Below are 56,720 nucleotides of genomic sequence, written 5' to 3'. Positions count from 1 at the left end.
TCAGGAACTGCAGGGCATCTCAGGGGTCGGGGGAGCCGCCTCGCCGCCTGCGCCCGACTCTGAGTCGCCGTCGGCTGTCGTGTCGCGCCCTGAGCCCGCGCTGGCCGTCCCCTGGGGGGTTCGGGTCGCCGCCGAGGTCGGCTGGCGACTGCTGGTGCTCGCCGGGACCGTGTGGGTGCTGATGCGGATCATCAGCACGGTCCAGTTGGTCGTGTTCGCCTTCGTCATCGCGCTGCTGCTGACCGCCCTCCTCGAACCCGCCGTCGCCCGGCTGAAGCGGGCAGGGGTGCCGCGCGGGCCCGCGACGGCGCTCACCGCGATCTTCGGGTTCGTCGTCATCGGCCTCATGGCCTGGTTCGTGATCTGGCAGGTCTTGGAAAACGTCGACAACCTCTCCGAGCAGGTCCAAAACGGTATCGAGGATCTGCGCCGCTGGCTGCTCGACGGCCCCTTCCACGTCACCGACAAGCAGATCAACGGCCTCGCTCAGAGCCTGGCCGATGCGGTCGGCGCGAATACGGACGCCATCACTTCGGTCGGACTGGAGGGCGTGACGGTCGTCGTCGAGGCCCTCACCGGCATCCTGCTCACCTTCTTCTCCACCCTTTTCCTGCTCTACGACGGCAAGCGGATCTGGGAGTGGACCCTGAAGCTGGCGCCCGCGAACGCCCGGCCGGGCGTGGCCGGCGCCGGGCCGCGGGCGTGGGCCACGCTCACGGCGTACGTGCGCGGCACAGTGGTGGTGGCGCTCATCAACGCCTTCTCCATCGGCATCGGCATCTACTTCCTCAACGTCCCGATGGCCGTCCCGCTCGCCGTGTTCATCTTCCTGTTCTCCTTCATCCCGCTGGTCGGCGCTGTCGCCTCCGGCGCGCTGGCCGTGGTCATCGCGCTGGTCACCCAGGGCGTATTCACTGCCGTGATGACGCTGGCGGTGGTGCTGGCAGTGCACCAGATCGAGGGCCACATCCTGCAGCCGTTCATCCTCGGCCGCGCGGTGCGCGTGCATCCTCTGGCCGTGGTACTGGCGGTGGCCTCCGGCGGCATGATCGCGGGCATCGGCGGCGCGGTGGTCGCCGTACCGCTTGTCGCTGTCACCAACACGCTCGTCGGTTATCTGAAGGCATACTCCCAGGATTCAGCCCTGCACACGCCTGAGGGCTCGCAGAGGGTGTAGCCCTGCTCGGCACGAAGTTGGCCGCGGAGCCGGTCCCGTCGCGGCGATCGGCGCGCGCCCGGTCGGCGACAGCGATGAACGCCTCGATCGCCGCATTGGGAGGAGGAGCACCACATCGAGATTGCGATCGCGCAAGTTGATGCGACCGGGTTGGTTCTTGTCCGCTCGGAACTGCTGTCCTGCTGGCCCTACCGGTACGAGGAACTCGAAGTCGAGCTGCACCGGGTCGGACTCCAGACGGAACTGAGCACGTTCGATCTTGAGGCCGAGAACTACACGGTGGTCGCGAGCAAGGTATAAACACCGGACTCTCAATCCCTGGCCGGACCGCGCGGTTGCTCGCAGGACGCTTGCGCCCTCTCATCGGTGCGGGTTCAAGTGGTCAACGCCTCGGACGAGGAGTGCTCGTCGATCAGACGGCGGTAGATCCGGGGTGACGGTGTGGCCCTGTTTCCTGGTCCCATCCAGATCAATGAGCAGGATCTCGTCGATCAGCAGCGTGAACGGATCCAGCTTCGACGGCCGCGCCGAAGCGGTTGTCGTGCATGGCTGCGGCCAAGCCGAGGTCAGGGCCTTGTTGACCGTGCTCCACGGTGACGCCGTACGTGCACTGCAACGCCCGGTTCGACATGCCATCGCGGGAGTCGCGCCTTAGCGCGGCGTACAACTCGACCTTCGACTGGCCAGGCAGCATCGGGGGTGCTCCTTTACTGAGCACATCAGAACCCACATCTGGCTCAGGGCTCAGTAGGAACCAAGTGCAGCCGTCCAGCCCGACATCACCGATTCAAGTTCAGTAGCCAGGGACAACTTGTCCGCGGTTAGAACTACCCTTCATCCGGTTCCCGGTTCGCGTCAAGATTGTCCTGTCGAACAGAGGAGGTCGGACGATGGACCGGGCGTTGCTGGCGGATTTTCTCCGAGCGCGTCGTGAGGCGTTGCAGCCGGAGGATGTCGGGCTTCCCCGCGGGCAGCGGCGACGCACCGGCGGGCTGCGGCGCGAGGAGGTGGCGGCGCTGGCCGGGATGTCGGCCGACTACTACAGCCGAATCGAGCAGCAGCGAGGTCCGGCGCCGTCGGAGACGATGCTCGTCGCGCTCGCCCGGGCGCTGCGTCTCAACCAGCGCGAGCGTGACCACCTCCTCATCCTGGGCGGAATCCCGGCGCCGCGGCGGACCCTGCGGGACGATTACATCGGTCCCACGATGATGCGGATCGTCGCCGGCCTCTCGGATGTGCCCGCGATCGTGCTGTCACAGCTCGGCGAGGCGTTGCTGCAGACGCGCCCGGCGGTCGCCCTGCTTGGTGACTACACCCAGTACTCGGGCATGTCTCGTTACCTGGTCTACCGCTGGTTCACCGGTGATCCGCGGGTCCGTGGCCTGTACCCGGTCGAGGACCATCCGATACGGGGCAGGGTCTTTGCCGCGGAGATCCGGGACGCGTACACAGCGGATCCCACAGGGAGGGCCGGCGAGATCGTCGCGGCGCTGCTGGAGGCCAGTTCCGAGTTCGCGAACATCTGGCGGTTGCACGAAGTGGGAGTGACCCATCATCACGACCTCAAGCGCTACCTGCACCCCGAGTTGGGGGAGCTGGAGCTGTACGCCGAGATGCTGCTGGATCCGGAGCAGTGTCAAACGCTGCTGGTGTTCACCGCCGTGCCCGGTTCCCCGAGCCACGGCAAGCTTCAGCTCCTGACCGCCGTCTAGCGGCTGTCGTCCCTCACACACCTGAAGGCACTGTCTCGAAGCCGAGGCGTGCCCGGGTCCCACAATGCTTCAAATTCGAAGCATATTCTCTGCCATGAAAGGTGGCATTTGCCATGAAAGCAGTGCGTTTCCATGAGTACGGCACTCCGGACGTCTTGCGTTACGAGGACGTGGAACAGCCGGTCCCCGCGGCCGGGGAGGTCCGGATCCGGGTGGCCGCGACGTCGTTCAACCCTGTCGACGGCAACATCCGCGCGGGCTTCATGCAGGGCCCCATCCCGGTGACCCTGCCGCACACCCCCGGCATCGACGTCGCGGGCACGGTCGACGCGCTGGGCGAGGGCGCGGACAGGGTCGGGGCGGGTGACCAGGTTGTCGGCTTCCTGCCGATGACCGGCGCCGGCGCGGCGGCGGAGTACGTGCTTGCACCGGTCGGCCTGCTGACGGCGGCGCCCGCAAGCATCCCGCTGGCCGATGCGGGCGGGCTGCCGCTGGTCGGGCTCACCGCTTGGCAGGCCCTCTTCGACCACGCCAAGCTGACTGCCGGCCAGCGGGTGCTGATCAACGGTGCGGGCGGCGCGGTCGGCGGCTACGCCGTCCAGTTGGCCAAGCACGCCGGCGCACACGTGATCGCCACGGCCGGGCCGCGCAGCAGCGAACGCGTCAGGACGGCGGGTGCCGATGAGGTGTTCGGCCACGGGGTCCCCGAGCTGTCCGCGCTGGTCGACGTCGTGCTCAACCTCGCGCCGGTCGATCCGATGCACTTGGCCGCGCTGACCTCCGTGGTCTGCGACGGCGGCATCGTGGTGAACACGACGGTGTGGATGCCCGCACCTTCCGACGAGGAACGCGGCGTGCGCGGCGTCAACCTCTTCGTCAACAGCGACGCCGCGCAGCTGGCGAGACTGGTGACGCTGGTCGACTCCGGAGCGCTGCACGTCGACATCGCTCGACGGGTGCCGCTGGCCGAGCTGCCGGCGCTGCACGCGGAGGCCGCAGAAGGCGCGCTCTCCGGCAAGGTCCTCGTCCTTCCCTCCACCGCCTCTCTCACCTAGGCGACCTTCTCCGGCACGGCGATCGCGTCGCGTCTCCCTACAAGCGGTCGCGCCCTCGCGGGGGGCTGCGCTCTGCCAGACCTGGCAGAGCGCAGCCCCAGCAAATTCATGCCGGCCACAGCCGAATCTTGGCCTGGGGCTGCACCGCTCCTACGCATCACTCAGACCCATGAGGCAAAAAGAAGGACAGCCATGTCACTCGGTTTCGACCCCGAGTTCGCCCAGGTTTTCGCCCCCATGGCCGAGGCCATGGCGCACGCCACACCCCCGGCGGTTGGCGACGTGCCCGCACGCCGCGCCATGTGGGAGCCGATCATCGGTGCCGCCTCGGCGGCCCAGCCGATCCCGACCGACGTCACGACCGCCGAGCACCACGCAACCGCCGACGACGGCACACAGATCACCATGCGCTGGTAACGCCAAGACCGGGCCGCAGCGGGTCCGGCGGTGCTGTTCTTCCACGGCGGCGGCTACATCTTCGGCCACATCGACCTGTTCGACGGACCGGTCTCGCGCTACGTCTCCGCCAGCGGGGTGCCGATGCTGTCAGTCGAATACCGCCGGGCCCCCGAGCATCCGTTCCCGACGCCGGTCGAGGACGCCTACGCCGCCCTGCGCTGGCTGCACGAACACGCCGACGAACTAGGCGTCGACCCAGGCCGAATCGCAGTGATGGGCGACAGCGCCGGGGGCGGACTGGCCGCGGCTATGTCGATCCTCACCCGGGAGCGCGGCGGTCCGGCAATCGCCCGTCAGATCCTGCTCATGCCGATGCTCGACGACCGCACCACCACGCCCGACCCGCACATCGAGCCGTACCTGCTGTGGTCCTACGACGACAGCCGCACCGCGTGGTCGGCGCTGCTCGGCGACGCGGCGGGCAGTCCGGACGTGCCCGCCACCGCGGCTCCCGCCCGGCTCGAGGACGCGACCGGGCTGCCCCCGGCCTACATCGAGGTCGGCCAGCTCGATGCCTTCCGCGAAGAGGACCTCGCCTACGCGACCGAGCTCAGCCGGGCCGACGTCCCTGTGGAGTTCCACCTGCACCCCGGCGTCCCGCACGAATTCGACTCCATCGCCTCCACCACCGACGTCGCTCGCCGCGCCATCGCCGACCGCGTCCGCGACCTCACCTCCCTCTGACCCTTACCGCTCATCTGACAGCTCTGAACAGCAGAAAGCGACATCCCATGACTCTTTGGACCCCCTTCACCGTCGGGGCCATGAAACTGCCGCACCGGCTGGCCATGGCACCCATGACCCGCGACCGCTCCCTGACGGACGGCGCCCCCAGCGAGCTCAACGTCGAGCACTACCGGCAGCGGGCCTCGATGGCCCTGATCATCACCGAAGGCACCCAGCCCTCCGACGACGGCCAGGGCTACCTGCTGACCCCGGGCATCTGCACCGACGCCCACATCGCCGGCTGGCGCAAGGTCACCGACGCCGTGCACGCCGAGGGCGGCCGCATCGTGGTCCAGCTCATGCACACCGGCCGTATCTCACACCCGGACAACACCCCGCACCACCGCACGCCCGTCGCCCCTTCGGCCATACAGCCCAAGGGCGTCATGTTCACCACCGGCGGCCCCCAGGAGATGCCCGTGCCGCGGGCCCTCACCGCCGACGAGATCACCGGCGTCGTCGACGAGTTCCGCCACGCGGCGGCGGCGGCCGTCGCCGCCGGGTTCGACGGCGTCGAGATCCACGGCGCCAACGGCTACCTCCTCCACCAGTTCATCTCAGCCAACGCCAACAACCGCACCGACCAGTACGGCAGCTCTGTCACCAACCGCATCCGCTTCACCGCCGAGGTGACATCGGCGGTCGCCTCCGAGATCGGCGCCGACCGGACCGGCCTGCGCATCTCCCCTGGCAACCCCTACAACGACATCACCGAGCACGACACCCACGACGTCTATCCGACACTGCTCGACACCGTCGACCCGCTCGGCCTCGCCTACCTGCACGTCATCCAAGGGCCTGACGAAGAACTCCTCCAGCGGATGCGCCAGCAGTGGTCCACAGCACTGATCGTCAACCGCGCCGGCACCCCGCTCGACACCCGCTTCGCCGATCTCGACTCCGGTCTGGCCGACGTCGTCACGGTCGGCGCCACAGCACTGGCCAACCCCGACCTGCCCCACCGCATCCGCACGGGTGCGCCCCTCAACGAGCCCGACCCGGCCACCTTCTACGGCGGCGACCACCGCGGCTACACCGACTACCCCGCCCTCACCACCACCAACACCGCTGCGAGCTGAACCATGACCACTCTCCTCATCAAGCCCGACGACAAGACCGTCACCATCACCGTCCAGCAGCGAACCCGCAGCGCACCCCAGGACGCCTTCCGCATCCTGGCCCCCATCGACCTTCCCACCGTCTTCCGCCCGGTCTTCCCGTTTCCCGGGATCAGCGGTGTGAAGAACCAGACCGAGGCCTGGGACCACCCGGGCCCCCGAAGGAACCCGCAGTTCGACGACGGCTCCCAGGCCGACGAAGAACTCACCGAATACACGCCCGGATCCAGCTTCGCCTACCAGCTGACGAACTTCACCAACATCCTCTCCCGCCTCGCGGCCGGAGTTCGGGGCGAGTTCAACGTCAACCCCGACGGCAACGGCGCACTCATCCGCTGGACCTACGAGTTCAAGCCGCTGCCCGGCCGACGCTGGATCCTCGCCGGCCCCTTCGCCCCGCTCTGGCACCGCTACATGGCCGCCGCCCTCGACCGGTGCGTCCACGTCATCGAAACGGAGAATCACAGCGAGCCGGTGCCACCCCGCGGCACCTGACGGCCCGAAGCAGCACGACATCAGCATCCCGACCGGCCCAACCGGGTCGTGCCAACCGAGCTGAGCCCGTGCTACAACCCGTAGGAGGCCGGCGTCCCGCCGGCCTCCTACGGGTTCTTCGGCAATCGGGCCCCCTGCGCAGACGCGGCATCAAGGCAGTGATCCCCGGGAAGAGGGACCAGGCTGCCAACCGGAGGGAGAAGGGCTCCGGGGGTAGTCGGCCCGTCAGCCACAACGCCGACCTCCACAAGGAGAGGAACACCGTCGAGCGCCTGATCAACAAGCTCAAGGCCTGGCGAGGCATCGCCACCCGATAGGACAAGACCCCGACAGCAACCTCGCCGGCGTACACCTGCGCGCCTCGATGATCTGGATCAAAGATCTCACCCGGACCACCCATTGATCACGACTCCATACGCCCCATAGGTGGCGACCTCGGCGAGGAGATGGGGTCCGTTGTTTCAGGCACGCGATGCCGCGTGCAACGACGTCAGGGGGGCTGGCCGGGCGGTCTGCTCCACCGGGCCGCCCGGCGTAGTGGGACATGTCGCTACTACAAAGGAGATCGACGTGGCTGTGCCAGGTGGTGGCCAAGGGGTGTCGCGATGTGTCTGACGGCTTGCCCCATGCGCAGGGTCCGAATCAGGGCCGCCTGCCGCAGCACGGCGGCGTAACGGCTGACCGCGGCGTCTGACGCTCCGAGCTGCGAGGCCAACTGCCGTCCGGTAACGCCGCCGGACGTGACGATCGCTGCGAGTACTTCCGCTCTGCCGTCGCCCAGCAGGGAGCGGAGCGCGGCCATGTGGTCCAGCTCAACCCGTGGTGGGGCGCCGGCGGGGATCCGGATGGTCAGGAGATCGCTGGTTGGTTCAGCCAGGGTGACCCGCCGGTTGAGGGCCACTGGCTGGATCTGGAGCGAGCGCTCGCCGAGCTCAAGGTCTGCTTCGAATGCCGTCGGCACCTCCACGACGCCAGGCCGGAGCCTGATGTCGTGTCCGAGCCGGTGCAACATCTTCGACGCACCGCCGGCGACGTAGAAGTGTGACAGGTCGGCGGCGCGGGCCGCCACCGCCGAGCTGATCCCCGAGTGGTGCGGGTCGACCGCGTCGCTGCGCAGGTGGTCGATGGACGTGACCAGGATGCTGTTGGCGTGGTCGTCTCCTTCGGCAAGGGCTTTGGTGAAGGGTGTCGGTCGGCGGCGCGCGAACAGGTGGGAGAGATACACGTGGTCTACGCCCTCAGCAAGGTCTGGGGAGGTGCTGCGGGAGTAGAGCTGTGTCAGTAGTTGGTCAGGCTGTCTGCCGCCAGCAAGAGCACGCCCAGCAGCGGTCAACTCCGCGTCGAAGTCGGCGATGCCGGAAATCCTCACGTTGCCTAAACCCTCCGACCCTAGATGAATGCGTATCAACTACCCCCCAAGGTCTTGACGCTCTCGACTGGGCTTTTGCGCTACGCGGCAAAAGCTACCCGCGCGGAGGCCTAGACGAAACGATGGGGACACAACGCCCGGCACGGCGCTGTGCGGGGTGGGACAGCGCTGACCCCCTGGCTGACCTCGCACCTAGGGCGAATCTAGGGCGGCCAACGGACCCGCGTACATAGGTCTTCACGGGTGGTCAGCCGTTCCCGCGCAACGCAGAGGACAGCGACGAAAGGTTCGGTCAATGCAGTAGCAGGTGAACGGCAGGTCGGGGTCACGGCGAATTACAGACCTGCCAGCCCAACCTGGCTCGCGGAAAGCAACGAAAGCACACGCTCGGAGGCGTCGCCGAGGGGTCTTCGTCATCGCTTCTACGAAAGTGCGGGCGGGCGATTCCATGAATGCGGCGCAAGCACATGAAGCACATGACATTGCATCAGAGAACCACGAAGAGGAGCTGGACATGACCGTACGATTGAGGACTGCACAGCGCACAGCCCGGGCGTTGGCCGTGACCGGGATGCTGATGGCAAGTCTCACACTCGGCAGCGTCGCTACCGCGGTGGCGCAGCCCACTTCTGAGAACCTCGGGGCAGAGAAGGCGGTACTGGTCAAAGTCGTTTCCGCCACGGACCACAAGGCTGCCTATGCCAGCCTCTCCGCCTCGGACAAGGCGCTGTTCGCCAAGGCTCTCACGCACCAGAAGGTCACGGAGGTGAAGCACACACACCGCATGTCATCAGCGGAGGTCTCGGCCGCCGTCGCCAGCGACGAGCTGGCGGCAAAGCCCGCGTTCGCGGCCATGAGCAGTGGGGGCGGCTGCTGGTCCGCCTACGCCTACGACACGTGGAGCGACCTCACCGTTCGCGAGGGCAACACCTGGTTTACCCTCAACTGGTGCAGCGACGGCACCAGAGTCACGACCTTCGACTACCGCAACGTGGGTGCTCAGGGTCTCAACACCTTTCAGTTCACGGGCATCGAAGCCAACATCGAGCAGAACTTCGGCTGGGAGGCGCGCGAGGCCATCGAGTACCGGTTCAGCTTCGAAGGCAAGCGCTTCTACGTCTGTTCGCAACTCCGCGGTGGTGCCACCGGCCTGTACTCACACCGCCAGGACTGCAACATATGGGCGGCTTGATCCGCGCCGGGCGGGTTCCTAAACCCCGGAGCAGTGGGCCGGTAACCTGATATCAGGCGGACCGAGGGTGAACGAGCTGACCGGCGCTTCGGATTGATCAAGCTGCTGGGTCCCTCGGTGGTCCTGAGCAGCGGTGGTGTGGACCCACGCCACGGCGTTTGCCACTCCTTCCGTTGTGTCACCGCAGCCTCATGGATTCCCGTTCGGGGAACGGTCACGGCGACCGTTCCCCGAACGCTTGGGCAATGCTTCAATTTCCGCGTGTTGGCCCTTGACCTGCTGATACAGGTTTAGGAACAGTCACGACTGCGGTGGAGACAGGACGGCGCCTGCTTCCGCACGGCCTGCCGCCGCGCGGCGCGGCGATGTACTACTTCACCAAGTGGCGCGACGACAGCACCGACCAGACCATCCACGACCTGCTGCGCTGGCAGGTGCGGGAGAACGCGCGGCGGAAGGCGGACCCTTGGAAAACGGCTCACTGCCAGCGCAGGAACCGGAGCACCGCCTGCACCCGCCGGTGCTCGCGCTCGCTCTGCTCCAGGCCGAGCTTGGTGAAGACGCTGCGTACGTAGCCCTCGATCGTCTTGGGGCTCAGGACCAGCTCGGCGGACAATGCGGCGTTAGTCAGCCCCTGGGCCATCAGCGCCAGCACCTCCCGTTCGCGGTCGGTGAGTTCGGTGAGCGGGTCACGTTCCCGTCGTCGGCCGACCAGCCTGGACACGAGTTCGGCGTCGATCACGACCTCGCCACCGGCAACACGTCGTACGTCGACCGCGAAGGCACCGAGGTCGGACACCCGGTCCTTGAGCAGGTAGCCGACCGCACCGTCGAACTCTTCCATGAGCCGTAGCGCGTGATGCACCTCGACATACTGTGACAACAGCATCAGTCCGACCTGCGGCGCGAACGAGCGGATCTCGGCCGCGGCCTCGATGCCCTCGTCCGCGAAGCCCGGCGGCATCCGCAGGTCGGTGATCACCACGTCCGGTGGGTCGCGGCGGACGAGGCCGACCAGCTCGGCGCTGTTCCGTGCCTGGGCCACCACGTTGAAGCCCTCCTCGGCGAGGATGCGAGCCATCCCCTCACGGAAGAGGACCGCGTCGTCGGCGACGATCACTCGCACGGCAGCACCGCCCTGATCCGGGTGCCGCCGCCGGAAGGGCTGTCGACCTGGAGGTCACCGCCGAGTGCGGCGAGGCGATCCGCCAGCCCCTGCAGCCCTGTTCCCGTTCCTGGGCGTGCGCCGCCGCAGCCGTCGTCGGTGACCTCCACGCACAGCCCGCTGTCGACCGGGGCCACGTCGACGACGACTACGCTCGCGCCCGAGTAGCGTGCGGCGTTGGTGAGCGCCTCGCTCACCACGTAGTACGCCGTCGCCTCGACGTCGCGTGGCAGGCGACCGGCGTCGGCCAGGCGCAGTCGCACCGGGATCGCCGACCGGTCGGCGAGCGCGGCCAGTGCGGGCTCGAGACCCGACTGGGCCAGCACCATCGGGTGCAGGCCGCGGGCCAGCTCACGCAGTTCGGCGGTGGCCTCCAGTAATTGCGCCCGCGCCTGTTTGACCCGGTCCGCCATCGCCGCGCCGTCGGCCTCCGCCTGCTTGGCCAGGGCGCCGAGTTCCAGCCCCAGGGTGACCAGTCGCTGCTGTGCACCGTCGTGGAGGTCGCGCTCGATGCGCCGACGAGCCGCGTCCTCGGCGGTGACGATCCGGCGGGCCGCCGCCTGGATCTCCTGCACCTGTTGCTGCTGCACGATGATCAGCCCGGTCTGCGCGACCAGGTCCGCCAGCAGGCGGACCTCCGTGGCGTTGAGCGATTCGCCCGCCGGCTTACGGACCGTGATCGCGCCGCGCACGGTGCCGCGGTGGACGATGAGCCGGACCAGCCGGCGCGGCCCGCCCAGCGCGGCGAGCGCTGCCGAGCCTGCATCGACCGTCGCAGCCGGCCAATGGCCCTGCGGCACCAGACAATGCTCGTCGCCCACCCACACGACAACCTCGGTGGCGCCGACCGCGCCTGCGACCGTGGCTGCGATGGCGTCGAGCAGGTCCTGCGGCGGGTTCTCGAGGTGGGCCGACAATCGGGACAGCGCTTCGTACGGGGTCGCGCGATGCCCGTACACGAGACGATCCGCCAGGCGCTGGGCCCGCCGCCGCAGCGGCTCGAACGCGACGGCGACGACGGCCGTCGTGAGCAGCGTCAGCATTCGTTCGTCAGCCGGAACCACGGCTCCCGCACCGACCACGATCGCCACGTACGCGGCCGTGATCAGCAGCAGCATGGCCCCGACGACGAGGGACTTGTTGATGACCGGGTCGATGTCGTAGAGCCGGAACTTGAGAATCGCGAACCCGGCGGCGACCGGGATCAGCGGGAGCGCGAGCAGGCCCGGAACCGGGCTGCCGAATGCCAGCAGGCCGGCCACCAGCAACACGATCGCCGCGACCACCGCGAACACGAGCCAGCGCATCTGGCGCACCTCGTCGCCACGAGCGCGGCGGATACGCACCACGATCGCGGCAGTCCACAGCACCTGGAAGAGCAGGTAGCTGTACTGGGCGTACTTCCAGACGCGGTCCGCCGCCTCGCCGCCAGGCACATTCAACGGGTGCGGAGCAGCCAGTCCCATCCGGTCGTACTCCACCGGCCACAGCGCCGACACCACCGCGAGTACTGCCGCGACCGCGAACATCACGACCAGGGCGGGCCGCCACAGGGGTGACGGGAGCCGCCCGTCGGGGAAGGCCATGAAAGTCCACCCGGCCAGCGCGATCGCCAGCGGCAACGGCCACACCCCGACCCAGCCGAGCCAGGAGGCCGCGACGAGGGTGCCGCTGTGCAGGCCGTACTGGCGGCCGAAGAACATGACCGCGTGCAGCACCCCTGTCGCGACGAACAGCCAGCCCTCCGGGTGCCGCGGCCGCATCCGGACGACGTACAGGCCCACGGCGGTGAAGGAAGCGCCGATCAACCCGTTGTGCACGTTCTCCAGGTGGAAGCCGAGGTACCAGCCGTAGCCGACAAGGGCCGCCACCACCAGCGCCACCAGTGCCGCCCCGGCTTCGCGGACCGTCGGTGGTGCCTGGTCGTGCGCCTCCGTGGCCGCTGACATACAGACATGCTGGCACAGCGGCAACGCTCACGGATGAGGGTTGTCCCTGGTCGAAGTGCAGGGTGCGCACCGTATCCCGGACTTCCGAGGAGGGACACGGTGGAACGACCGACTCGTCCCGACCGAAGGAGTCACCATGAGCACGTCGACTCGGGCCCGCACCCAACTGTCCCGCGCCCGACGCCCCGAACGGGTCGCCGGGCCCCTGCTGGTGGTGGCCGGGGTCGCCTTCTTCGCAGGCGGCGCCATCCACCCCGGTGACAGTGGTGAGGGATCGAAGGTCTCCCAGCTCCACGACATGATGGTCGACTCGATGTGGTATCCCTCGCACGCGCTGCTACTTACCGCGATGGCGTGCTTCGCGGCCGCCATCCTCGCGTTCCGGCGCCGCGGCGGTCGCGTCTCCGGCATGGCCACAGTGACCGGCATAGTCTCCGTCATTGCCGTCGTCGCCACGATCGGGATGACGCTGCACCTGTTCGCCGCCCTCGGTGCGGACGGAATCGCCGGTGGCGAGAAGACGTTCGTCTACCACGTGCAAACGTGGAACGAGACGATCGTCGATTCGCTGTGGGGCCTGGGCATCGCAGTCCTCGCCGTCGCCGGCGGCCGCACGCGCACCCTCGGCAACCCCGTCACGCTCGCGCTCGGCCTCGTCGGCGGGCTGGCCTTCGCGCTGGCATCAGCCACGATCGCGTTCACCGACCGATTCGACGCGCTGTTTCCGCTGGCCTCACTCATTGGGATCTGGGCCGTCGTGGTCGGCCTCATGATGTCGCCGCGGCAGGCCCGATCCGGGGGCACCGTATCTGCCCCAGATGGGGGGTTGCGATGACGGGTGCGGAGATCGCGGCCGGATACGTGTTCGCCTGGCTGGCGGGCAAGGCCCTGCGGGTGGCGGGACGGGCCGACGCCGAGGTCGACCGGGGCCTGGACGCCGGGATGAGCGGCTGCCCAACCTGGTCAGTGCCAAGCTCGGACAGGACCCGGCACTGCGGCGTGCCCGGGAGGAGGCCGCAGCCGGGCGGAACGAGCCCTCGCAGCACACCCGGCGGCGCTTGACGGACTCCTTGCGGGATGCCGCCAAGCACGATGCAGCCTTCGCCGTGGCCCTGGAGAACCTGGTAAGAACGCTGCAGGCCGCTACCGCTCCTGGGGACGGTGGGGTGGCGGCGTCCGGTGACGGGCCGGCCATCGGCGGGAACGTGGATGTCCGCGCCGAGGGCGGGTCCGCGGCCGCGCTGACGATGGGAAGCGTGACGATCGGACCCGCCCCAAACCCTCGCACGCCGGGTCCGAACCAGGGCTGACCGCACCTGGCACAACCCCAAGCCCGCCCGCCGGCCCTCCCGGTGCCGTCGGTGGCACAGCCATCAACGCCTGGAACATCGGCCAGCTTCACCAGCACCGGTACGAGTACGCTGCGCCGCCCACCCCGGGCACCATCCCAGCGCTCCCGGGAAGAAACCGCACCCCGCCGCGCAGTACGATCGTGACACTGTGCATAGTCACAGCCGCGGTCATCTGGGCTGCGACAGACGGCATAGGACCGTTGAAGAGCGCCTTGGGGGCCGACTCGCCGAAGCACAGCACCGTGCAGGCCTCGCGCGCGGCACCGTGGAGCGTGTCAGGGTACGGGGGGACCTACACGGTGGAGTCGGTCACTCGGACCACCAGCACGTCGTTGACTATCACCGCGTACGTCGAGCGCAGCAGCGCAAGCGGCGACCACCCCCACATGCTCTACCAGATCAGCGCCCAGGACAGCGGTCGGGCCTTGGAGGGCGGTACGCGAGTTGATGTCCGTTTCGGCTTGGGTGCAGCTCGGGTTGAGTGACCGGCCGCGATGGCGTGCTTGACGCACGTGGCATGGTGTCTGAGCTGGGGCTTCGGTTATTCACCGGCTGTGCCGGAGCAGTCACTCGAAGCTACGCCTTTCCTGATCGCGGCGATAGCGTCGCTGGCCCAGGGTGGTCATGTCTACGCTGGCGGCGTGACGTTGGCGTGGGTGACGGGCAATTCAGGGACTGGTAAGTCCACGGTCTGCGGGGTGTTGCGAGAGCGTGGCTACGTCGCGCTCGACGGCGACGAGGACGGCTTCTGTCGCTGGATCGACCGAGCTAAGGGCGAGGTCGTGATGGATCCTCCGTATCCGGTTCCCGGGGGCTGGCTCGATCGATATGGGTGGGCGATCGTCCGCGAGCGCGTTGAGACGCTCGTCGAGGAGTCTCGTTTCCGAATCGCGTTCTTGTGTGGGTCAGCGGAGAACGAGGCAGACGTCCGCGATCTTTTCGACCTCATCGTGTGCCTGGTGATCGACGAGGACACCCTCCGCCACCGGCTCGCGACCCGCACTACGAACACATTCGGTCAACATCCCGAAGAGCTCGCAGCGGCCCTGAAGTGGAATCCTCGGATGCGAGCGATCTACGAGAGCCATGGCGCGACGATCATCGATGCGTCCAAGCCGGTGACCGAGGTGGTGGACTGCGTGATCGACTCAGTTCAGGAGCTGAGAGGCAGTGCGTGAGTTGATGTCCGTTCCACTCTTTCGGGAGGGGCAAGCGGGCTGGCCGCGGTGTCGCCAGGAGGCTACGGCCGTGGCTGGGTGAACAAGCCCTGCCGGGTCTCGACCAGGATTCCGCGGGCGGTCAGCCGCTTGAGTTTCAGGCGGGTGTTGTTGATGTTGTTGGGCGCGATCTCCAGGTCCATCGCCTCGCACACCTGCCGCGCCCGCAGCGGCGCGTCGGCGGCGGCGAACACCGCCATGATCTGCTGGTAGGCCGGATGGTCTGGCAGGTTCGGGGCCGGCGGCGCGGGCGGCTGCGGATCTGGCAGCTCCAGCAGCGTCGTGCGGGTGATCCGCACCGCAGGTCCCCGGAGCCGAACCCCAGCTCCAGGGGCAAGAGTTGCCAGGCGATGTCCTGGTGCAGGACGTACACGATGCCCTGCAGGCACAGCCGGTCCGGCACCGGTTTCGGCCCCGGCGACCGCTCGGGCCATGCCGGCAGCAATGGTTCGATCAGTACCCACAAGTCGTCGTCCACGATCCACGGCCGAGTCGTCACACCCACTCGAACGGTCAGATCGTCACAACGGTCACGCCCGAGCAGGGCACTTCAACAAGATCCTGTTACGAGCTCGTAGGACGGTCTCGGATCGGCTGTCCCACCAGCGCGTGCCGGGGCTTTGCAGTCACCGTCATCCGGAAGCAACGCGCCTGGACCGGACCCTTCCGTTGGCCGCACGGCGGTCCCTGCGGCGGCGTCGGATGGAGGCCATGTAGGTGACCAGGGACACCGCGACAACCGAGAGGGTGATGCCGAGCACCATCTGGTCGAGGGTCACCACCTTGGTCACAGCGAAGGCTACGCCCGCGAGCACCGCGCATGCCCCCAAGCCCCGAAGGGTGTTCATTTTTCTCCCTGAACTGATTCCACGACGTACGCCATACCCGGTTGCCTCATCGCCCGGCTGGTTCTGCACCTGCCTGCTGCGCGGCCTACTTCCACGCGGATACGCGGGTCACGTAGGACTTCACGATGGACGAGATGAGCCAGTAGGACCGCACGACGGTGTAGACGAGTTCGGGGAGCAGTACGGCTTCGACGAGCATGGCCTTCCAGCCGAGGTTCCGTACCCGCAGTGCCGGATAGATGATCCAGAAGGCGAAGAGGGCCCAGAGCAGCGGCTGGTGGTGAAAGCCGTACTCCGCAAGCAGGACGAGTTGCCGGGACCCCCACCCCAGGATGTACGCGAAACCGATGAGTCCCATGATGATGGTGGCAATGGAGTGCCAGGTGAACTTTGTCCAGCCACGGCGGCGCAGGGTGTCCACGGTCCCGCGGCTCCACCGTTCACGCTGCTGGATCAGCTCGCGCAGGGTGGGCATGAGGTCGGTGTAGGCGATGCAGAGCTGGTTGGCCGTCACCTTCCAGCCGGACTCCTTGAGAGTCAGGGTGGTCTCGTAGTCCTCGACCAGGTTGCGGTGGTCCTCCCAGAAGACCTCGCCGCGCCAGTCGATCAGCCCCTGCAGGGCCTCGGCCCGGTAGAAGGAGCCGGCCCCCGACATGGTGTGGACGTCCCGGCGGTAGCGCGCGTTCGCGGCCCGGCCGTACTCGATGATCTGCATGCCGAGGAGGAAGCGCTGCCAGGGGTTGCGCCACAGGTCGGTGCGGCCGAGGCAGGCGGCGCTGACTCCGCCGAGTTCCGGGTCGGACGCGATGACGTTGCCGGCCCGCTCGATGAACCTCGGGTGCAGTTCGGTGTCGGCGTCCATGACGAGGACGTGCCGCACCCGGTTGTTCAGCCGGCCGCCGACGGCCTCCCGCAGCCAGTTGAGGCCGTAGTTGAGGGCCCCTGCCTTCTTGTGCGGGTTGTTCGGGAAGTTCAGGACGACCGTAGGCGGCGTGCGCTCGTCGTCGGCGAACTGCCGGGCGTACTCCTCGGTGCGGTCCGTCGAGTTGTTGACCACCACGATGATGAGGTCGGGCCGCCGGGTCTGCGAGGCCAGGGAGTCGAGCGAAGTGAAGACCCCGACCTCCTCGTTCCGCGCCGGAACGAGGACAACCGTCTCGTAGAGCACCCCACTCCGGTTCTCCTCGTACGAGACACGGCCTCTTCGGTGCCTGCTGCGCGATACGCTCCGCTGCTCGACGTGCGCAGCGCGCGCCGTTGTACCGGCCACTAAAAGATCCCCCCACAGGATTCCTTCACAACGCCCACCCGTTGTGCATGGCTTGAAAGCCTCCCGGAAAATACCTCACGGAAGCCTCATCGGCCCATACCGAGCTCATCTGGCGCACCGGTGACATCGCCCCAGTAATCACCTAGTTGGACGGTTGATGAATGTGCTGGACCATACGTGGGCCACTAAGATGCCATAAATCGGTCATTCGGCCCTATGGGGCCTGACGGGCGACAGCTCGCGAAGTGAGGAACACCACAGCATCAAGGCGGGTGAGGTTGGAACCTGGAGCGCTTGGCGGAGTGTGATTACGATGCGCCGTGATGATCCGCCACAGATCCGGCGCACGGCGCATACTTTCGGCCACGCAGCTGCAAACCCTCAGGGCGCCTCAGTGAGCCGCAGCCGCCGCCGCAACGCGCCTCACCGCGGTACGCGAAAAGTCGTCACATTTGCACTCCTCCTGGGCGTCCTCGCCGCGAGTGGCACCGTGCTGTATTCCAAGTGGTGGTCCGACACCTCGGAGCCGCCTGTGCTCACGGTCCGTTACCGAACCAGCACCCCTGCGACGACCGCCCTCGCGAAACCGTGGCTGGAGGTCATCAACACCTCCCGGCAGACCGTGGACCTGAGCGATGTGACGCTGCGGTACTACTACACGGCAGACGACGCCCCTGCGTACGGCTCCAATTGTGTCCAGACATCCATCGGCTGCTCGAACGTCACCCTGAGGACTCTGAAGGCCGCCCCGTCGGACGCTGCCGGCCCCGACGCCGACCACTATCTCCAGATCGGCTTCACGGCGGCCGCCGGCACACTGGCACGCGGCAGGTCCAGCGAGGGCATCGGTCTCCAGCTCTACCGCGTCGACCACGAGAAGCTGAACCAGGTGAACGACCGCTCCTTCAAGTCCGCTGACGTCACGTACACGCCGTCGAAGCTCGTGACCGCGTACGTGCGAGGCGCACTCGTCTGGGGCCAGGAACCGAACGGCCGCACCCCCGGCCCCAGCTCACCGGCCCGCACGCCGCGACAGGCCGCGGACGCGCCGGGCTCCGGGATCCTCTTCGACGACTTCGACTACGCCGGCCCCGAAGACCCCGCGCTCGCCGTCAACGGCTGGGAGGCCCGCAGCGGTGAAGGCGGCCCGGGCGTCAAGGGCTCCTGGTCGAAGGACGGGGTCAGTTTCCCTGCCGGGGAGAAGGGTGACGGGGACCAGGCACTCCAACTGCGGGCCGCCACGGACGGGACCACGCGGGGCACCCTGCAGTCCGAGTTCCACCGCACCCGGCCGACCGTCTTGACCGGCACCCTTGTCGCGCGGGTGTACTTCAGCGACAAGCCGACGAACGGCAGCGACGGCGACCACATCTCCGAGTCCTTCTTCACCATCTCCCCCGACCATGCGTCGTCGAGGTACAGCGAACTTGACTACGAGTACATGCCCAACGGCGGATGGGGCAGGTTGGGCCCCCGGCTCGACACCACGAGTTGGCGCAGCAGCGAGCGGGGAGACCGGGTCACGGGCTCCCACGGGCTCAAACTCGGCGGCTGGCACACCATGGTGATCACCACGGCCCAGGACGGGGCCACCACCTACTCCGTGGACGGCCAGAGGCTGTTCACGAACTCAAGCAGCTACTCACCGCGCGAGCACATGAGTGTCAACTTCAGTACGTGGTTCATCGACCTCCCCTTCAAGGGGGTGTCGCGCACCTGGGACATGCGGGTCGACTGGCTCTATTACCAGTCGGGCCGGGCCGTGTCCGTGGACAACGTCCAGAAGACCGTGGCCGGGTTCACCGCTGCCGGGACGAACTTCGTCAACACTCTGCCCAAGCGTTGACGCGGGACACGATTGCGGACGCGAGCTCATCGTTCCTCGCGGTCGGCTGGCGCTTCCGCGGGTTGAGGGCGTTGGCCGGTCGGACGGAAGCTGACCCTTGTCGGGCGGCGGACCGCTCGTCCGAGGCACGGGTCGAACGCCGTATGACTGTCGAACCGGCCGTACGGTCCACCTGGACCGGAACTTCCCGCCAAAGCTGCCCGAACCCGACCACACCACCGACCAGGGCTGGCCCGGCCCTCTGCCATCCCGGATTCCCGCCGCACGTGGGGCCGTGACCTGGAGGCGCGGCCGGCGTCGTGCAGCGGGGAACGCGAGAGCCAGCACCCCTCCTGTGTCCGCGCCTGCCTGCCCCCCCCAGGGAGAAGGAGCCGCTGATGGGCCGTATCAAGGGGGAAACCGCGCAGGCCACGCCCAGAGTCGCCGTACATCGCGATCGGCCTCAACGGGCCGGCGGTGGCGCTGGCTTGGGACGAGAACGCGGACCAGGCCCTCGCCGAGCACGGCGACAAGCTGGTCATCGTCGCGCCCAGTCAGGAGCAGGCGCCCGCCAATGGCGTGGCTCCCGCTCCGACCACCACGGTGCGTTCCTGGCCTGCATCCGGTACCCGGACGACAGCCTGGCCACCGAGGACATCGTCCGCTACCGGTCCTTCATCCGCTCCATGGGGCTGGAACCGGTCAGTTCGAGATGATCAGGCCCTGCCGAGGGGCGTTGACAGTGACCGTGGATGACGAGAAGCCGTCTCCGCCGGTGATGACCGTGTTCGTGTCGGCGGAGGCAACTCCTGCACTACCGCAGAAAGCGCTGAGGGCGATCCGGACGTCGTCGCACCGTCAATTCGCCGCGTCGCCCGGCGACCGGTTGATGCCGTGGTTCTGCTGGATTCGGCGTGCCCGGCCGGAGCGCAGGCAAGCGCCGATAGCGATGACGATGGCCGCGGTGCCGTAGGCCCATGTCTGGAGGGGGAATCCAGGCAGGAGGCGGCCGGCGAGGTAGAGGGTGGTGCCGGCGAGGGTGACGGTCAGCCACTCCCAGCGGCCGTCCATGGCCACGAGGGCGACCACGAGCAGGGAGTACCAGGGATAGCTCGGGGAGAAGAGGAGCAGGGCGGTGCCGGTGAGCAGCAGTGCGCCGCGCCAGGGGCGGGCCGGGTCCCCGCGCCACCATACGTACAGGCCGATCAGTGCGAGCAGCACGGCCGCGGTCACTCCTGCGGCGGCGTCCGGCAGCAGCAGTCGCAGCAGGGCGAAACGGCGTACGTGGCCGGGTTCGTACCCCTCCTCGTGGAGGTAGCCAGGGAGATAGCCCAGCACGCCCGCACCGGAGGCAGCGACGTAGGGCACGTAGGCGAGCGCGACGGCAGTGACGGCGGCCCCGATGACGCGCAGGAGGCGGGACGGGCCGCGTTGCCCGGACAGTGCGCCGGGCAGGACGAGGACGGGCAGGAGTTTGACCGCGATCGCGGCGCCGAGCAGCACGCCGCGGCGGGTCCCTGCGGTGGCGGTGCCGAGCGCGAGCACGACGAACAGGACGCCGAGCGTGTCGATGTGGGCGTTGTTGACCGCTTCCAGGGTGACCGCCGGGCACCAGCCCCACAGCGCGGCCCGGGCCGGGGCCCGCTGTGGGTCACCGCGGCGGCGCAGGAATCTGAGCAGGGCGAGGGTCGTACCGAAGGCCAGGAGGGCACCTCCGACCTGGAGCGGCTTGTGGCGGCTGCCGGGCGGGGACAGCGTATGAACGGCGAGGTACCAGCCCTCGGCGACAGGTGGGTAGATGGTGGGGACAGTGGGTCGGTTGATACGGACGCACAGGCCACTGCCGGTGTGGGTGAGCCCCCACCCCTTGCAGGGTTCCTGGGTGGGGAACAACCAGTGGTCGCGCAGGCGGGCGAGTTCGGGTGCGGCGGGCGGGTAGGCGTAGGGGGAGATCCCGGCGGCCTGGACGCGGCCGTCCCAGGCGTAGCGGTACATGTCGTTGCTGGTGCGTGGCTGCGCCGTGAGCCCGGCCAGGGCGACCGCGGCCGCGCCGATGAGGACGAGGACGGTCGCAGCGCGGGCCGCGACCTTGCGCACGGTCCACACGGCGGCGGCGAACAGAGTCCAGGCGACGGTGTATCCGGCCAGAAGGCGGCCGGGGGCGCTGTGGTTGTCGCCTGCCTTGAGGGTGTCGACGACCACGGCGGTGAGGGCTGCAAGAAGGAGTGCGGTCAGGGCGATTCGGAGGCGAGCGCGCTGTGCGGTGGGACGCGGAGGCGTGGGTACGGCGGAGCGTTCGATGCTCTGAAGGTGCGGGGCGGCGGTGTCGGTCATGAGCAGGCCGGACCTACCTCGGTCAGGGGATGTGCGGCGTCGCTTCCCGCGTTGGGGCGGCGGAGTTCCACGAAAGGACGGCCGTCACTCGTCCACCGGCCGGTGAGGATCAAGCCGGTGGCGTCGGCGGCGTTCAGCAGGGCGGTGGTGCCGACGCGAGCCCAGGGAAAGGAGCGGCCGTGGCGGCCTTGGGCGTCCTCGACGCGGACGGTGAGGCGTTCGTCCACATCCTGCGGGGCTGCTTCCGCCAGCGTGCACCCACCCGGGCGCAGAAGTCCGCGCAGGCGGGTGAACAGAGCCGTCGGGTCGCCGCCGATACCGACGTTGCCGTCCATCAACAAGACCGTGCCCCAGCGGCCTTCCCTGGGCAGCCGGTCGAAGACGGACCGCTGCAGCGCGGTTCCGCCCTGACGGCGGGTCAGGGAGACGGCGGCCGGGCTGACATCCACTCCAAGCGCCGGCACACCCCGGACGGCCAGGGCGGCCACCAGGCGCCCAGGTCCGCAGCCGACGTCCAGGACGGGGCCGGTGCAGCGGCGCAGCACGCCGGTGTCGGCTGCATCGGGCGCGGCGCAGAAGCGCTCCACGTCCAGGGGCAGCAACTCGGCCGTCCCCTCGGCGTGTGGTGTCATGCGGCGCAGGTACAGCGGGCCGCGGCCGGTGAGCAGGGCACAGCCGTAGGGGTCGTTCGTCCAGGGCTCCCCAGGATCGACGGGTGGGAGCCGATCGGGGCGGTGCACGGGCGCTGGGGGCTGGGAAGGCAGCGTGACGTGCAGGAGGTTCTCCTCCGGCCCGGTTCGCTCCGCCGGCTCGGTCCGCCCGGCGACGGCTGTGAGTATCCCGCGCGCCGTGCCGCTCATCGGACGGCCTCCGCGAAGGAGGCCAGGGTGGCGGCGAAGCGGGACCCGCTCGGGCAGCACACGCCCACCGCGGCGGCGTCGGCCGCCGTGTCCACGTCGCGCAGCAGCGGCAGGTCACGCACGGTCAGCCCCGCCTCGAGAAGCCTGCGGCGCTGGATCGCCCCGGTGCGGCCGGTGGACATCGGGACCCCTCGGACAAGGGTGCCCGCGCAGTCCGGATCGGCGAAGCCCAGGGCCCAGAATCCGCCGTCGGCGGCGGGGCCGAACCAGGCGTCGTGCCCATCGCGGCCGACATCGGCCAGCAGGTCCGGGGTGAGCTGCGGAGTGTCCATGCCGACGAGCAGCGCCGGACCGTCGTCGCAGTGCACGAAGGCGGCGGCGATGCGCTCGTCGAGGCCGCCGGACGCCTGGGGCACCACTTCGTAGCCGGGCGGCAGCCATGGGCCGGGGGTGCCGTCGAGGACGAGGATCCGGCGCCGGGCGGGGACCTGGAGCATCGTGTGGAGCGTGTCGGTCAGGGCGGCTTCGGCCAGGGCGGCCGCCTCCTGCGGGGTGCAGGGCGGGGTGAGGCGGGTCTTGACCCGCCCGGGCACCGGCTCTTTCGCGATGACCAGCAAGGTCGCCGAACTCATGGCCGTGGGGCGAGCGTTCACCGGGCGCCTCCCGCGATGCTCGCACCGAAGGCCGGAGCGGCAGCCGGGCGCTCGGCGAGGACGGCCCGCATGTCGCGCACGGCCTGGCAGGTGCCACGCCATGTGCCGGTGACCTTCGAGCGGCCCGTACGAGGGTGGTAGGGAACGTCGGTCTCCGTCACCCGCCAGCCCGCGTCGGCGGCCCGCACCACCTTCTGCAGCGGATAGCCCGAGCGACGGTCTGTCAGGCCCAGGGCCATCAGTGCCTCTCGGCGGGCTGCGCGCATCGGGCCCAGGTCGCGCAGGCGCAGGCCGGTGCGGCGCCGGATCAGACGGGCCAACTCCAGGTTCGCCAGGCGCGCGTGGACCGGCCAGGCATTGGGGGCGGTGGGCCGACGTCGGCCCAGAACCAGATCCTCGGTGCCGTCGAGGACGGGACCGGCGACGGTCGGCAGCAGCCCGGGATCGAGGGAGGCGTCGCAGTCGCAGAAGCAGACCACATCGGCCGTCGCGGCGGTGAGGCCGGCGTGGCAGGCGGCGCCGAAGCCGCGCCGTGGCTCGTGGACCACGTACGCACCCAGCTCACGGGCGATGTCCGGGGAACCGTCGGTGGAACCGTTGTCGACGACGATCGCGCGCCAGCCGGGCGGAACCCGTTCCAACACCCACGGCAGGGTCCGGGCTTCATCGAGGCAGGGCAGCACGACGTCCACAGAAGAGGGGGGTATCTCGATCACCCCACTCACCCTACGGACATAAAACAGACATAAGGGATGCGTCGTCCTTACAGATCGCTGACGTCACCCGCTGCTTGCGCCCGCGGTGGAATCCTGATGTGAGACTCGGTCGGGTGAAACGCGTACTTGTCGTGGACGACGATCCGACCGTCTCCGAAGTCGTCGCCGGATATCTGCAGCGGGCGGGCGTCGACGTGGCCGCCGACGGCCCCACCGCCGTCGCCACCCGACCTGGTGGTGCTGGATCTGATGCTGCCCGGCATGGACGGGCTGGAGGTGTGCCGCCGCATCCGAACGGCCGGACCGCTCCCGGTGATCATGCTGACCGCACGCGGTGACGAGGAGGACCGCGTCCTGGGCCTGGAGGTCGGCGCGGACGACTACGTCACCAAACCGTTCAGCCCCCGTGAACTGGTGTTGCGTGTGGAGTCGGCGCTTCGCCGGGTCGGTGCACCGCTGGCCGGCCGGGCCGGGACGGATCGGCCGTGGCTTCGGTCCGGCCCGCTCGCCCTGGATCCCACTGCCCGGCGCGCCACCCGCAACGGCCGCGAACTCGCCCTCACCATACGGGAGTTCGACCTGCTGGAGTTCTTCATACGGCACCCTGGGCACGCCACGACCAGGGAGCAGTTGATGCAGCGGGTCTGGGGCTGGGAATTCGGCGACCTGTCAACCGTCACCGTGCACGTGCGCCGGCTGCGCGAGAAGGTCGAGGACGACCCGGCCCGACCTCGCCTGATCAGCACGGTATGGGGCGTCGGCTACCGATTCGACCCTCCCCAGTCAGAGGAAGCCGAGGTCGGCCATGGTCGGTGACACCCTCCTCATCGCGTTGTACGCGGCGATCGGCGCCGCGAGCGCCGGACTTGTGGGAGCGATGGCCCTGCGGGCACTGCGGAACCGGTCCGTCGCCCTGTCCCTGGCCGTGGTCGCCGCCGTCACGGTGGCGGCGATGCTCGCCGGAACCATGCTGGTGTCCTGGGCGATGTTCCTGTCCGACCACGACCTGTGGGTGGTGACGATGGTGTGCGCCATGGCCGCGGTCGTCTCGCTCGTCGTGACGCTCATCCTGGGCCGCAGCGTCGTGAAGGGCAGCCGGGAGCTGGCCGAGGCCACCCGCGCCCTCGGGGACGACGGCAGTTTCACCCCGCCGGCCGTCGCACCCACCGCCGAACTCGCCCATCTGAGCCGGCAGTTGGCCGCCACCAGCGCCAAGCTCGCCGCCTCCCGGGAACGCGAACGCACCCTGGAGGCGTCACGACGCGAACTGGTCGCCTGGATCTCCCACGACCTGCGCACCCCGCTGGCCGGCCTGCAGGCGATGACCGAGGCCCTCGAGGACGGCATGGTCCACGATCCCCGCGTCTACCACACCCGCATCCGGGCGGAGGTCGGCCGCATGAGCGCCATGGTCAGCGATCTGTTCGAACTCTCCCGCATCCAGGCCGGCGTACTCGCCCTGTCGCCCGCCCGGATGTCGGTCTACGACCTCGTGGGTGACGCCATCGCCGGCGTCGACGCCCTGGCAAGGGAGCACGGCGTGCGGCTCGTAGGCGACGGAGTCGAACCCGTCCCGGTGGAGGTCGACGGCCGCGAGATGTCCCGCGTCCTTGCGAACCTGCTGGTCAACGCGATCCGTCGCACACCCGCAGACGGCACGGTCGCCGTCTCGGCCCGCCGGGAGGCCGACCGGGTCGTGCTGTCGGTGACCGACGGCTGCGGGGGAATCTCCCCGGAGGATCTACCTCGCGTCTTCGACACCGGCTGGCGCGGCACCGACGCCCGCACCCCGCCGGCCGGCGCGGGGCTGGGACTGGCCATCGTGCGCGGCATCGTGGAGGCCCACCAGGGACGCGCGGCGGTACGCAACGTGCCGGGCGGCTGCATGTTCGAGGTGCACCTGCCCGCGGCGGTCTGAGAACGCCTCGGAAGCAGGACCGGCTCGGTGAATGAAGCCGGTCCGGTCCTGCCGCCTTCGCACGCGAACCCGACGAACTCACCCCGCACGTAGGTGCGCACCCCTGCGAACCCCGTCGCCCCGTCCGGAAACGTGACTTCTGGCTTCCGGCCGAACTCGTCACGTAGCGGCCGCAAGGCGGCAATCATGTGGCGGACGGCGCCAGCCGGTACTCCGCCGTGACGACAGACTTCGGACCGCCGTAGGCCCCGGGCCGGCGCTGCGGTTGCTATGTCCCGCCGCTGTCCCGCCGTCCTCGAAGACACTCGGCGCCTCACCGCGGGCGAACGCGTGTCTCACGGCATGCCCGGCCGTACACGTTGGGGAAGCGAAGAGTGGCGCCCCTCCGCGGATCGCCCGCGCCCATACGGCGCCCAGGTGCTCCTGGCCCCTCAGTGTCCGTGCACACGTTGCCGTGGCTCGGCCGGGACGTCCTCCTCCACCGGGCCCGCGGTCGACGGCTCACCGCCGTGCGGGCACGGCCGCTCGAATCCTCCCGCTTCCAGGTCCGCCACCCGACGCGGTCCGGGCCGTACGACGCCACGCCGCAAGCACTCGTACCGCCCCTCGCCATGGACGATCACCAACTCACCAACACCCAGGCGGGCACGCCGACTTCGGCCATACCTGGCCGGGAGCACAGCCATGCCGAGGTCGTTGCACCCCACGTACTCCCGGGCATTGGCGACGTCCTGGCCGAGACTGGCCACCGCCTCCTGGCGGCAGACCCCGTCCACGCCTCGCAGGGCCTCGGCCACCGCCCACCCTCCCGGACGTCGCTTTGCTGGCGGTCCGCGCCATCGGGGATCAGCGGGGCCGTGCAGTGCGCGGCTACCCGCTCGGCTCTGGGACATCAGCGGCTCGTAACCGTTCCTGGCTCCCGTGCGCCGTCGGCGGATCGGGATGCCGCCACCGCCAGCAGGGCGAACGCGACAGCGAAGCCGAGCATGGTGAACACGCCTTTGGGCCAGAAGATGTGGCTGTCGACGAACGACCAGCAAGCGGCGAACAGGACCACGGCACCCGGCACTACCCGCACACCGTGCCGCCGCCAAAGCACCGCGCAGGTGGCGAGCGAGGCCACGGCCAGCCCGTATACACCGGTGCGGCCCAACTCGTCGCCGGTGGCGAAAAGTCGTCCGGCCGCTCCGTGAATGCCATGGTCCACGACGGTGCCGGCGGAGATGCCGGCCACCGCGTCGAGGCCGGAGTAGTACGCGGCGAAACACAGGCATCCGACCCAGGACAGCACTGTCAAGGCCCCGTCGACGTCACGGCTGGGCCTGCCCCACAAGGGGACCACCAGGCCAAGGACAAGGAGGGGGAAGACAGGCAGCAGAACGATGTGCAGCCCGGCCCAGTGGCCTGCCGTCGCCGCCGTCAGATGCCGAGGATGCACCAGCCCGGCAGCGGCCAGCAACAGCGGAGCAGCAGTCACCAAAGCCATCACGCGAAGAGTACGGAAGGATCGCATCCGGTCACGCTAGGCCGCCGCCCGATGCTCCACCGCGCCCGCCCGCAACGCGTAAGACACCCGTAAGGCGGCCCATCCGCCGACCGGACACAGGAAGTCACCCATCGGGCCGCCGGCGACCGCGCCCGAATCCCCGCACGGCCAGCCAGAGAGCCGCCCCCGTGGCCACGGCCACCACGGCGATCAGCCAGTTGCGCGGATAGTCCAGCGGCAGCACCGACGAGTTGGCCGTCTTCCCCGGCCGCAGGAGCACGGGCAGTGCCACCATCGTCAACGCGCCCACGACCAGCAAGGCCCCCCGGACCGGCCCCCGCACACCACCACGCACCAGCAGCAGCCCGGCCAACAGCACCACTGGGGCGATCACCGCATCGTGCAGGACGACCGCCCCACCCAGCCACACCAGCACATCCGACAAATCGCGGACATCCATGAGCAGGAACGCTCCGACGCCCATGAGCGTCACGCCGACCGCGCCCGCCGTCACGCGAAGTGCCTTCATGCCAGCACCTCCAGTCGTCCGACCCACTTGGTCTGCAGGACACCCGGCCGGTTGGGGGCGATGAGCCGTGCCGGGTAACCGTGGTCGGGGTCAAGTTCCTCGCCGTTCAGGCGCAGGGCCAGCAGGGTCAGCGGATCGCGGGCGTGTTCGTGCCCCATCTCGGACACCCGGTAACCGCCGCGTAGTTGCAGCGACACCACCCGCACGCGTGCATGCGCAGGCGCGCCCGCCCGCTCCAGTAGGTCCACTACGCGTACGCCGGTCCAGCGCGCCGACTTGCTCCAGCCCTCCACACACGCGATCGGCAGCTCGACCTCGTGCTGCGGCAGCGCGCGCAGTTCACCCAGGGTCACGGTGTACGGCCGCGGGCCGGCGACCACCAGGCGGTACTCCTCGGCGGCGATCCGACCGACCCCGGCGGCAGCGGCGGTCCGGTTGACCGGCAGCGCCTGCGGGCCATGGTCCGGGTGCCGGGGCGCAAACAGGAGGAAGTCCTTCAACGGGGTGAACGACTGACCCACGGTGGTGAGCGTGACGGCCCCGACGGCCGCCCCCAGCGCGGCCAGCAGTGACCGCCGGTCGGGGCCGTCCTGCGCGGGCAGGGCGAGCGTCCCGGGCGAGCGGCGAGTCCAATGGGCCCTGATCTCTGGCGCTTTGACCGCGATGTGCAGCACCAGCGCCCCGACGACCAGCCACCCCACGGCATAGTGCACGGGCACGAACGAGAACGGCCACGGGTACCACTGGGCCGTGTTGAGCAGCCCGGTCGCCAGCTCGAAGACGGCGCCGGCCACCAGCACCGCGACCGACAGCCGCTCCACGGCGTGCTTGACCGACCGCAACGGCGGCCACTCGAACAGCCGCGGATACACCGTCCACAGCTTCGCCAGCAGCAACGGGATCGCCGCGATGCCGGAGGCGACGTGCAGGCCCTGGGTCAGCCGATACCCCCAGACAGGGCGGCTCGGGATGTCGTTGACAAGCCATCCCGGCGGATGCTGCATGAAGTGGCTGATCAGACCGGTGACGAAGCACACGGCGAATGCCGGCCCCAGCCAGCGGCCGATCGAGGTCGCCGTGCGGGCATCATGCAACCTGCCCTTGAACACCGGCGGAGAGACACGCAGTTTCATGCCCTCCATCCCAACGGGTGCCCGGCCGCATCGGAACAATTGAACTCTTACGGAACAGGGACGCTGCGTCGTGACAAGCAGGCCCGCGCAGTAGGCCGACCCAGCCGTGCCGTGTGTACCGGGTCCTCGGAGTAGCCCTCCTCGTTGCGGCCCCAGCGCGGGTCGCGCAGCAGGTTCACCACGGGGGCCCACGCCTGGAGGCTGTTGGTACCGATGCCGTTCGCCCTCGGGCGGTGGTAGTGGAAGGCGCGCAGCTCGATGGAGACGGCCTCGGCGACCTGGTGGATCAGGTCCTCGTCCCAGGTCGCGCCGAGTCCCACGGCCTGTGGGAAGACCGTCGCCTCGCCGAGCCAGGAAACGCCGTGCAGCGCCTCCGTGCCGGTGCGGAACGAGGCGATGCCGAGGCGCTCGACGGCCGGTGCGTACTGGCGCAGCAGCGCGATCCGCTCGTCGAGCGTGAGCCGCCCGAGCAGGTCGTCGACGCGCTTGTCGATCGGCAGCACCGAGTCGCGGAACGGAAGCCGGGCGGCGGGCAGGGACGAAGAACCCACGAGGAAGACCCCTAAGCAGGCTGGTTGCGGGCCATCGAAGCGCTTCGACGCTTGCACCGCAGCGACAGGCTGTCAACGACCTGGGCCAAAGGAATTTTCTTGATGCCTGCCCTCTTGTCTCGCAAGAAACGGGTCATTAACGTTCCCGGCCAGGTGAAGCGCTTCGACGATCCGGAGGGAAGGGCCGCCGCCTTGAGTAACGAGCTGAACCGCGGAAGCTTCGTCGGCAAAGCAGGGTCGACTCCGGCTTCGGCTTCGCGCACGCACAGACGGCTCCGCTGTCCCTGCAGAGGGCGGTGGTCGTTCTGACGCTCGTACCGCTGCTGATCATCTGGCCGTTCGGGCAGAAGCACTTCCGCACCGGTGTGCCATCGGGCGCGATCAAGGGGTGAACCGGCCGCCCGTCTGCGCGCCCTGTGACCGGGAGCGGCTCCACCCGCCCATTCCCCGCCGCTGGAGCGGAGCCGCTTCCTCACCACCGTCAGGAGGGACGCTCTGACGGTATGCCAGAGCAGTCGCCCAGCAGTTGCCGAGTCCCTTCTTCCCGAGGACCAGTCATGACCACCCGCAGCCTGACCGACCGCCTGGGCGGCCTCGCCTTCGGCGGCGACTACAACCCCGAGCAGTGGGACGAGCCGGTGTGGAAGGAGGACGACGCGCTGATGCGCCGGGCCAGGGTCAACCTGGCCACCGTGGGCGTCTTCTCCTGGGCCCTGCTGGAACCGGACGAGGGCCGCTACGACTTCGCCTGGCTCGACGCCCACATCGACCGCCTGCACGCGAACGGCGTGGCCGTAGACCTCGCCACCCCGACGGCCTCCCCGCCGCCCTGGTTCACCCTGGCCCACCCCGACGCGCTGCCGGTCACCCCGGACGGCACCCGCCTCACGCACGGCAGCCGCGACACCTACTGCCTCACCGCGCCCGCCTACCGCAGCGCGGCCCGCCGGATCGCCTCCGCCCTGGCCGAACGCTACGGAGAGCACCCCGCCGTCGCCCTGTGGCACGTCCACAACGAGTACGGCACGCTCTGCTACTGCGACCACACCGCCGCCGCCTTCCGGGTGTGGCTGCGCACGCGCCACGGCTCGCTGGACGCCCTCAACGAAGCCTGGGGCACAGCCTTCTGGAGCCAGCGCTACACCTCCTGGGAGCAGGTACTGCCGCCACGGGCGACGCAGTGGCACAAGAACCCCGGCCAGGCACTGGACTTCCACCGGTTCTGGTCCGACGAGATCATCGCCGCCTACCGCGAGCAACGCGACGCGATCCGCGCGCACAGCGACCGGCCGGTGACGACCAACCTGATGCTCCCCGCCTACCAGAACGTGGACCTGTGGGCCTTCGCCCGCGAACTCGACCTGGTCAGCTCCGACCAGTACCCGAGCGCTCCCGGCCTGGACGCCGCCGCCGACGCCGCCTTCCACGCCGACCGCACCCGCTCCCTGGCCGGCGGCCACCCCTGGCTGCTGATGGAACAGGGCACCAGTACCGTCTACGACCGCGACCGGGTCCTGGCCAAGGACCCCGGGGACATCCTGCGCCACACCCTCGGCCACATCGCCCGCGGTTCGGAGGGCGCCCTCTTCTTCCAGTGGCGGCAGTCCCGGGCCGGCGCCGAAACGTGGCACTCGGCGATGGTCCCGCACGCGGGCCCCGACAGCCGCATCTTCCGTGAGGTCGCGCAGGTCGGCGAGGCGGTCGCCCGGCTCGGCGAGCTGGCGGGATCGACGGTCACCGCTTCGGTGGCGGTCCTGCACGACGCGGACGCCTGGTGGGCGCTCGGCGTGGACGGCCTGCCCTCGGCGGACCTCGACTACCACGCGGCACTCGGCCGGGCGCACCGGGCACTGTGGGACGCCGGCGTCACCGTCGACTTCGCGCACCCCGAGCACGACTTGAGCCGCTTCCCGCTCGTCATCGCACCGGCCCTGTTCCTCCTGTCCGACGGGGCGGCCGAGAACCTGCGCCGTTACGTCGCCGACAGCGGAACCCTCCTCGTCCAGCACGCGAGCGGATACGCCGACGACCGCATGCACGCCCGCCTCGGCGGCTACCCCGCCGAGCCGCTGCGCGAGGCGCTGGGCATCCGTGTCGAGGAGTACCGGCCGCTGCGGCGGGACGAGCGGATCGCCCTGTCGGACGGATCGCACGGCACCGTCTGGAGCGAGTCGCTTCGCGCCGAAGGTGCGGAAACGCTCGCCGCCTACGCCGAGGGCATCCTCGCCAGCAGCCCGGCGCTGACCCGTCACCGCTTCGGCACCGGAAAGGGCTGGTACCTCTCCACCCGCCTGGACGACGCCGGCTACGCCGCCCTGGTCGCCCGGCTGCTCGACGAGGCAGGGGTGGGTCCCGAGGTGCCGGGCCTGCCCGCTCAGGTCGAGGCCGTCGTCCGACGCGCCCCGGACGGCCGTCGCTGGCGCGTCCTGATCAACCACCACCCCGAGCCCGTGCCCCTGCCCGAGCGCGGCCACGACCTGCTCACGGGCAGCACATTGTCCGAACTGCCGCCCGGCGGCTGCGCGGTGCTCCGTACGTCCTGACTGCCCGCCCGAGTCCCTCCCTCACCGTCGGGGCCCGCCCCCGCGCGTTCTGACCCCTACCAGAAAGGCCATCATGACCGGCGCACCGCAGACTCTCCGTTGGGGCCACGCGGCCCTGGAGGTCGAGATCGACGTCGGCGAGGACGGCACCGCCCGCCTCACCCGCATCGGCCTCCCCGGCGGGGCACCCCCCGAGCGGCGCTCCTGGCCTCCGCTGCCCCTGCTGGAGGTGACGGCCGCGGGGCACGGCCGCGCCTGGTCGGGCGGGCGTCTCATCGACTCGTACGTCGGCGGACGGCTGCGCCACCACGCGCACCGCGTGTCCCGCGACGGTGACTGGCACGTGCTGACCGTCGAACTCCGCGACCCTGAAACCGGGCTCGTCGCGGAGGTGACCTACCGCTCGCCGGACGGGGTGCCCCTACTGCGCAGCGAGGTGGTCCTGCGCAACGGCGGGGAGGCCGCGCTGTACCTGGAATCGGTCTCGTCCCTGGTCGTGGGGTGCCTCGCGGACGGCCCGGAGGCCATCGGGGGCGCGGATCTGCTGTGGGCGGAGAACGACTGGGTCGCCGAATGCCGCTGGCAGCGCCGGCCGATGCGAGTGACCTCGCCGGTGCTGAGCGACCGCGTCGTCGTCTACGACAACGGCAAGGGCGAGTTCACGCAGACCGGCCGGGGCGTGTGGTCCAGTTGCGGCCGCCTGCCCATGGGCGGCCTCACCAACCGTCACTCGGGCCGCACCTGGCTGTGGCAGATCGAGCACAACGGCGGCGGCTGGCACTGGGAGTGCGGTGAACGCGACCAGCTCGCCTACCTGGCCCTGTTCGGCCCCACCGACACCCACCACGGATGGCGCCATCCCCTGGAGCCCGGCAGCGAGTTCCACACCGTACCCGTCGCCCTCGCCTTCAGCGCCGACGGCGGCCCGGACGACGCGTTCGCCGCGCTGACCCGTTACCGCCGCACGGCCCGCCGCCCGCACTCCGACCACCGGCGCCTCCCCGTCATCTTCAACGACTACATGAACTGCCTGATGGGCGACCCCACCACGGAGAAACTGCTGCCGCTGATCGACGCGGCGGCCGAGGCGGGCGCGGAGTACTTCGTCATCGACGCCGGCTGGTACGACGACGAGAACGGCGGCTGGTGGGACAGCGTCGGCGCCTGGGAGCCGGCCGCCTCCCGATTCCCCGGGGAGCGCGGGATCCACGAGGTGCTGGACCGCATCCGCGAGCGCGGCATGGTGCCCGGCCTGTGGCTGGAGCCGGAGGTGATCGGCGTACGCAGCCCCATGGCCAAGGCCCTGCCGGACGAGGCCTTCTTCCGCCGCGACGGCGTCCGCGTCACCGAAACCGGCCGCCACCACCTGGACCTGCGTCATCCAGCCGCCCGCGCCCACCTGGACCAGGTCGTGGACCGACTGGTCGGCGAGTGGGGCGTCGGCTACCTCAAGCTCGACCACAACATCGACCCCGGCTCCGGCACCAGCGCCCACCCCGGCGAGACCCCGGCCGCCGGACTGCTCGGCCACAACCGCGCCCAACTGGACTGGCTCGACGGCATCCTGGACCGCTACCCGCACCTCGTGGTGGAGAACTGCTCCTCCGGAGGCATGCGCTGGGACTACGCACTGCTGTCGCGGCTGCAACTGCAGTCCACCAGTGACCAGCAGAACCTCCAGCTGTACGCACCGATCGCCGCCTCCGCGCCCACCGCCGTCACCCCCGAGCAGGGCGCCGTCTGGGCCTACCCGCTGCCGGAGGACTCCCTCGACGAGGTCGCCTTCACCATGGCGAGCGCACTCCTCGGCCGCATCCACCTGTCCGGCCTGCTCCCGGACCTGCGGCCCGAGGCCCGGGCCCTGGTTCACGAGGCCGTGGCCGTGTACAAGGCCATCCGTGCCGACCTGCCTCAGGCCGTCCCCGCGTGGCCGCTCGGCCTGCCGGCCTGGGACGACCCGTGGCTCGCCCTGGCCCTGCGCACCCCGGCCACCACCTACCTCACCGTGTGGCGCCGCCCCGGAGGCGCGTCCACCACGAGCCTTCCCCTCCTTCACCTCCGCGGCTCCGCCGCACGCGTCGACGTCCTCTACCCCACCGCGAGCCAGGCCGAAGCCGCCTGGAACCCCGATGCCGCCGACCTCACGCTGACGCTGCCCACAGCTCCGTCCGCCGTGCTGCTCCGCCTCACCCACACGGTGCCGGACGCGCCCTGAACCGCCGGTGCCACATGACAACGACCCGCTGAAGGAAAGGGACTTGGCCCCATGTCAGAAATACAGCGGGCGGACGCCACCATGACCAACCCCGTGATCCCCGGATTCCACCCCGACCCCAGCGTCTGCCGGGTCGGAGACGACTACTACCTCGTCTGCTCCAGCTTCGAGTACTTCCCCGGCATCCCCGTCTTCCACAGCCGGGACCTGGTGCACTGGACGCAGATCGGCAACGCCCTGGACCGGCCGGCCCAACTGCGCCTGCCGGCCGCCATGCCGTCCTCCGGCGGGATCTACGCTCCCACCCTGCGCCACCACGACGGACGTTTCTGGCTGATCGTCACCAACGTGGCCGAGGGCGAGGGCAACATGCTGTTCACCGCCACCGACCCGGCCGGGCCCTGGTCCGACCCGGTACGACTGCCAGAGGTGAAGGGCATCGACCCGGATCTCGCCTGGGACGAGGACGGCACCTGCTGGTGCACGGTCGCCGGGGGCGCGCAGGTCCGTATCGACCCGTACACCGGCGAGACGTTCGGACCTGCGCACCAGGTGTGGGCCGGCACCCCCGGCACCCAGGCACCGGAGGCGCCGCATCTGTACCACATCGGCGCCTACTGGTACCTGCTCATCGCCGAGGGCGGCACCGAGCGCGGCCACGCCGTCTCGATCGCCCGCGGGCGCACGCCCACCGGCCCGTTCGAGGCGTGCCCGGCCAACCCGGTCCTCACCCACCGCGGCACTCATCGCCCGATCCAGAACACCGGTCACGCGGACCTGGTCCAGGGGCCCGACGGTTCGTGGTGGATGGTGCTGCTGGGCGTCCGGCCGCGGGGTGGCACGCCCGGCTGGTACGTGCTGGGCCGCGAGACCTTCCTGGCGCCCGTGGAGTGGGTGGACGGCTGGCCCGTCGTCGGCGAGGTGTCGCCCGAACTGCCCGCGCCCGCCTGGCCGCTCGTCCCCGGCCCCGCCGAGGCCCGCCGGGACGACTTCGACCTCAGCGAGTTGCGGCCGCAGTGGATCTCCGTGCGCGACCGTCCGGAGGAGCACTGCACCACCAAGGAGCGGGCCGGCTGGCTGACGCTGCGCGCCCGCGGCGCCTCGCTGGACGAGCCGGACGTCGTCTTCGCCGGCCGCCGCCAGCAGCATCTGGCATGCCGGGTGCGTACATGCATCGATCCGGCGGGAGGGCGCGGCGGCCTCGCCGTTCGGCTGGACGAGGAACACCACTACGAGATCGAGGCGTCGGACGGGGAGGTGCGGGTGCTGTGCCGCATCGGCCCGCTGCGCACCGTCATGGGGTCCCGGTCCGTGCCCGCCGGGTCCGTGGTCCTCGGCGTCCGGATCTCCGGCACCCCACCGCGGGACGCCCGCACCGGGCCCGACACCGTCACGCTCAGCATCGAGGAGACGGACGGCACGTTCACCGTGCTCGGCGCACTCGACGGCCGCTACCTGTCGACCGAGGTGGCAGGCGGCTTCACCGGACGGGTCATCGGCCTGTACGCAGCGGCCGGCACCGTGCACTTCGACTGGTTCGACTACGAGCCGCTCGGCCTCTGAACCGGCGCGGCGAGCCAAGGCACCACGTCGGCTTCCGAAGACGCCCCGCCCCCTCTTGCTGCCTGCCGCTCCATCCCCCACGGGCGGAACCCGCTCGGCCAACAGAGAGAGGTCAGAGATGAAGGGAACGCACCACCCCACCGACCGGCGCAGAGGCGGCCCGGGCCGGGTGCTCGGTCTGCTGCTGGCGCTGGTCGCCGCGATCGGGCTGACCAGCACCACCGCGTTCGCCGTACCGTCCCACAAAAAGGGCGCGTCCGCGGCGACGAAGAACATCGCGCTCAGTCCGATGGGCACGGTGGCCGCGATGCAGCCCAGCTGGAACCTCGGCAACACCCTGGACGCCATCCCCGACGAGACGTCCTGGGGCAACCCACCGGTCACCAAAGCCCTGTTCGACACCATCAAGGCCCAGGGCTTCCGCAGCGTCCGGATCCCGGTGACGTGGACCGACCACCAGTCCTCGACCGCTCCCTACACGATCGACGCGAGATGGATGACCCGCGTCAAGCAGGTGGTCGACTGGGCCCTGTCCGACGGTCTCTACGTCGTGATCAACGTCCATCACGACTCGTGGCAGTGGATCGCCGACATGCCCACCGACCATGACGGCGTCCTGGCCCGTTTCAAGGCCTCCTGGACGCAGATCGCCGCCACGTTCAGGGACTCCCCGAGCAGCCTGCTCTTCGAGAGCAACAACGAGCCGCAGTTCAACAACACCACCGACGCCCAGGGCATCCAGTACAACGACGAACTGAACACCGCGTTCCACAGCGTGGTGCGCCAGTCCGGCGGCAACAATGCGACCCGTCTGCTCGTCCTGCCCAGCCTGCACACCAATTCCGGCCAGGTCTTCCTGGACGCCCTCGTGAGCGGCATGAAGTCGCTGAACGACCCCAACCTCGTGGCCACCGTGCACTACTACAGCTGGTACCCGTTCAGCGTGAACATCGCCGGCGGCACCCAGTTCGACGCCACGGCGCAGAAGGACCTGACCGACAACTTCGCCCGGCTCCGCGACACCCTCGTCTCCAAGGGAATCCCCGTCTACCTGGGTGAGTACGGCCTGTTGTCGTACCCCGACCACTTCCAACCCGCGCCGCGTGTCGAACGTGGCGAGGCACTGAAGTACTTCGAGATGTTCGGATACGAGGCCCGCATCTCCGGGGTGACCACGGCCCTGTGGGACGCCTACAACTTCCTGAACCGCTCCACGCTGCAGTGGCGTGACCCCGAGCTGATCAACCTGATCAAGTCGAGCTGGACCACCCGCTCGGGCACCACCTCCTCGGACCGGATCTTCCTGGAGAAGTCGAGCGCCATCACCGCCAGGACACTCACCCTGAACCCGAATGGCACCACTTTCCGTGGCGTGTGGCACGACGGCAAGAAGCTCGTCCAGGGCCGGGACTACACCGTCTCCGGCAACCAGCTCACGCTCACAGCCACCGCGCTGACCCGGCTCGCCGGCGACCGCGCCTACGGGGTCAACGCGACGATCGAGGCTCGTTTCTCCCGGGGTCTGCCCTGGAAGATCCACGTGACCACGTACGACAGGCCGGTGCTCTCCGACGCGACCGGTGACACCAGCGGTCTCACCATCCCCACCCAGTACCGCGGTGACCAGCTGGCCACCATGGAGGCCACGTACGCCGACGGCAGCAACGCCGGCCCGACCGACTGGACTCCCTACCAGGAGTTCAACGAGGCCTTCTCTCCCGACTACCCGGGCAACGGTCTTCTCCTCACCTCCAAGTTCGTCAACTCACTGCGTGACAACACCCAGGCGACGCTCGTCTTCCATTTCTGGAGCGGAGCCACCGTGACGTACAACGTGACGAAGACCTCAGGCTCGGTGACCGGAACCGTCGCCTGACCCTTCCCCGCCCCCGGGTGTCCCCTGGCGCCCGGGGCTCTCTTCCTGCCCGGTCAGCCCTTCGGCGGGCGCGTGCTCTCCCGGATGGTGAGCGTGTTCGCGATCTCCGGTCCGACCTGGGGCACGTCCCCGGCTCTTGCCATGGCAGGCCTCGACGGACGGCCTCTCGCCCGGGAACTGGGCGGTTCTCTGACCGAGGGCATCGCGAGCGGTCGCCCGTTGCACCCATTGCGCAGGTAGTCGAAAATATCGCGCCGCGTGAGTGGTCCCGCCTTCCGCACCAGGAGCACGTCATCCACGCATCGGCCGGCCAGGTCATCTGCCACTGCGCGGATACGGCGTCGACGAGCTCCTGGGCGGCTTGTTCGCGGCGTTCCACCTCCGACAGTGCGGCCTGCTCGGCTTCCCGCTGCGTGGTGACGAACTCGGTCAGTGCCTTCGGGGATTCGAAGCCGAGTGCGGCCAACAGCCGCTTGACCGCGGCTCGTTCACCCTGTGCCTTCTCGCGGGTGAGCATCTTGCCCAACCGGTCCTGGGTGACGGTGACCTGCTGCTCCGGGCCGGTGTCGGCTCCGTCGTCGTGCTGGTCGTTTGTCTCGTCGTCTGCTGAGGCACCGAGAATGGGATAGATGGGCCGCCCGTCGCGGCGAAAGCCGACTGGTCGGCGGGGCGGCAGGGGCCGGACCATACATCTCCTCCAGAGCGCGCCCCCGCGCTGAAGATCAGTGTAGCCACGTCCGCCGACACGGCACCGGAGAGCCGACAGCCGCAGCTCGTCAGCCGGATGATTCGCTCAGCAGGGCCCGCGCTTTGCGCTCGACCAGCACGGGCACGAATTCGCGCACGGGCCGGTCCATGAAGGACGCGTGAGTCTTGGCTACGGCGGCCTCGACATCGGCCGGACTGTGTGTCGCACTGAAGGCGCTCGTCAGGCGCTCCACAACACCACGGATGGCATCGTCCTCGCGTACCTTGTCAGCCACAGCGCCACCTGCCTCGGGGAGTGCTTCTCAGCCTCCGCTGAGATTCTCGCGCAGATGCACCGCGCTTCGATGATCATTACATTCGGATCGCGGGCCGTCGCCCGGAACCGGCCATGCCTGATGCGCCTGGAGAACGAGGCTGACCAGGGTCATGAGCAGCTGGACATCCGTGGCACTGTCAAGGCGGACCGTCACCCACTGTGAGCCCGGCACCAGCCGGACAGCGCCGGTTCGCGTGAGGTGCTCTTCGAAGCGCCGGATGGCCCGGGCCGTGAGATGCAGGTCAACGTCCCCGTCGGAATGGAAGTGCGCGACCTCGCCGTGGGGCGAACAGAGGGCCCGCCCAACGCCGCAGCTCGGCTCCGCCTCGGCAAGATCAGGCCAAGTCGCCAGTTGCGTGAAAGCACTCGCGGCCAACGTCATGCGCCCATCATGACCAGCTCACCGTGCATCCACCAGCAGATGAGGAATCCGTAACCTGGCGACAGCCAGCCGCGCCTCCTGCGCGGAGACCGGGTGCGTGCGGTCACTGGTCATCGTGCAGTCATCCAGGTGCACGGCCGCCTCGCGCGGACCCGTCGGTGTACGGCGCTGCTCGATCACAAATCCTGACGACTGGCGCTCCGCACGCGAAGGAGCCGGCCCGAGCGCAGGACGAGCGGTGCGACGAGGGCGGTGCGGAGCTTGCGGGCTGCCGGTTCTCGGCGACAGCAAGGGCGTGTCGTACGGCGGTGACCTGCAGCCTCAGGTAGGTCACCACGGTCTCCTCATCGGCCAGCTGCTGCTCCAGGTACCCCAGGATCGCGCCCAGACGAGGCGGATCCGGAGGAAGGTCGTTCATGTGTTCGATTCAAGCATTGGGCCCAACTACGTCGAGGTGGGCCTTGTTGTCCTCTGACGCTGAACCTTGACCGATCGCCACTGAAGGTTGACCTCCGTGTGAGCGACAGCCCCCGCCTATTCCCTGCAGGCCCGCGGATATGCTCGCGCCATGCGACGACAGGGGCGGATGGCCAAGGCGGCTCGTTGGCTGGCGGTTTGGGCCGTGTTCACCGTCTTCATGCGCTTTGTCACCGACCTCGCGGATATCTACAGGGGCTGGTTGGCCACTGCGGAGACGTCCGCAGTGGTGGTGGCCTCCTGGTACCTGTTCCCGCGGTTGCGGTCCCGCAAAGAGCGCAAAGCCACAGAGCAGTAGCCAGACCGGGCACGGAGCGTCGTACCCCGGATGAAACTCGCCGGTCAAGGTTCAGTGTCGGAGGACATTCGTGGTCGGACACTGAGCTCCCAGATTGATTGTGACCGTGATTCCGTGATGACTACGACGGGTGGCGGACCCGATTGGTTTCGCCAGGCTGAGGCTGTAGGGAACCCAGGCAGGACCGTCCAGTCGGTGACAGGTCTATGGAATGGGACGCCCTGCACTGCGTCGCGCGGGACGCTTGCGGGTCACCAGAACTTATCGTCACCCATCAGTTACGTTACGTACCTGATCGCCGATCCTGGGAGTGAACGGCATGAGCGCGGTACTGGTGAGCGGGGCGACAGGGAATGTCGGTTCGAGGGCCCTCACGGAGCTGCGTGATCGTGGCGTCCACGTCCGCGCCTTCGTCCGGGATCCGGACCGGGCTGCCGCTGTGCTCGGTAGTCAGACCGAATTGGCGGTGGGGGATTTCGCCCAGCCGTCGACGGTCCGCCGCGCGCTCGACGGCGTCGACCGGGTGTTTCTGATCTGCCCGAACGACCTGCGGCAGGTCGAGTACGGGGCGGCGGCTATCGACGCGGCGGTGGCCGCGGGGGTGGCGCAGGTGGTCTTTTTGTCGACGGTCGGGGCGCAGGCCGGTTCGTCGACGGTGTTCTTCGACCAGCATGGCCGGATCGAGGAGCACCTGCGTGGCTCGTCGATCCCGGGAGTGGTGCTGCGGGCCGGCCACCTGATGTCCAACCTGATTGGTTCGGCCGCGACCATCGCGCGGGCCGGCCGCTTCTTCCTCCCGGCCGGGGACACTCCGATCGCGATGGTCGATCCGCGCGACGTGGCCTCGACCGCCGCCGCGGTGCTGACCACCGCCGGGCACGACGGTCGGACGTACCAGCTCACCGGCCCGGAGGCGATCAGCTATGCCGAGGTCGCGCGGCGTCTGTCGAGCGTCCTGGGCCGATCCGTCGAGTACGTGGATGTCCCGGACGAGGCGGCCCTGGCCGGTCTGGCTCAGGCGGGTTTGCCGCCATGGCTGGCGGAGCAGGTGGTGGCTGTCTTCGGCGCGCTGCGGGCTGGAGTGAACTCGTCCACCACTGGCACCGTACGGGAGTTGACGGGCCGTGAGCCGCGTCGATTCGAAGAGTTCGCGCGGTCGGTGGCCCTGCAGCTGCTCGGCGAGCAGCGCGATTGACGCGATGCGGCGGGTGCGCGATCCCAGCGCGAGGCCCAGTCCTCTGCGGGGTGCCGGACGGCCTTCGTCTGGGCATGACAAAGCCCCCGCCAGCCACTCCCAGCGCTAAGCCGCCGTTTGGACATCGCTCCGCTCCTGGTCGGCGTCCCCGCCGTCGCCGCGCTCGCGCCGCGCAGTGTTCTCCGCGATCCGCATCGCGGCCTCCTCCTGGGTCTTCGCCCGGATCCGCGCCACCTCCTGCGACGCGTCCTCGATTGGATACCCGGCCTCCACGAGCATGGCCACTGCGGTCTCCAACGACAGCACTCCCGCCCCGTACGCCGTAACGACCTCTTCCAGCACTGCGGCCCGGTCCGTCGGCGTGTGCGGCGCCCAGGCCAGCCGCGTCGGAAGTGACTCGCCCGCCGGCCAGCCGTCCGCCCGCCCTGCCTGGTACAGCCGCTGCACCATCTTGAACAGCAGCCGGTACTTGTGCTCCCGCGCCAGCCGCATCATCCCGATCAGCGCGTCCAGCGGCCCCAGCGCCAGCTTCAGCGCATACCCCGAGGGCACCTCGGTGGCGTCCAGCGTGCCCAGTCCGGCCGCCGTCACCCGGGAGTTCGACGCGATCCGCTCCAGCAGGTGATCCACCCGCGCCCGCAGCTCGGCCAGCTGCGGTGACGTGTCCAGCGCGTCCATCCGCCCGCTCTCGCCCAGCTGCCACACGGCACCGGCCTTCACCTGAAGCTCCTGCGGCTGGCCCGTTGCTCGGTCCACCGGCACCCGCGCACCCGCCAGCCCGATGATCGGCGTCCCGGTCGTCGGGGAGGCCGCCGAGCTGTCCGAGTCCGTCGCCGCGAGCTCGTCCAGCGCCTGCAACACCCGCGCCAGCACCGAGCGACCCCAGTGCTCCCCGCCATCCGGGATCGTGTTCGCGAGGTGCACAACCGGCACGAAGTCGATCATCAGATCCAGTCGGTTCGGTTCAGCTCTGTACCGTCCGGCCGTACCCGGTACGCGGCCTTGCCCAACGGCAGACGATCCAGCGTCTCGCCGTTCTTCAGATCGTCCAGCAGCCACTCGGCATCGGTCAGGTAGCACGTCACGGTGGAGGCCCGGCCCGGCTCCCACGGGTACTGCCGCACCCCGGCGGCTCCATCGTCTGCTTCGCCGTCCTCGGCTATGGGACCCAGCTCGTAGGTGACCCGCCGCACCCGGGCCTTCAACCCGGCCTCGTCGTCCGCCGGCAGCTCCCACGCCAGATGCACACGGCTGGGGAAGTCGTCCTCCTCGTCGTCCCACTGCGGGAAGAAAAACCCCGGGTCATAGACCCGCAGCGTCGGCCGCTGCTTCTGCGGGTTCCACGCCAGCACCATCACGGAATCCCCGAGAAGCACCGCAGCCCGCTCGGCCTGCTGCACGCGGAAGGTCAGCAGTTCCTTGTCCGCCCACGCCCGCAGCCGCTCCTGCACCGCGGCGGCCTCCGCCGCTCCAGGTGTCGGCGTCTCGTCGTCGGCGTGCTCCGCCCCCTCGACCGCAACTTTCTGCTCCGAGCCCAGGAGATAGCCGAGCGCGGTGTCCACGAGGTTCGCCGCATCGCCCAACTCCCGCCGCTCCAGCGCCCCCGCATCACCGCTGGCCGCAGCGAGCTGCCCGGCCTGGTTGTTGTCGTACGACGCGAGCACCTTGTACGCGGCCAGCCGCCGCAACTCATGCGGCGACACCCACGTCCTGGCCAACTCAGGGAACGCCCGGCTTCCCGGACGGCCGACGTCGGCCATCACAGGCTTGTAGTTCAACCACGACCAGGCGTCGATCACGAACTGGCGCAGGCCCATCGGGAACAGTTCCCTCCCGTCGACGGCCCCGCGCCGAATGATCAGCCTAGCGCCAGCCCACCAGGCAGCGGCCGAGATCCGGCGACAAGCGGCCCTTCACTTGAACGGCAGAGCTTTAACCAGCACCTCGCTCACCCGGCCCGTCGCCTCCGCGCTCGCGGAGACAGTCCACGTCACCCCCGTCACCAACAGCGTCCACATCACGGTGCTCGCCGTGCGCTCGTTGGCGGCGATACGCGGAATCAAGGGCACCAGGAACGCGGATGCCACAAGCACACCAACCGCAGCAGGCTTCTGTTGGACGGGCCAGTCATGCAGGGGACGGGACGACCTGCGCACGCGAGGTTCACGCGGTGAGGCCACCGTGCGTGTCGGACGGCGGGCTAGGGCCCTGGCGGCTACGGCGCGGCCCGTGCCGGACGAACGTGGTGTCACGTCGAGGTCCCCATCTGGGCTCAGCATCTTCAGCACGACGACGGTCGGCAGGCGGGCGGCTTGCTGCTGCCACACCGAACTCACAGACGATCCAGGGCTGTTCCTCGGCTGGCGGGCCTGGGCCGCGCGCCTGCTGTCGAACACTCCCTCCCCCGCCTACAGCCCCAACAGTGCATCGACTACCACGAACAGTGGCTCACGCCCGGACGATGCTCCATGCATCGGACCGCGGGCACGGTGCAGGGGCCGCAGAGGCTCCATGCCACCCGGCTTGGCGGGGCCCGGCCTACACACGTCGCGTCACACCGTCCTTCCTACCGGTAGTTCGTTAAATCCGGCGGTAGAGGTCAATGCCGTGTCCGGTGGTGACCGCGTCGATTAGGGCTTGGAGCTCGGAGGGTGGGTCCGTGTCCGTCCAGGCTCGCCACCACCGGTTGAGGGCGATGCGGGGGTGAGCCAGGAACGGATGGCGCGTAAGGCCCTGGGCCAGCAAGGCTGTTGGGGCTGGTGGGACGGGGCTGGTCCCCCTCTCTGGCCCGTCGTTGGGGTAGGGGTCCGGCGCGGTGGCATCCAGGGGTCCGGGTGCGGCGAACCACTGGTCCCAGCAGAAGGAGAAGGCGCAGTTGACCAGGGTCTGGTGGCGGCGGATGGTGCGGTCGGCACGGACTTGGAAGTCGGCCCAGCCGAGTTCGTCCTTGATCTGTTTGTAGCTCTGCTCGATCCACGGCCGCAGGCCGTAGAGGCGGACGATCTCGGCGAGTTCGGCCGGCGGGTGCGGGCTGGTGGTGGCATGGGGTGCGTCGGGATGGGGCAGGTTGGTGGCCAGGTACCAGGTAGCCTTCTCCGGCAGGCCGGTCGGGTCGGTGGTGGCCACGATCAGGCGGCAGGGTGAGTCGGGGCCGTAGCCGCCCAGGCGGGCATCGGCGGCCCACCAGGTTTCGGTGTGCCCGTCGCGGAAGTGACGCTCCACTGGTGTCCAGTCGCCGGGACGCTTGGCATCGCGCCAGGTCAGGGAGTGGGCCGCTTCGATGGGGGTGGGCGGCTGGTCTGCCGGAGCCCAGGTGCCACGGTGTGGCTTGAGGGCGACCACGTAGGCCAGGCCGGCCTCTCGCAGTGCGAGGTACCAGTCGTCGCTGACGGAGTAGGCGCAGTCGGCGACCACCGCCCGGCAGCCGAAGCCCGCCGCCTTCCCGCGGGCCGCGAGGGCAGCGGACAGCTGCGGTTTCGTGCGGAAGGCCGGGTCGGACCGGCCGCGGGCGAAGTGATGGGCGGGGGTGTAGGGAGTCGCGTGCAGCGGGTAGTACACGCGGCCGTCGGTCCACACCGTGGTCACCGTGACGATGCCGTTGTCCGTCTTGCCCAGCCGCCCCAGCCACTGCCGGCCCACGTTGGCGGTGGCCGTGCCGTCCTTGCGGTCCCCAGAGTCGTCGATCACGATGCCCCCGCCGTCGTGCGGAGCCGTCGCCGACTCTTCGCGAAGCAGCTCAAGTCGCCGGTCTTTGACCTGCTCGGCCTCCCAGGGCGACTCGGACAGGAAGAACTGCAGCCGCTGCACCCCCGGCATCCCCGCACCCGCCACCGGTTCCGCCCCTGCCAGGCAGGTGATCGTCTTGTCCCGCTCCCGCGGCGCCAGCAGCCCGGTCAGGTACTCGCGAAACCCTCGCCGCTGGGCCAGGCTGAAGAAGAGGTCGTCGAACCGGGCGGCGTACTCCTCCAACGGACCCGGCGCAGGCGGACACGGACGGCGAGGGGTCATCTTCAGCCCCCAGCAAGGCAGTTGACTCCTACCACCGGCCTACGACCAAGCCGACCTGCCGTCAATCCACGCCACCACCGGATTCAACGAACTACCGGTACGAAGCGACCGTGCTGGTCGCAGTCCTCAACGAGTGGCTGTGACCAGCACTTTCGCAAGAGACGCTAGACGTCTCGGACCTGTTCACCAGGGCTTTTAGAAGCAGCTCGAAAGGACTCGACACCCGGTACGCCAGCATGGGCATGATGCGGACTGTCGCCGTGGGAGCGCGGTTCCCGATCGTCCCCGTTCCAGCCCAGGAGAGAGCGAGGAAAAGGCGGCGCATCTGGTGAATGATCCAATCACGAGGGGGAAAGATGAAGCGATCCCTGGTATTGACCACTGCATGTGTTCTGGCGACGCTGGGGGGTGTCAGCACCGCTCATGCTGACACTCAGAGCGTTCCATGCACTGACCACAACCGCCAGGCAGTGCTGAGTACTACGAATGCATTCTTCCTCTGCTTCGAGGGCACCGGAAATTCGTATGACTCGCGTATCGGCGGTGTCGTAAGCGTGTCGTCCGGGCCGTACACCGTTTCCATTGGCCAGTACGGCGCCGAAGACCCGATCATCGTGCCGCCGGGCACCACTAAGCGCCTCGACGGCCCACTCGACATTGACTTCGTGCAGCTGTTTTAAGGCGGAATTGGCGCATGCCCGACGCATGGGCGACGATGTTCGGCCGGGCCGCCTCCGATGGGTGAGTTGGATGCCGCTCAACTCGGTTTTGAAGCGGCCCGATGATCTAGCTGCCCAGCGCACCTCCCGTGGCCTGTCTGCAGTCTCGGCAGATTTCGGGATGTGCCCCAGCACGAGAAGCGGCCCCGACCGGGCGATAAGCCCAGGTCAGAGCCCGGAAGGCAGACGAGTCGGGCTGTACGCCGGGGTCAGCCCGGCAGGTCCGCCTTGGAGATCCGGCCGTGGACGCCTTTGACGATGTCCACCACCTGGGAGACATGGAAGTCGGCCGCCGCGCTGAGGTAGGCGAGGCCGACCGGGCCGGGGATGCCGAACCGGTCTGTCAGCAGCGTCAGCGCGTCGCGTACGGCGTTGCGCAGGGCCTCGTCGAGGTCGTGGTCCAGGCCCAGGACGATGTGCTCGGTCGCGGTTTCCGCGAAGGGGGCACGCAGGCGGGCGGCCAGAGAGCGGGTGGCCGGGTCGCTGTGGACAGTGAGGCGGAGCGTGGCGCGCAGCGGGGCTTCGAAGGCGGTGAGGGCGACTTCGCCGTCGCCCTGGGAGAAGTGCGGGTCGCCGACGTAGAAGAGGGCGTCGGGGACTTGGACGGGGAGGAAGAGGCGGGCGCCGGTGCCGAGGTGGCGGACGTCGATGTTCCCGCCGTGCGGGCCCGGTGGGACGGAGTGGACGGCGGATTCGGTGGCCGGAGCGACCCCCATGATGCCGAGGAAGGGCCGGAGCGGGAAGGCGAGTTGGCGGCCGTCACCGACCGGGAGACGGCCCCGGCCGTCTTCCGCGACCGTCGCGACGAAGCTGGCAGGCCGGCCTGCGGGGGTCTGCGGGTATTCGCCGGGCAGGGCGCCCTTGCCGTGCCGGTTGCTGATCACGCCGTACGGCGCACGGCGGTGCAGCGTGAGGATCTCGGCCTCCAGGACGTCGCCGGGCCGTGCACCGTGCAGGGCCACGGGGCCGGTGACGATGTGCGGGCCCTGTGTCTGCGGCAGGTGTTCGCGTGCGGAGGCGGCCAGTTCGACGGTGTCGTACAGCAGATCGCTCGTCGGGATGCCGGCCGCGCCGAAGAAGGCGGCCGGGTCGCGGCCCTGGTCTTCGAGGATGCCCTCATGGCTGATGGTGTCGAAGGTGACGGTCTCGCCCGAGCGGATGGTCAGCGCCGGTTTCGCGGTGGCGTTGGGCAGCAGACCCCAGTGCACCCGGGCAGGGTCGGCGGGGAGGTAGTGGTCGCCGTCGAGGGGGCCGGCTCCGGGCTGGAGGAGCTTCACTCCAGGACCTCCTTCAGCGCCTCCTGCAGGGCTTCGGCGGTGAGGGTGAAGCCGAAGCACTGGCGGACGTTGTAGAGCGTGGCGTCCATGCAGTACGCGGGTGAGGTGGTGGCCACCGCGTCCTGGACCATGAGGACGTCGTAGCCGAGGTTCGCGGCGTCCATGAGGGTGGCCAGGACGCACTGGTCGGCGTTGACGCCGGTGAACAGCAGGGTGTCGACGCGCAGGTTGCGCAGCACGCTGTCCAGGACGGTGTCCTGGAAGCCGCTCATCCGGTACTTCGAGACGTGGAGGTCACCGTCCGCCGTGGCCAGCCCCGCGACGATCGCGGCCGAGGGGCTGTCCTGCTCCAGCACCCGGCCGCCCGGCAGCGGGGCACCTATGCCGACGCCAGTGCCTTCGGGGTCGTAGACGTGCAGCACGCCGGGCGGGAGGTTGGCCCGGTCGGGGCGGTTGCCCCAGTTGAGCCAGATGACGGGAACGCCGGCGGCGCGCAGCGCCGGCAGCAGGCCGGCGAGGACGGGGATCGGGGCGCGGGCGGGGGTCACGTCCACGCCGATGGAGGCAAGCCAGCCGTCGGGTGCGCAGAAGTCGTTCTGCATGTCGACGACGATCAGGGCGGTGGCGGCGAGGTCGGCGGTCACCCGCTGCGGCAGCGCCTCGACGGTGACCGGGCGCGGTTCACGGTGCGGGCGGGCGAGGACGACGCTCGCGCCGTCGACTCTCCAGGCGTTGCGGGGGTTGGGCCCGATCAGGCCCTGGGCCTCAGGCATGTGCGGGGCTCCTCCATCCGGTGGTGAGGTCCAGCAGGGCGCGGTCGGTCCCCCGGCCGCCCAGCGCGCACAGGCCCACGGGCAGCGACCGCACCCGCAGCAGCGGGGCGACGACCGCCGGCAGCCCGGCCAGTGAGGCGAGGCAGGTCAGGCGGAGGGTGGCGGCGCGTACGGCCTCCACCTCCTCGGGCGGGGCGTCGGCGAGGGGGGCCGGGCCGCTCGTGGCGGGCAGCAGCAGGGCGGTGCCGGGCGGGAGTACGGCGTCCAGCACCGTCCGCGCGTCCGCCAGGGTCCGTTCCGCCTGCGCCCGTTCGGCCTCGGTCACCCGGCGGCCGTTGTCGAAGCGTGCGGCGACGTCCGGGGCGAGCGCGTCCGGGTGTGCGGTGATCCAGGGGCCGTGCTGCCGCCAGGCCTCGGCGGCCTGGACCGTGCGGAAGGCGGCGAACCAGTCGTCCAGGTGCTCGGCCACCCCGGTGGCTGTTGTCGTCACAGGCGGGAGCAACGCGCGGCAGGCGGCCTTGAAGGAGGCGCGGACCTCGGGTTCGGCGAGTGCCATCAGTTCCTCGTCCACCACGAGTTCGGTGACCGGCACGGGTGTCCCGGCGGCGGTCAGCAGTGCTTCGGCCGCTGTCTTCAGCAGGGCGGGGTCGCGGGCCAGAAGTCCTGCGGTGTCGAAGGAGGGCGCCAGGGCCAGCAGGCCTGCGGCGGGCGTTGTCCCGTGCGTGGGCCGCCAGCCGTACAGGCCGCAGTAGGAGGCGGGGACGCGGATCGATCCGGCCGTGTCGGTGGCCAGCGCCAGGTCCGCCCAGCCGCGAGCCACGGCGGCGGCCGGGCCGCTGCTGGAGCCGCCGGTGATCCGGCCGGGTGCGGCGGGGTTGACGGGGGTTCCGTAGTGCGCGTTGGTCCCGGCGAGGCTGAAGGCGAGTTCGTCGGTCTGGGCGATGCCGGTGAGTTCGGCACCCGCCTCCAGCAGGCGTCGTACGGCCTCCGCGTGGGCCTCTTCGGTACGGGCCTGCGCCAGCCACATCGGGTTTCCGGCGCCGACGCGCTGTCCCGCCACGGCGAACAGGTCCTTCACGGCGAGGCGGACGTGCGCCAGCGGGCCCTTCCCGGTGGACGCCACCAGCGGGCCGGCCACCCGCCACACCGCCGGATCCGGGCGGTCGTCCGGCGCGGGTGCGGACACGGCGCTGACGTGCGCGGCGGCGATCCGCCACCCGGCGTCGGTGTGTTGCCACACCTGGGTCTGCAGCCCGCGCGTTGCGTCCGGCCGCCGCGTCTCGGCCGTGACGACCGCGACCTGCGGTGCCGGACGGACCACGTGCACCCGCTCGACCACCCGCGCCGGAGCCCCGCCCCTGCCCCGCCGGAAGTCGGCGATGGCGGCGTGGCCCACCAGCACGGTGTCGCCCTCGGCGCGCAGGGTGTCCGGTGCGTCCAGGAACCAGTGGTCCAGGGCCGCCACGTCGTTGGCGGCCAGGGCCCGTTCGTATGCCCAGAAGGCGTCGAGAAGATCCACGGTCACGATGTTCCCGCGCGCAGCACGGCCAGGTCCTGCTCGTCCAGCGTGGCGAGCGGCCCGCGTTCGATGAGGTCGGCGAAGCCTTCGTCGGGAGACATCACGGTGAGGGTGTAGAGGCGTTCGGTGGCGGAGGTGTTGACGATGCGGTGCTTGGAGCCGGTGGGCAGGACCAGGACGTCACCGGGGGCGAGGTCGCGCTCGTGCTCGTCGCTGGCGGCACGGCCGTGGCCGGCGAGCACGACGAAGGTCTCGACGGACTCGGGGTGCCAGTTCAGGGGCTGGGCGCCGCCCGGTTCCCACACCTCGAAGACGACGGTGGTGGGCGAGCCGTCCCGGGGGCCGGTGAGGACGGCGAGCTTGACGGTGTCGCCGGCGGTGATGTGGTGGGCGCTGATGTCGCGCAGCGGTGTGTGCAGCGGGGGGTTGGCCATGGCGGGCTCCCTAGGAGGACACGGGGCGGTCGGGCCTGAAGCGCGCGCATTCGCGCAGGGCGGCGGCGGCCGCGGCGATGGAGGCGTCGAGGAGTTTGCGGCCGAGTTCCGGGGTGGCGCCGGTGGGGTCGCCGACGACGCCGGTACCGGTGCCGAAGTCGTCGCTGGTCCAGCCGAAGGAGACGGACTTGCCGAAGCCGATGTGCTCGTAGGCGGTGAGGTGTTCGGGGACGGCGCGGCGGGCCTGGCTCATGTCGACCAGGTCCGGGCGGAGATGGAGCATGGCGGAGGTCTCCTTCAGGCCGCCGTGCACGCCCATGCCGAGTTCCGTGGCCGGGGAGGCGCCGCCCTGGTCGGCGGGGAGCGAGGCGTGCAGCAGGAAGGTGCGCAGGCCGTGGCGGGTGCGCAGTTCGCGCAGGGCGACGCCGAGCAGGGCGCTGTTGCCGCCGTGCGCGTTGAGGAAGGCGAGCCGTCGCACGGGTCCGGCGGCCAGGGAGCGGCCGATGTCGTCGACGACGGACAGCAGGGTGCGGGCGGTGAGCCACAACGTGCCCGCGGACCAGGCGTGTTCGTCGGACTTGGTGTAGGCGAGGCCCGGCAGCAGCGTGATGTCGCAGCTCTCCCCCGCCAGCCGGGCGGCGCCTTCGGCGACGGCCTCGGCCATGTAGTGGTCGGTGGCGACCGGCAGATGGGGCCCGTGCTGTTCGATCGCGCCGACGGGCAGCACGGCGACGGTGTCCGCGCCGAACCGTTCGATCTCCGGGCCGCTGAGGTCGATGAAGCGGGTGAAGGTCACGGCGTCTCCTGCGAAGGGGCGGGAATCTTGCCGGGGTTGAGCAGGCGGAGCGGGTCGGCGGTGCGGGCCGTCTCCCGGACCAGGTCCAGTCGGCGGTCCACGTACCAGTTGTGCGGGCTGTGCACGCCGACACCCAGGGCTTCGAGGGCGGTGATGCCGTCGTAGACGCTCTGCTCGCCCTGGTAGCGGGCCATGAGCATGCCGACGGTGCCCGAGCGCATGCCTTCCAGGTGGAGCAGGGTGTCCGGGAAGACCTGCTTGATCTCGGTGGTGTCGCCGAGCAGGACGTCGCCGCGGATCTCCAGGTGGAACCAGCCCTCTTCGGCCTTCATCAGGTGGTAAGTGGGGTGGTTGAAGGACAGCGAGCTGATCAGGGCGGGGCCGTCCGGGGCGGGCCGCACGTCGAGGACTTCTCCGCCGTACGACCGGACGATCGCCCGTGCCTGGTCGGCGGCCTCCTCCTCGATGATCGCGCGCAGGTTCAGGGCCGTGGGGGCCAGTGCGGGGTCGGGCGGGTAGACGCGGACGAGACCGGCCTCGTCCAGCGAGGCCAGGCGCGGTGCCGGTTCGAGGTGGACGAGTGCGTCGAGGGCGGCGGTGGCGGAGGTCCAGTCGGTGAAGGCGGCGAACAACCCCGTCCAGGTGCGGGCCCGTTGGAGCCGTACGGTGGCGGTGGTGATGATGCCGGTGGTGCCGTAGGCGTGGATGTACGGCAGCGCGTCCGCGTCCTGGACGGTGAAGGGGGTGGCGTCGGCCGTGCAGGGCGTGACCGTCAACTCCTGTACGAAACCATCACTGTTGGTCTTGTGGACGAGGGAGCCGGTGCCGCCGCTGCCGCCGGAGAGGAAGCCGCCGAGCGTGGTGCCGAAGGTGGACGGGAACATCCACAGCTCCTGGCCGAGGGTGCGGGCGTGCGCCTCCAGGTCGGACATCTTCGCCCCGGCCTCGGCGCGGATCCAGCCGTCGCCCGCCTCCAGGACGCGGCCGCAGCCGGTGAGGTCGAGCACGGCACCGTCATGCAGCGGGATCGCCTGGCCGTAGTTGCCGGTGCCCTTGCCGCGCGGAGTGAGGGTGATGCGGTGCTGGTGGGCCAGGGCGAGGAGACCGGGGATCTGCTCGTGCGCGGTGGGGCGCAGGACGGCCTCGGCGTGGCCCGCGGGGAGTTTCGCCGCGAGGATGGGCGACATGTGGGCCCAGTCGCAGGAGGCCTTCTCCCGTGCGGCGGGGTCGCGGAGCACGCCGTCGGGGCCGAGGAGTGCGGCGGCTTCGGCGCAGAACTCCTCGATGCCGGGCGTGGGCTGACGCCCCGTCACGCCGGGGGCGGGCCCGCTGTTCGGGTCGGCGACGAGTTCGGTGCGGGCGGTCAGGTCGGTGGTCGTCATCACTTCAGTCCGATCGAGGGGTCGGTGAACTCGTCGGTCGCCAGGTCCTGCGCCGTCAGACCCGGTTTGACCTTGGCGCCGCTCTGCTCGACGAGCGGGGTGAAGGTCTTCAGGACCGACGCGACGCGCTTCATGTCGAAGCCGCCGACGCTGCCGTCGGACTCGTTGCCGAGGATGCCGAGCTTGACCATCTGCTGCGCGGCGTAGGCGCCGGTGCCCTCGGAGTAGACCCAGCCGGTGTTGTACTGCTGCACCAGGTCGCTGATGAGTTTGACGGTGCTCGACGGCTCGGCCGCGAAGTCGGCGGCGGACTGCTGCAGGACGGGGACGAGTTTCTTCAGGCAGGGGCTCAGCGACGCCAGTTCGCCGCTGCGCACGGACAGGGACTCCGGGTAGACGGTGAAGCCGACGTCGGACAGGAGCTGGTACTTGATGGGCTTCTTCCAGGCGGCCACCTCGTGCTGGTAGATGTACGGCTCGGCGGTGGCGAAGCCCTGCTGGGCGATGTCGGGGTTGGCGACGAAGCGGGCGGGCGCGCCGTCGTAACTCCCGTCCAGCTGACTCTTCTTGATCAGTCCCTTGGAGACCAGCAGCGAGGCGTAGGTGCTGCCGTTCACGTAGACGACCTTGGCGTTCGTCTTGCCGATGTCGGCGATCGACTTCCAGTCGGGGTGGGTCGCGGGGTCCCACATCAGGACCTGCGGGCTCTTCTTCATCAGCGCCGCCACGGCCGTGACCGGCTGCTTGGCGGACGCCGCGATGGCCACGTCGGTGGTGACCGTGCCGAGGGTGATGCTCTTGTCGACGTACATCTGCGAGGGGACGCTCTGGTATCCGATGGCGGAGCCGCCGGCCCTGATCTGGATGTCGACGCCGGTGTCCTTGCCGCCGATGACCAGCGGGCCGGTGACCCGCTTCTTGTCGCTGTCGACGCTGTAGCCGGGGCCGACGAGGTGGTAGAGGGGGCCGTGTTCGGCCTCGGGCTCCCAGTCGACCTGGACGACGACCGTCTTCGGACAGACGCCGGCCAGGCGCTGGGCGGCGGGGGCGGACGGGAGCTTGTCGGCGGAACCGGTGGCGGCGGTGGAACCACCGCCGCAAGCGGTGACGGACACCAGGAGGATTGCGGAGGAAACGCCCGCGACGGCGACGCGTCCGGCGGATGTGGGCATGGCTGAACTCCCTGAGGGACGGGGGGAGATGAGGGAAGGGCGGGGAGGCGGGTCTACGGACGGTCGGCCGAGGCGTGCCAGGAGCCGACGGCGAGCCGGGCGATGAGGGTGAACAGGGCGAAGACCGCGACGCCGAAGAGGGAGGCGAGGATGATCGCCGCGAAGAGGTCCTCGGACTGCAGCCGGGAGCGGTAGACGTCGAGCAGGGTCCCGATGCCGGGTTCGCCCTGCTTGAAGAACATGTCGCCGACGATCGCGCCGATCACGGACAGGCCGGAGGAGGTGCGCAGGCCGGTGAAGATCGAGGGAAGGGCGGCGGGCAGTTCGAGTTTGCGCAGGCGGGCCCAGCGGCTCGCCCGCTGGAGGGTGAACAGGTCGTGGTGGGTGCGGTCGACCGACTGGATGCCGAACAAGGTGTTGGCGATCATCGGGAAGAGGGCGATCAGGACGCACACGACCACCCGGCTGGTGAAGCCGAAGCCGAACCAGAGGCCGATCAGCGGCACGATCGCGAGGATCGGCACGGTCTGGAGGATGACCGCGTACGGGTACAGGGAGCGTTCCAGCCAGCGGGCCCTGCTCATCAGCACCGCCACCGTCACGCCCAGCGCGGAGGCGATGAGCAGGCCGACGAGCGCGACCTGGGCGGTGAGCCACAATGCCCGCAGCATCGGCTCCAGGTGGGTCCAGTCGAGGAACGACACGGTGAGGACCTGGTCGGGCGGCGGGACGAGGAAACGCCGGGCGGGGCTGAGCAGCAGATAGCTCGCGGCGTACCAGATGCCGATGGCCGCGCCGAGCGATCCGAGCGGGGTGAGCACCGCGGCGGGCCGGATGCGGCGCCGACGTGTCGGCGGCGCCGGTTCGGTCGTCGTCACATCCGTCGCGGGGACGGTCACTTCGGCGCGGGCAGTGATGTCGGCGCTCACTGGAAACCTCCTCGCAGAGCCGCGGAGACCTCGCCGGCGATGCGGCCGAACTCGGGGTCGTAGCGCAGCTCGGCCGGACGGGGATGGGGGAAGGGGACCTCGAAGGAGGCGGTGATGCGGCCGGGCCGCGCCGACATCACCACGACCCGGCTCGCCAGGAAGACGGCCTCGGTCACCGAGTGGGTGATGAACAGCGCGGCGAAGCCGGTCTCGGCGTAGATGCGCTGGAGTTCTTCCTGCATGCGCAGGCGGGTCATCTCGTCCAGGGCGCCGAAGGGTTCGTCGAACAGGAACAGGGACGGCCGGGTCATGAGGGCGCGGGCCAGGGAGACCCGCATGCGCATGCCGCCGGACAGCTGTCCCGGCAGCTGCTTCTCGGCGCCTTCCAGCCCCACCAGCCGCAGGGCGTCCAGGGCTCGTGCGCGGCGGTCGGCCTTCGCCGTCCCGGCGAGTTCGGCGGGCAGTTCGACGTTGGCGAGGACGGTGCGCCAGGGCAGCAGGGTCGGGTCCTGGAAGACGTAGCCGACCGAGTCAGCGGGGGCGTGGACCGTGCCGCCGGTGGCGGTGTCCAGGCCGGAGGCGAGGCGGAGCAGGGTGGACTTGCCGCAGCCCGAGGGGCCGACGACGGCGACGAACTCGCCCGGAGCGATGGAGAGTTCGAGTCCGGTGAGGGCGGTGGTCCCGCTGGCGAAGTGCTTGTCGACGCTGTCGAATCGCAGCGTCGCGTCGAGCGTCTCCTCGGCGGTGGTCGGCACATCAGCTCCCTTCAGTGCCAAAAGCAGGAATGTTGATAGCATGAACATTGATTGTTTCCGGCCAGTGTCCTGGCCGTATCTGTTCGCCGAAACGGTCCCGTTCAGCGCGGGCGGCCCGGTTCAGAAGAGCTCGCGGACCACCGATGTACGGCTCACGAGCCGCCCGCCCGCGAAGACGAGCCGCTCGGGGCAGGACGCACCGAGCACCTCCGACACGGACCGTGCGCGCACCGCCAGGAGGTCGGCCACAGCACCCTCGTACGGCCCCGCCACCGGGAGCCCGACGACCGCGCGGGCGCCCGCGGTGACCGCGTGCAGCGCCTCGCCCGGGGTGAGATGACCGGCCGTGACCAGCAGGGACGCGGTCTCCAGGGGATCCGCCCGGCCCACGGGGTTGAACGGGTCGCGGACGTTGTCGCCACCGGCCGCGACCGGCACGCCCGCGTCCAGCAGCGCACGCACCGCGGTCAGCCCGCGCGGAGTGCTCGACGGGCGGCCGCGCCCCTGGAGGTAGAGGTTCGTCAGCGGGAGGGTGACCACGCCGATCCCGGCGGCGGCGACCTCCTTGGCGGTGCGCGCCGCCTCGTCCGGCGCCACCGCGCCCAGGCTGACGCAGTGGCTCGCGGTGACACCGAGGGCGAAGCCCTGCTCGCGGACGGCCCGGGCAAGCAGGCGCAGATCCCCCGCGCCCGGGTCGAGGGTCTCGTCGGCGTGCAGGTCGACGCCGACGTGGTGCTCGGCGGCGATGCGCAGGGTGCGGCGCACGGACGCCGCGGGGTCGGTGGACAGGTGCGGGCAGTCGCCCAGCAGGTCCGCGCCGAGGTCGAGGGCCTCGTGCAGGAGGTCCTCCGGCGCGTCGACGTGCAGGACGGCGATCTGGAGCCGCACGCGTCCCCGGAGTTGCCTGCGCAGCCGCAGCAGGGCACGCAGACCTCGCAGCGGATCGCCTCCCGCGGTGAGGAGGTCCACGTGGGTCCTGATCGCCGTCACGCCGTTCGCGCACAGTTCGTCGACCGTCGTCGCGGCCCGCCGGAAGACGTCGTCCTCGGTGACCCGCACGGCGTACGCACGCCAGGCGTCGATGGCGGCGTGCAGGTCGCCCGACGGGGCGCCCGCCAGGTCCCAGGTCAGGGCCTTGTCCAGGTGGGCGTGCGGTTCGGCACCGGCGGGGAGCAGCAGCCAGCCGCTCAGGTCGAGTTCGTCCGCGGCGGGAGGAAGCACACCGGGCGGGGCCACCTGGGCGACGCGCCCGCTGCCCGGATCGAGGAGGACGTCACGCACCGCTCCCCCGGGCACCTGCGCCCCGCGCAGCAGCAGAGTGGGCATGTCAGCGCTCCGTTCCGTGCGGCGCGGTGAGCACCGCGAAACCGTCGAAGTCGTGACGGCGTACGGGGGCGCCGAACATGTCGGTGGAAGCGTACGGGCGGGTGTGGCCGTCCCGTACGGCCGCGAAGGCGCCGGCGACCCGGGCCACGAAGTCCGCCGACTCCCGGTGCCGCAGGTTGTGGCCCAGCAGCGCGGTGGTGACGGGCAGTTCGGCGAGTCGACGGGTCGAGGCGGCGAAGGCGCTCACGTCGGCGCCTGGCACATGGGCGAAGAAGGTGCCGCTGATGAGGGTGTCACCGGCCAGCAGCAGCCCGGTCTGCGGCTCCCACAGGCAGATGCCGTCCGGTGAGTGCCCGGGGGTGTGCAGAACCTGGAGGCTGCGGCCGCCCAGGTCGAGGACGTCTCCCTCACGCAGCAGCCGGGTGGGGCGTACGGCCTCGATCCGCCAGCCGGCCAGGTCGGGGACCGGCCGCACCTCGACGCGGGAGTCGGTCAGGAAGAACCCGCCGACGTCCAGGGCATGGAACTCCTCGTACCGTTTCCTCAGGTCGTGCGCGACGTGCCCGTAGGCTTCCAGCCACTCGTGCGGAGCGGGATCCGTGTGGAGTGCGGCTCCCTCGACATGTACGGCGATGTCCTCGGCGTGCGCGACAAGGGAGGCGTTGCCGCCGCGGTGGTCGAAGTGGTGGTGCGAGTTGACGACCAGCAGCGGCAGCTGGGTCAGCCGGCGAACTTGCTCGCCGATGTCGGCGATGCCCATGCCCGTGTCGTAGAGCAGAGCCATGTCGTCGCCGAGCACGAGATAGCTGTTGACGTGGCCGGGCTCGGCGATCACGAAGGCGCCCGGCCCGGTCTCGGCCACCTGGAACCAGGCGGGGCCACTCACGCGGCGCCGAGCGCGTGGTAGCGCCGGTCGTGGTGCACGAGGGCGGTTGGTCCGCCGGTTCC

At 69.9% G+C, this 56,720-nt stretch carries 53 protein-coding genes and 5 pseudogenes (2 of these 58 running past the window's edge); 22 read left to right on the top strand and 36 right to left on the bottom strand.

What is annotated here, in order from left to right:
- Together EDD92_RS47545 and EDD92_RS47540 are read left to right on the top strand one after the other, a co-directional pair.
- Positions 1 to 1,177, top strand: partial view of an AI-2E family transporter gene (locus EDD92_RS47545; protein ID WP_123970062.1) — the 3' portion only. 170 nt of this gene lie to the left of the window's left edge; only the last 1,177 of its 1,347 coding nucleotides appear in the window; its start codon lies beyond the left edge, outside the window; its stop codon occupies positions 1,175 to 1,177.
- Between the two features lie 150 nt (positions 1,178 to 1,327).
- Positions 1,328 to 1,477 carry a hypothetical protein gene (locus EDD92_RS47540; RefSeq protein ID WP_260327244.1) on the top strand — a complete coding sequence of 50 codons (150 nt, stop codon included), beginning with the start codon at positions 1,328 to 1,330 and terminating at the stop codon, positions 1,475 to 1,477.
- A gap of 169 nt (positions 1,478 to 1,646) precedes the next feature.
- Here EDD92_RS47540 and EDD92_RS47535 read toward each other — a convergent pair whose 3' ends face one another.
- On the bottom strand, positions 1,647 to 1,871 hold the full coding sequence (locus EDD92_RS47535) for a hypothetical protein (RefSeq protein ID WP_123970061.1): 225 nt from the start codon (positions 1,869 to 1,871) through the stop codon (positions 1,647 to 1,649).
- Positions 1,872 to 2,067: 196 nt separating this feature from the next.
- Here EDD92_RS47535 and EDD92_RS47530 point away from each other — a divergent pair, with 196 nt between their 5' ends.
- From EDD92_RS47530 to EDD92_RS47505, 7 genes and pseudogenes are all read left to right on the top strand, one after another.
- Positions 2,068 to 2,889 carry a helix-turn-helix transcriptional regulator gene (locus EDD92_RS47530; RefSeq protein WP_123970060.1) on the top strand — a complete coding sequence of 274 codons (822 nt, stop codon included), beginning with the start codon at positions 2,068 to 2,070 and terminating at the stop codon, positions 2,887 to 2,889.
- Positions 2,890 to 3,002: 113 nt separating this feature from the next.
- Positions 3,003 to 3,944: an NADP-dependent oxidoreductase gene (locus tag EDD92_RS47525; RefSeq protein WP_123970059.1), complete on the top strand. Its 942-nt coding sequence runs from the start codon at positions 3,003 to 3,005 to the stop codon at positions 3,942 to 3,944.
- 192 nt (positions 3,945 to 4,136) lie between these two features.
- On the top strand, positions 4,137 to 4,361 hold the full coding sequence (locus EDD92_RS50615) for a hypothetical protein (protein WP_221268222.1): 225 nt from the start codon (positions 4,137 to 4,139) through the stop codon (positions 4,359 to 4,361).
- A gap of 27 nt (positions 4,362 to 4,388) precedes the next feature.
- Positions 4,389 to 5,087: pseudogene (locus tag EDD92_RS47520) on the top strand (alpha/beta hydrolase); the annotation flags it as partial.
- A gap of 47 nt (positions 5,088 to 5,134) precedes the next feature.
- Positions 5,135 to 6,208 carry an alkene reductase gene (locus tag EDD92_RS47515; protein ID WP_123970058.1) on the top strand — a complete coding sequence of 358 codons (1,074 nt, stop codon included), beginning with the start codon at positions 5,135 to 5,137 and terminating at the stop codon, positions 6,206 to 6,208.
- A 3-nt stretch (positions 6,209 to 6,211) separates the two neighbouring features.
- Entirely contained in the window at positions 6,212 to 6,742 is a 531-nt protein-coding gene (locus tag EDD92_RS47510) for an SRPBCC family protein (protein WP_123970057.1), read from the top strand.
- A gap of 38 nt (positions 6,743 to 6,780) precedes the next feature.
- A pseudogene (locus tag EDD92_RS47505) lies at positions 6,781 to 7,145 on the top strand (IS5/IS1182 family transposase); the annotation flags it as partial.
- Between the two features lie 150 nt (positions 7,146 to 7,295).
- Here the strand turns inward: EDD92_RS47505 and EDD92_RS47500 are convergent.
- On the bottom strand, positions 7,296 to 8,150 hold the full coding sequence (locus EDD92_RS47500) for an ArsR family transcriptional regulator (RefSeq protein ID WP_123970056.1): 855 nt from the start codon (positions 8,148 to 8,150) through the stop codon (positions 7,296 to 7,298).
- Between the two features lie 523 nt (positions 8,151 to 8,673).
- Between EDD92_RS47500 and EDD92_RS47495 the strand changes: the two genes are divergently transcribed.
- On the top strand, positions 8,674 to 9,303 hold the full coding sequence (locus EDD92_RS47495; protein WP_123970055.1) for a hypothetical protein: 630 nt from the start codon (positions 8,674 to 8,676) through the stop codon (positions 9,301 to 9,303).
- A 478-nt stretch (positions 9,304 to 9,781) separates the two neighbouring features.
- On the opposite strand, the gene EDD92_RS47485 is transcribed toward EDD92_RS47495, so the two are convergent.
- Together EDD92_RS47485 and EDD92_RS47480 are read right to left on the bottom strand one after the other, a co-directional pair.
- Complete coding sequence (locus EDD92_RS47485) at positions 9,782 to 10,429, bottom strand: response regulator transcription factor (protein WP_123970054.1); 648 nt, start codon at positions 10,427 to 10,429, stop codon at positions 9,782 to 9,784.
- Positions 10,420 to 12,417, bottom strand: coding sequence for a histidine kinase (locus EDD92_RS47480; protein WP_123970053.1), 1,998 nt, complete (start codon positions 12,415 to 12,417; stop codon positions 10,420 to 10,422). The genes EDD92_RS47485 and EDD92_RS47480 overlap by 10 nt, the downstream gene beginning before the upstream one ends.
- A 136-nt stretch (positions 12,418 to 12,553) precedes the next feature.
- Between EDD92_RS47480 and EDD92_RS47475 the strand changes: the two genes are divergently transcribed.
- On the top strand, positions 12,554 to 13,252 hold the full coding sequence (locus tag EDD92_RS47475) for a hypothetical protein (protein ID WP_123970052.1): 699 nt from the start codon (positions 12,554 to 12,556) through the stop codon (positions 13,250 to 13,252).
- A gap of 1,071 nt (positions 13,253 to 14,323) precedes the next feature.
- Positions 14,324 to 14,947: a hypothetical protein gene (locus tag EDD92_RS47470; protein WP_123970051.1), complete on the top strand. Its 624-nt coding sequence runs from the start codon at positions 14,324 to 14,326 to the stop codon at positions 14,945 to 14,947.
- Between the two features lie 62 nt (positions 14,948 to 15,009).
- On the opposite strand, the gene EDD92_RS51890 is transcribed toward EDD92_RS47470, so the two are convergent.
- From EDD92_RS51890 to EDD92_RS47450, 4 genes and pseudogenes are all read right to left on the bottom strand, one after another.
- A complete protein-coding gene (locus EDD92_RS51890) occupies positions 15,010 to 15,285 on the bottom strand; it encodes a hypothetical protein (protein WP_123970050.1) in 276 nt (91 codons plus the stop codon).
- Positions 15,286 to 15,308: 23 nt separating this feature from the next.
- Positions 15,309 to 15,464, bottom strand: a pseudogene (locus EDD92_RS51885) (transposase); the annotation flags it as partial.
- A gap of 154 nt (positions 15,465 to 15,618) precedes the next feature.
- Positions 15,619 to 15,834: a hypothetical protein gene (locus tag EDD92_RS47455; protein WP_123970049.1), complete on the bottom strand. Its 216-nt coding sequence runs from the start codon at positions 15,832 to 15,834 to the stop codon at positions 15,619 to 15,621.
- 85 nt (positions 15,835 to 15,919) lie between these two features.
- Complete coding sequence (locus tag EDD92_RS47450; RefSeq protein ID WP_185124361.1) at positions 15,920 to 17,002, bottom strand: glycosyltransferase family 2 protein; 1,083 nt, start codon at positions 17,000 to 17,002, stop codon at positions 15,920 to 15,922.
- Positions 17,003 to 17,594: 592 nt separating this feature from the next.
- Here EDD92_RS47450 and EDD92_RS47445 point away from each other — a divergent pair.
- Entirely contained in the window at positions 17,595 to 18,950 is a 1,356-nt protein-coding gene (locus EDD92_RS47445) for a cellulose binding domain-containing protein (RefSeq protein ID WP_260327243.1), read from the top strand.
- An 837-nt stretch (positions 18,951 to 19,787) separates the two neighbouring features.
- Here EDD92_RS47445 and EDD92_RS47440 read toward each other — a convergent pair.
- The 4 genes from EDD92_RS47440 to EDD92_RS47425 are packed head-to-tail and all read right to left on the bottom strand — an operon-like array spanning position 19,788 to position 23,492.
- The gene (locus EDD92_RS47440) at positions 19,788 to 21,263 is read right to left on the bottom strand and encodes a glycosyltransferase family 87 protein (RefSeq protein ID WP_123970046.1); all 1,476 of its coding nucleotides are present in this window, start codon (positions 21,261 to 21,263) and stop codon (positions 19,788 to 19,790) included.
- Positions 21,260 to 22,123, bottom strand: a complete 864-nt coding sequence (locus tag EDD92_RS47435; RefSeq protein ID WP_123970045.1) for a bifunctional 2-polyprenyl-6-hydroxyphenol methylase/3-demethylubiquinol 3-O-methyltransferase UbiG — start codon at positions 22,121 to 22,123, stop codon at positions 21,260 to 21,262. Before EDD92_RS47435 ends, EDD92_RS47440 begins: the two co-directional genes overlap by 4 nt.
- The gene (locus tag EDD92_RS47430; RefSeq protein ID WP_123970044.1) at positions 22,120 to 22,755 is read right to left on the bottom strand and encodes a DUF2064 domain-containing protein; all 636 of its coding nucleotides are present in this window, start codon (positions 22,753 to 22,755) and stop codon (positions 22,120 to 22,122) included. Before EDD92_RS47430 ends, EDD92_RS47435 begins: the two co-directional genes overlap by 4 nt.
- A gap of 17 nt (positions 22,756 to 22,772) precedes the next feature.
- The gene (locus EDD92_RS47425; protein WP_260327242.1) at positions 22,773 to 23,492 is read right to left on the bottom strand and encodes a glycosyltransferase family 2 protein; all 720 of its coding nucleotides are present in this window, start codon (positions 23,490 to 23,492) and stop codon (positions 22,773 to 22,775) included.
- 113 nt (positions 23,493 to 23,605) lie between these two features.
- Here EDD92_RS47425 and EDD92_RS47420 point away from each other — a divergent pair.
- Positions 23,606 to 24,308, top strand: a pseudogene (locus EDD92_RS47420) (response regulator transcription factor).
- A complete protein-coding gene (locus EDD92_RS47415) occupies positions 24,298 to 25,410 on the top strand; it encodes a sensor histidine kinase KdpD (protein WP_123970042.1) in 1,113 nt (370 codons plus the stop codon). The pseudogene EDD92_RS47420 and the gene EDD92_RS47415 overlap by 11 nt, the downstream one beginning before the upstream one ends.
- 431 nt (positions 25,411 to 25,841) lie before the next feature.
- On the opposite strand, the gene EDD92_RS47410 is transcribed toward EDD92_RS47415, so the two are convergent.
- The 5 genes and pseudogenes from EDD92_RS47410 to EDD92_RS47390 all read right to left on the bottom strand — a co-directional run.
- On the bottom strand, positions 25,842 to 26,207 hold the full coding sequence (locus tag EDD92_RS47410) for a hypothetical protein (protein ID WP_123970041.1): 366 nt from the start codon (positions 26,205 to 26,207) through the stop codon (positions 25,842 to 25,844).
- 95 nt (positions 26,208 to 26,302) lie between these two features.
- Positions 26,303 to 26,896, bottom strand: a complete 594-nt coding sequence (locus EDD92_RS47405; RefSeq protein ID WP_260327241.1) for a hypothetical protein — start codon at positions 26,894 to 26,896, stop codon at positions 26,303 to 26,305.
- Between the two features lie 124 nt (positions 26,897 to 27,020).
- Positions 27,021 to 27,425, bottom strand: a complete 405-nt coding sequence (locus EDD92_RS47400) for a hypothetical protein (RefSeq protein WP_123970039.1) — start codon at positions 27,423 to 27,425, stop codon at positions 27,021 to 27,023.
- Entirely contained in the window at positions 27,422 to 28,567 is a 1,146-nt protein-coding gene (locus tag EDD92_RS47395; RefSeq protein WP_123970038.1) for a molybdopterin-dependent oxidoreductase, read from the bottom strand. Before EDD92_RS47395 ends, EDD92_RS47400 begins: the two co-directional genes overlap by 4 nt.
- 92 nt (positions 28,568 to 28,659) lie before the next feature.
- Positions 28,660 to 29,109, bottom strand: a pseudogene (locus tag EDD92_RS47390) (glycoside hydrolase family 3 N-terminal domain-containing protein); the annotation flags it as partial.
- Positions 29,110 to 29,666: 557 nt separating this feature from the next.
- On the opposite strand from EDD92_RS47390, the gene EDD92_RS47385 reads away from it, so the two are divergent.
- From EDD92_RS47385 to EDD92_RS47370, 4 genes are all read left to right on the top strand, one after another.
- A complete protein-coding gene (locus EDD92_RS47385) occupies positions 29,667 to 31,652 on the top strand; it encodes a beta-galactosidase (protein ID WP_123970037.1) in 1,986 nt (661 codons plus the stop codon).
- A gap of 73 nt (positions 31,653 to 31,725) precedes the next feature.
- Positions 31,726 to 33,867 carry an alpha-galactosidase gene (locus tag EDD92_RS47380; RefSeq protein ID WP_123970036.1) on the top strand — a complete coding sequence of 714 codons (2,142 nt, stop codon included), beginning with the start codon at positions 31,726 to 31,728 and terminating at the stop codon, positions 33,865 to 33,867.
- Between the two features lie 51 nt (positions 33,868 to 33,918).
- Entirely contained in the window at positions 33,919 to 35,430 is a 1,512-nt protein-coding gene (locus EDD92_RS47375) for a glycoside hydrolase family 43 protein (RefSeq protein WP_123970035.1), read from the top strand.
- A 118-nt stretch (positions 35,431 to 35,548) separates the two neighbouring features.
- A complete protein-coding gene (locus EDD92_RS47370; protein WP_123970034.1) occupies positions 35,549 to 37,306 on the top strand; it encodes a cellulase family glycosylhydrolase in 1,758 nt (585 codons plus the stop codon).
- 776 nt (positions 37,307 to 38,082) lie between these two features.
- On the opposite strand, the gene EDD92_RS47365 is transcribed toward EDD92_RS47370, so the two are convergent.
- Genes EDD92_RS47365 through EDD92_RS50330 form a run of 3 tightly spaced genes read right to left on the bottom strand, consistent with a single transcriptional unit; the run spans position 38,083 to position 38,892 of the window.
- The gene (locus EDD92_RS47365; RefSeq protein ID WP_123970033.1) at positions 38,083 to 38,289 is read right to left on the bottom strand and encodes a three-helix bundle dimerization domain-containing protein; all 207 of its coding nucleotides are present in this window, start codon (positions 38,287 to 38,289) and stop codon (positions 38,083 to 38,085) included.
- 27 nt (positions 38,290 to 38,316) lie between these two features.
- Positions 38,317 to 38,712, bottom strand: coding sequence for a luciferase family protein (locus EDD92_RS47360; protein ID WP_123970032.1), 396 nt, complete (start codon positions 38,710 to 38,712; stop codon positions 38,317 to 38,319).
- Positions 38,713 to 38,730: 18 nt separating this feature from the next.
- A complete protein-coding gene (locus EDD92_RS50330; RefSeq protein ID WP_185124360.1) occupies positions 38,731 to 38,892 on the bottom strand; it encodes a DUF6233 domain-containing protein in 162 nt (53 codons plus the stop codon).
- 388 nt (positions 38,893 to 39,280) lie between these two features.
- Between EDD92_RS50330 and EDD92_RS47355 the strand changes: the two genes are divergently transcribed.
- Positions 39,281 to 39,487 (top strand): hypothetical protein, encoded by a 207-nt coding sequence (locus EDD92_RS47355; RefSeq protein ID WP_123970031.1) that lies wholly within the window; start codon positions 39,281 to 39,283, stop codon positions 39,485 to 39,487.
- Positions 39,488 to 39,806: 319 nt separating this feature from the next.
- On the top strand, positions 39,807 to 40,682 hold the full coding sequence (locus tag EDD92_RS47350; RefSeq protein WP_123970030.1) for an NmrA family NAD(P)-binding protein: 876 nt from the start codon (positions 39,807 to 39,809) through the stop codon (positions 40,680 to 40,682).
- Positions 40,683 to 40,787: 105 nt separating this feature from the next.
- Here the strand turns inward: EDD92_RS47350 and EDD92_RS47345 are convergent, their stop codons facing one another.
- The 4 genes from EDD92_RS47345 to EDD92_RS47335 all read right to left on the bottom strand — a co-directional run bounded on the left by EDD92_RS47345 (position 40,788) and on the right by EDD92_RS47335 (position 44,651).
- Complete coding sequence (locus tag EDD92_RS47345) at positions 40,788 to 41,627, bottom strand: hypothetical protein (protein ID WP_123970029.1); 840 nt, start codon at positions 41,625 to 41,627, stop codon at positions 40,788 to 40,790.
- On the bottom strand, positions 41,627 to 42,499 hold the full coding sequence (locus tag EDD92_RS47340) for a hypothetical protein (RefSeq protein ID WP_123970028.1): 873 nt from the start codon (positions 42,497 to 42,499) through the stop codon (positions 41,627 to 41,629). Before EDD92_RS47340 ends, EDD92_RS47345 begins: the two co-directional genes overlap by 1 nt.
- Positions 42,500 to 42,595: 96 nt before the next feature.
- Positions 42,596 to 42,769, bottom strand: a complete 174-nt coding sequence (locus EDD92_RS50325) for a hypothetical protein (RefSeq protein WP_185124359.1) — start codon at positions 42,767 to 42,769, stop codon at positions 42,596 to 42,598.
- 493 nt (positions 42,770 to 43,262) lie between these two features.
- The gene (locus tag EDD92_RS47335) at positions 43,263 to 44,651 is read right to left on the bottom strand and encodes an IS701 family transposase (RefSeq protein WP_260327240.1); all 1,389 of its coding nucleotides are present in this window, start codon (positions 44,649 to 44,651) and stop codon (positions 43,263 to 43,265) included.
- 395 nt (positions 44,652 to 45,046) lie between these two features.
- Between EDD92_RS47335 and EDD92_RS47330 the strand changes: the two genes are divergently transcribed.
- On the top strand, positions 45,047 to 45,370 hold the full coding sequence (locus EDD92_RS47330) for a hypothetical protein (RefSeq protein ID WP_123970027.1): 324 nt from the start codon (positions 45,047 to 45,049) through the stop codon (positions 45,368 to 45,370).
- A 248-nt stretch (positions 45,371 to 45,618) separates the two neighbouring features.
- Here EDD92_RS47330 and EDD92_RS47325 read toward each other — a convergent pair whose 3' ends face one another.
- The 12 genes from EDD92_RS47325 to EDD92_RS47270 all read right to left on the bottom strand — a co-directional run.
- Complete coding sequence (locus EDD92_RS47325; RefSeq protein ID WP_123970026.1) at positions 45,619 to 46,686, bottom strand: acetamidase/formamidase family protein; 1,068 nt, start codon at positions 46,684 to 46,686, stop codon at positions 45,619 to 45,621.
- The gene (locus tag EDD92_RS47320; protein ID WP_123970025.1) at positions 46,683 to 47,459 is read right to left on the bottom strand and encodes a cysteine hydrolase family protein; all 777 of its coding nucleotides are present in this window, start codon (positions 47,457 to 47,459) and stop codon (positions 46,683 to 46,685) included. Before EDD92_RS47320 ends, EDD92_RS47325 begins: the two co-directional genes overlap by 4 nt.
- On the bottom strand, positions 47,452 to 48,978 hold the full coding sequence (locus tag EDD92_RS47315) for an amidase (protein ID WP_221268220.1): 1,527 nt from the start codon (positions 48,976 to 48,978) through the stop codon (positions 47,452 to 47,454). Before EDD92_RS47315 ends, EDD92_RS47320 begins: the two co-directional genes overlap by 8 nt.
- 2 nt (positions 48,979 to 48,980) lie before the next feature.
- Positions 48,981 to 49,412: a cupin domain-containing protein gene (locus tag EDD92_RS47310; protein ID WP_123970023.1), complete on the bottom strand. Its 432-nt coding sequence runs from the start codon at positions 49,410 to 49,412 to the stop codon at positions 48,981 to 48,983.
- A 10-nt stretch (positions 49,413 to 49,422) separates the two neighbouring features.
- Positions 49,423 to 50,208 (bottom strand): creatininase family protein, encoded by a 786-nt coding sequence (locus EDD92_RS47305; RefSeq protein WP_123970022.1) that lies wholly within the window; start codon positions 50,206 to 50,208, stop codon positions 49,423 to 49,425.
- Positions 50,205 to 51,590: an FAD-binding oxidoreductase gene (locus tag EDD92_RS47300; RefSeq protein ID WP_123970021.1), complete on the bottom strand. Its 1,386-nt coding sequence runs from the start codon at positions 51,588 to 51,590 to the stop codon at positions 50,205 to 50,207. The genes EDD92_RS47305 and EDD92_RS47300 overlap by 4 nt, the downstream gene beginning before the upstream one ends.
- Positions 51,590 to 52,762 (bottom strand): ABC transporter substrate-binding protein, encoded by a 1,173-nt coding sequence (locus EDD92_RS47295; protein WP_123970020.1) that lies wholly within the window; start codon positions 52,760 to 52,762, stop codon positions 51,590 to 51,592. Before EDD92_RS47295 ends, EDD92_RS47300 begins: the two co-directional genes overlap by 1 nt.
- A gap of 53 nt (positions 52,763 to 52,815) precedes the next feature.
- Positions 52,816 to 53,691: an ABC transporter permease gene (locus EDD92_RS47290; RefSeq protein ID WP_123970019.1), complete on the bottom strand. Its 876-nt coding sequence runs from the start codon at positions 53,689 to 53,691 to the stop codon at positions 52,816 to 52,818.
- Positions 53,688 to 54,446 carry an ABC transporter ATP-binding protein gene (locus EDD92_RS47285; RefSeq protein WP_260327239.1) on the bottom strand — a complete coding sequence of 253 codons (759 nt, stop codon included), beginning with the start codon at positions 54,444 to 54,446 and terminating at the stop codon, positions 53,688 to 53,690. Before EDD92_RS47285 ends, EDD92_RS47290 begins: the two co-directional genes overlap by 4 nt.
- A gap of 120 nt (positions 54,447 to 54,566) precedes the next feature.
- Positions 54,567 to 55,772 (bottom strand): amidohydrolase family protein, encoded by a 1,206-nt coding sequence (locus tag EDD92_RS47280; RefSeq protein ID WP_123970017.1) that lies wholly within the window; start codon positions 55,770 to 55,772, stop codon positions 54,567 to 54,569.
- A gap of 1 nt (position 55,773) precedes the next feature.
- Positions 55,774 to 56,658, bottom strand: coding sequence for an MBL fold metallo-hydrolase (locus EDD92_RS47275; protein ID WP_123970016.1), 885 nt, complete (start codon positions 56,656 to 56,658; stop codon positions 55,774 to 55,776).
- A protein-coding gene (locus tag EDD92_RS47270) for a flavin reductase family protein (protein WP_123970015.1) crosses the window boundary here: on the bottom strand, positions 56,655 to 56,720 show its end. 456 nt of this gene lie beyond the right edge of the window; the window shows 66 of its 522 coding nt (coding positions 457-522); its start codon lies off the right edge, out of view; its stop codon occupies positions 56,655 to 56,657. The genes EDD92_RS47275 and EDD92_RS47270 overlap by 4 nt, the downstream gene beginning before the upstream one ends.

Origin of the sequence: Streptomyces sp. TLI_185, assembly GCF_003814765.1 — a bacterium.
Taxonomy (GTDB): domain Bacteria; phylum Actinomycetota; class Actinomycetes; order Streptomycetales; family Streptomycetaceae; genus Streptomyces.
The sequence above is the reverse complement of the archived record's forward strand: the minus strand, read 5'-3'. Positions and strand labels throughout refer to the sequence as shown.

Coding starts and splice junctions, on each gene's coding strand:
- EDD92_RS47535 (WP_123970061.1), bottom strand. CDS start 1,871: ATGCTGCCTGGCCAGTCGAAGGTCGAGTTGTACGCCGCGCTAAGGCGC.
- EDD92_RS47530 (WP_123970060.1), top strand. CDS start 2,068: ATGGACCGGGCGTTGCTGGCGGATTTTCTCCGAGCGCGTCGTGAGGCG.
- EDD92_RS47525 (WP_123970059.1), top strand. CDS start 3,003: ATGAAAGCAGTGCGTTTCCATGAGTACGGCACTCCGGACGTCTTGCGT.
- EDD92_RS50615 (WP_221268222.1), top strand. CDS start 4,137: ATGTCACTCGGTTTCGACCCCGAGTTCGCCCAGGTTTTCGCCCCCATG.
- EDD92_RS47515 (WP_123970058.1), top strand. CDS start 5,135: ATGACTCTTTGGACCCCCTTCACCGTCGGGGCCATGAAACTGCCGCAC.
- EDD92_RS47510 (WP_123970057.1), top strand. CDS start 6,212: ATGACCACTCTCCTCATCAAGCCCGACGACAAGACCGTCACCATCACC.
- EDD92_RS47480 (WP_123970053.1), bottom strand. CDS start 12,417: ATGTCAGCGGCCACGGAGGCGCACGACCAGGCACCACCGACGGTCCGC.
- EDD92_RS47475 (WP_123970052.1), top strand. CDS start 12,554: ATGAGCACGTCGACTCGGGCCCGCACCCAACTGTCCCGCGCCCGACGC.
- EDD92_RS47455 (WP_123970049.1), bottom strand. CDS start 15,834: ATGAACACCCTTCGGGGCTTGGGGGCATGCGCGGTGCTCGCGGGCGTA.
- EDD92_RS47440 (WP_123970046.1), bottom strand. CDS start 21,263: ATGACCGACACCGCCGCCCCGCACCTTCAGAGCATCGAACGCTCCGCC.
- EDD92_RS47435 (WP_123970045.1), bottom strand. CDS start 22,123: ATGAGCGGCACGGCGCGCGGGATACTCACAGCCGTCGCCGGGCGGACC.
- EDD92_RS47430 (WP_123970044.1), bottom strand. CDS start 22,755: ATGAGTTCGGCGACCTTGCTGGTCATCGCGAAAGAGCCGGTGCCCGGG.
- EDD92_RS47415 (WP_123970042.1), top strand. CDS start 24,298: ATGGTCGGTGACACCCTCCTCATCGCGTTGTACGCGGCGATCGGCGCC.
- EDD92_RS47405 (WP_260327241.1), bottom strand. CDS start 26,896: ATGGCTTTGGTGACTGCTGCTCCGCTGTTGCTGGCCGCTGCCGGGCTG.
- EDD92_RS47400 (WP_123970039.1), bottom strand. CDS start 27,425: ATGAAGGCACTTCGCGTGACGGCGGGCGCGGTCGGCGTGACGCTCATG.
- EDD92_RS47395 (WP_123970038.1), bottom strand. CDS start 28,567: ATGGAGGGCATGAAACTGCGTGTCTCTCCGCCGGTGTTCAAGGGCAGG.
- EDD92_RS47385 (WP_123970037.1), top strand. CDS start 29,667: ATGACCACCCGCAGCCTGACCGACCGCCTGGGCGGCCTCGCCTTCGGC.
- EDD92_RS47380 (WP_123970036.1), top strand. CDS start 31,726: ATGACCGGCGCACCGCAGACTCTCCGTTGGGGCCACGCGGCCCTGGAG.
- EDD92_RS47375 (WP_123970035.1), top strand. CDS start 33,919: ATGTCAGAAATACAGCGGGCGGACGCCACCATGACCAACCCCGTGATC.
- EDD92_RS47370 (WP_123970034.1), top strand. CDS start 35,549: ATGAAGGGAACGCACCACCCCACCGACCGGCGCAGAGGCGGCCCGGGC.
- EDD92_RS47360 (WP_123970032.1), bottom strand. CDS start 38,712: ATGACGTTGGCCGCGAGTGCTTTCACGCAACTGGCGACTTGGCCTGAT.
- EDD92_RS47355 (WP_123970031.1), top strand. CDS start 39,281: ATGCGACGACAGGGGCGGATGGCCAAGGCGGCTCGTTGGCTGGCGGTT.
- EDD92_RS47350 (WP_123970030.1), top strand. CDS start 39,807: ATGAGCGCGGTACTGGTGAGCGGGGCGACAGGGAATGTCGGTTCGAGG.
- EDD92_RS47345 (WP_123970029.1), bottom strand. CDS start 41,627: ATGATCGACTTCGTGCCGGTTGTGCACCTCGCGAACACGATCCCGGAT.
- EDD92_RS47340 (WP_123970028.1), bottom strand. CDS start 42,499: ATGGGCCTGCGCCAGTTCGTGATCGACGCCTGGTCGTGGTTGAACTAC.
- EDD92_RS47330 (WP_123970027.1), top strand. CDS start 45,047: ATGAAGCGATCCCTGGTATTGACCACTGCATGTGTTCTGGCGACGCTG.
- EDD92_RS47320 (WP_123970025.1), bottom strand. CDS start 47,459: ATGCCTGAGGCCCAGGGCCTGATCGGGCCCAACCCCCGCAACGCCTGG.
- EDD92_RS47310 (WP_123970023.1), bottom strand. CDS start 49,412: ATGGCCAACCCCCCGCTGCACACACCGCTGCGCGACATCAGCGCCCAC.
- EDD92_RS47300 (WP_123970021.1), bottom strand. CDS start 51,590: ATGACGACCACCGACCTGACCGCCCGCACCGAACTCGTCGCCGACCCG.
- EDD92_RS47295 (WP_123970020.1), bottom strand. CDS start 52,762: ATGCCCACATCCGCCGGACGCGTCGCCGTCGCGGGCGTTTCCTCCGCA.
- EDD92_RS47280 (WP_123970017.1), bottom strand. CDS start 55,772: ATGCCCACTCTGCTGCTGCGCGGGGCGCAGGTGCCCGGGGGAGCGGTG.